The 57,671-nt window shown below is 40.6% G+C and carries 56 protein-coding genes (1 of these 56 running past the window's edge); 8 read left to right on the top strand and 48 right to left on the bottom strand.

Features of this window, described 5'->3' with window-relative positions:
• Positions 1 to 1,178, bottom strand: partial view of a carbohydrate-binding domain-containing protein gene (locus HMPREF2697_RS00435; protein ID WP_070849162.1) — the 5' portion only. It extends 85 nt beyond the left edge of the window; only the first 1,178 of its 1,263 coding nucleotides appear in the window; it begins with the start codon at positions 1,176 to 1,178; its stop codon lies off the left edge, out of view.
• Between the two features lie 379 nt (positions 1,179 to 1,557).
• Here HMPREF2697_RS00435 and HMPREF2697_RS00430 point away from each other — a divergent pair, with 379 nt between their 5' ends.
• Entirely contained in the window at positions 1,558 to 2,337 is a 780-nt protein-coding gene (locus tag HMPREF2697_RS00430; RefSeq protein ID WP_070849159.1) for a polyphosphate polymerase domain-containing protein, read from the top strand.
• Positions 2,330 to 3,013: a DUF4956 domain-containing protein gene (locus HMPREF2697_RS00425; RefSeq protein WP_070849155.1), complete on the top strand. Its 684-nt coding sequence runs from the start codon at positions 2,330 to 2,332 to the stop codon at positions 3,011 to 3,013. The genes HMPREF2697_RS00430 and HMPREF2697_RS00425 overlap by 8 nt, the downstream gene beginning before the upstream one ends.
• A 135-nt stretch (positions 3,014 to 3,148) precedes the next feature.
• On the opposite strand, the gene HMPREF2697_RS00420 is transcribed toward HMPREF2697_RS00425, so the two are convergent.
• From HMPREF2697_RS00420 to cdaA, 33 genes are all read right to left on the bottom strand, one after another.
• Entirely contained in the window at positions 3,149 to 3,739 is a 591-nt protein-coding gene (locus tag HMPREF2697_RS00420; RefSeq protein ID WP_224119022.1) for a hypothetical protein, read from the bottom strand.
• A 40-nt stretch (positions 3,740 to 3,779) separates the two neighbouring features.
• Entirely contained in the window at positions 3,780 to 3,926 is a 147-nt protein-coding gene (locus HMPREF2697_RS10605) for a hypothetical protein (protein ID WP_004182676.1), read from the bottom strand.
• 205 nt (positions 3,927 to 4,131) lie between these two features.
• Positions 4,132 to 4,446: a phosphoribosyl-ATP diphosphatase gene (gene hisE, locus HMPREF2697_RS00415; RefSeq protein ID WP_002884043.1), complete on the bottom strand. Its 315-nt coding sequence runs from the start codon at positions 4,444 to 4,446 to the stop codon at positions 4,132 to 4,134.
• 8 nt (positions 4,447 to 4,454) lie between these two features.
• A complete protein-coding gene (hisI, locus tag HMPREF2697_RS00410) occupies positions 4,455 to 4,793 on the bottom strand; it encodes a phosphoribosyl-AMP cyclohydrolase (RefSeq protein WP_004182677.1) in 339 nt (112 codons plus the stop codon).
• A complete protein-coding gene (hisF, locus tag HMPREF2697_RS00405; RefSeq protein ID WP_004182678.1) occupies positions 4,790 to 5,548 on the bottom strand; it encodes an imidazole glycerol phosphate synthase subunit HisF in 759 nt (252 codons plus the stop codon). The genes hisI and hisF overlap by 4 nt, the downstream gene beginning before the upstream one ends.
• A gap of 1 nt (position 5,549) precedes the next feature.
• Entirely contained in the window at positions 5,550 to 6,269 is a 720-nt protein-coding gene (hisA, locus tag HMPREF2697_RS00400) for a 1-(5-phosphoribosyl)-5-[(5-phosphoribosylamino)methylideneamino]imidazole-4-carboxamide isomerase (RefSeq protein WP_070849150.1), read from the bottom strand.
• Positions 6,270 to 6,317: 48 nt separating this feature from the next.
• Positions 6,318 to 6,926, bottom strand: coding sequence for an imidazole glycerol phosphate synthase subunit HisH (hisH, locus tag HMPREF2697_RS00395; RefSeq protein WP_070849147.1), 609 nt, complete (start codon positions 6,924 to 6,926; stop codon positions 6,318 to 6,320).
• Positions 6,923 to 7,507 (bottom strand): imidazoleglycerol-phosphate dehydratase HisB, encoded by a 585-nt coding sequence (hisB, locus tag HMPREF2697_RS00390; RefSeq protein WP_002888923.1) that lies wholly within the window; start codon positions 7,505 to 7,507, stop codon positions 6,923 to 6,925. Before hisB ends, hisH begins: the two co-directional genes overlap by 4 nt.
• 19 nt (positions 7,508 to 7,526) lie before the next feature.
• Entirely contained in the window at positions 7,527 to 8,810 is a 1,284-nt protein-coding gene (gene hisD, locus HMPREF2697_RS00385) for a histidinol dehydrogenase (protein ID WP_070849144.1), read from the bottom strand.
• Positions 8,807 to 9,457: an ATP phosphoribosyltransferase gene (gene hisG, locus HMPREF2697_RS00380; RefSeq protein ID WP_002883998.1), complete on the bottom strand. Its 651-nt coding sequence runs from the start codon at positions 9,455 to 9,457 to the stop codon at positions 8,807 to 8,809. The genes hisD and hisG overlap by 4 nt, the downstream gene beginning before the upstream one ends.
• Positions 9,450 to 10,430 (bottom strand): ATP phosphoribosyltransferase regulatory subunit, encoded by a 981-nt coding sequence (locus HMPREF2697_RS00375; RefSeq protein WP_070849142.1) that lies wholly within the window; start codon positions 10,428 to 10,430, stop codon positions 9,450 to 9,452. Before HMPREF2697_RS00375 ends, hisG begins: the two co-directional genes overlap by 8 nt.
• Positions 10,427 to 11,479, bottom strand: coding sequence for a histidinol-phosphate transaminase (gene hisC / locus HMPREF2697_RS00370; protein WP_070849139.1), 1,053 nt, complete (start codon positions 11,477 to 11,479; stop codon positions 10,427 to 10,429). Before hisC ends, HMPREF2697_RS00375 begins: the two co-directional genes overlap by 4 nt.
• Before the next feature lie 770 nt (positions 11,480 to 12,249).
• Positions 12,250 to 12,639: a hypothetical protein gene (locus HMPREF2697_RS10760; protein WP_048790760.1), complete on the bottom strand. Its 390-nt coding sequence runs from the start codon at positions 12,637 to 12,639 to the stop codon at positions 12,250 to 12,252.
• Positions 12,620 to 13,543 (bottom strand): phosphodiester glycosidase family protein, encoded by a 924-nt coding sequence (locus HMPREF2697_RS00360; RefSeq protein ID WP_070849136.1) that lies wholly within the window; start codon positions 13,541 to 13,543, stop codon positions 12,620 to 12,622. Before HMPREF2697_RS00360 ends, HMPREF2697_RS10760 begins: the two co-directional genes overlap by 20 nt.
• A gap of 161 nt (positions 13,544 to 13,704) precedes the next feature.
• Positions 13,705 to 14,439 (bottom strand): PHP domain-containing protein, encoded by a 735-nt coding sequence (locus HMPREF2697_RS00355; RefSeq protein ID WP_070849211.1) that lies wholly within the window; start codon positions 14,437 to 14,439, stop codon positions 13,705 to 13,707.
• Positions 14,440 to 14,447: 8 nt separating this feature from the next.
• Positions 14,448 to 15,092, bottom strand: a complete 645-nt coding sequence (locus HMPREF2697_RS00350; RefSeq protein ID WP_070849133.1) for a TIGR01906 family membrane protein — start codon at positions 15,090 to 15,092, stop codon at positions 14,448 to 14,450.
• Positions 15,082 to 15,855, bottom strand: a complete 774-nt coding sequence (locus tag HMPREF2697_RS00345; protein WP_070849130.1) for a TIGR01457 family HAD-type hydrolase — start codon at positions 15,853 to 15,855, stop codon at positions 15,082 to 15,084. Before HMPREF2697_RS00345 ends, HMPREF2697_RS00350 begins: the two co-directional genes overlap by 11 nt.
• Before the next feature lies 1 nt (position 15,856).
• Positions 15,857 to 16,600 carry an acyl-ACP thioesterase domain-containing protein gene (locus HMPREF2697_RS00340; RefSeq protein ID WP_070849127.1) on the bottom strand — a complete coding sequence of 248 codons (744 nt, stop codon included), beginning with the start codon at positions 16,598 to 16,600 and terminating at the stop codon, positions 15,857 to 15,859.
• Positions 16,601 to 17,737 (bottom strand): radical SAM family heme chaperone HemW, encoded by a 1,137-nt coding sequence (gene hemW / locus HMPREF2697_RS00335; RefSeq protein WP_004182690.1) that lies wholly within the window; start codon positions 17,735 to 17,737, stop codon positions 16,601 to 16,603.
• Positions 17,738 to 17,832: 95 nt separating this feature from the next.
• The gene (locus HMPREF2697_RS00330; RefSeq protein WP_037605587.1) at positions 17,833 to 18,573 is read right to left on the bottom strand and encodes a hypothetical protein; all 741 of its coding nucleotides are present in this window, start codon (positions 18,571 to 18,573) and stop codon (positions 17,833 to 17,835) included.
• A gap of 205 nt (positions 18,574 to 18,778) precedes the next feature.
• Positions 18,779 to 19,864, bottom strand: a complete 1,086-nt coding sequence (locus HMPREF2697_RS00325; protein ID WP_070849124.1) for a hypothetical protein — start codon at positions 19,862 to 19,864, stop codon at positions 18,779 to 18,781.
• Positions 19,865 to 19,928: 64 nt separating this feature from the next.
• Positions 19,929 to 20,975: a dTDP-glucose 4,6-dehydratase gene (rfbB, locus tag HMPREF2697_RS00320; protein ID WP_002884100.1), complete on the bottom strand. Its 1,047-nt coding sequence runs from the start codon at positions 20,973 to 20,975 to the stop codon at positions 19,929 to 19,931.
• Between the two features lie 269 nt (positions 20,976 to 21,244).
• Entirely contained in the window at positions 21,245 to 21,838 is a 594-nt protein-coding gene (locus tag HMPREF2697_RS00315; RefSeq protein WP_004182693.1) for a dTDP-4-dehydrorhamnose 3,5-epimerase family protein, read from the bottom strand.
• Complete coding sequence (rfbA, locus tag HMPREF2697_RS00310) at positions 21,838 to 22,707, bottom strand: glucose-1-phosphate thymidylyltransferase RfbA (RefSeq protein ID WP_002883992.1); 870 nt, start codon at positions 22,705 to 22,707, stop codon at positions 21,838 to 21,840. Before rfbA ends, HMPREF2697_RS00315 begins: the two co-directional genes overlap by 1 nt.
• A 213-nt stretch (positions 22,708 to 22,920) precedes the next feature.
• A complete protein-coding gene (locus HMPREF2697_RS00305) occupies positions 22,921 to 24,267 on the bottom strand; it encodes an acyl-CoA thioester hydrolase/BAAT C-terminal domain-containing protein (protein WP_004182694.1) in 1,347 nt (448 codons plus the stop codon).
• 185 nt (positions 24,268 to 24,452) lie between these two features.
• A complete protein-coding gene (locus HMPREF2697_RS00300) occupies positions 24,453 to 25,541 on the bottom strand; it encodes an NAD(P)/FAD-dependent oxidoreductase (RefSeq protein ID WP_070849122.1) in 1,089 nt (362 codons plus the stop codon).
• A 64-nt stretch (positions 25,542 to 25,605) separates the two neighbouring features.
• A complete protein-coding gene (locus tag HMPREF2697_RS00295) occupies positions 25,606 to 26,433 on the bottom strand; it encodes a ZIP family metal transporter (RefSeq protein WP_004182696.1) in 828 nt (275 codons plus the stop codon).
• Between the two features lie 12 nt (positions 26,434 to 26,445).
• Positions 26,446 to 27,234, bottom strand: coding sequence for a Nif3-like dinuclear metal center hexameric protein (locus HMPREF2697_RS00290; protein ID WP_004182697.1), 789 nt, complete (start codon positions 27,232 to 27,234; stop codon positions 26,446 to 26,448).
• On the bottom strand, positions 27,224 to 27,910 hold the full coding sequence (locus HMPREF2697_RS00285) for a tRNA (adenine(22)-N(1))-methyltransferase (RefSeq protein WP_004182698.1): 687 nt from the start codon (positions 27,908 to 27,910) through the stop codon (positions 27,224 to 27,226). Before HMPREF2697_RS00285 ends, HMPREF2697_RS00290 begins: the two co-directional genes overlap by 11 nt.
• A 98-nt stretch (positions 27,911 to 28,008) precedes the next feature.
• Positions 28,009 to 28,449: a GtrA family protein gene (locus HMPREF2697_RS00280; RefSeq protein ID WP_014633281.1), complete on the bottom strand. Its 441-nt coding sequence runs from the start codon at positions 28,447 to 28,449 to the stop codon at positions 28,009 to 28,011.
• Positions 28,450 to 28,451: 2 nt separating this feature from the next.
• Positions 28,452 to 29,804 carry a phosphoglucosamine mutase gene (gene glmM / locus HMPREF2697_RS00275; RefSeq protein WP_045768872.1) on the bottom strand — a complete coding sequence of 451 codons (1,353 nt, stop codon included), beginning with the start codon at positions 29,802 to 29,804 and terminating at the stop codon, positions 28,452 to 28,454.
• A 220-nt stretch (positions 29,805 to 30,024) separates the two neighbouring features.
• Positions 30,025 to 30,990 carry a CdaR family protein gene (locus HMPREF2697_RS00270; protein ID WP_070849119.1) on the bottom strand — a complete coding sequence of 322 codons (966 nt, stop codon included), beginning with the start codon at positions 30,988 to 30,990 and terminating at the stop codon, positions 30,025 to 30,027.
• Positions 30,987 to 31,838, bottom strand: a complete 852-nt coding sequence (cdaA, locus tag HMPREF2697_RS00265; RefSeq protein ID WP_070849116.1) for a diadenylate cyclase CdaA — start codon at positions 31,836 to 31,838, stop codon at positions 30,987 to 30,989. Before cdaA ends, HMPREF2697_RS00270 begins: the two co-directional genes overlap by 4 nt.
• A gap of 101 nt (positions 31,839 to 31,939) precedes the next feature.
• Here cdaA and murT point away from each other — a divergent pair, with 101 nt between their 5' ends.
• Positions 31,940 to 33,283, top strand: coding sequence for a lipid II isoglutaminyl synthase subunit MurT (murT, locus tag HMPREF2697_RS00260; RefSeq protein ID WP_045772114.1), 1,344 nt, complete (start codon positions 31,940 to 31,942; stop codon positions 33,281 to 33,283).
• Positions 33,283 to 34,071 carry a lipid II isoglutaminyl synthase subunit GatD gene (gene gatD, locus HMPREF2697_RS00255; protein WP_004182704.1) on the top strand — a complete coding sequence of 263 codons (789 nt, stop codon included), beginning with the start codon at positions 33,283 to 33,285 and terminating at the stop codon, positions 34,069 to 34,071. The genes murT and gatD overlap by 1 nt, the downstream gene beginning before the upstream one ends.
• A 52-nt stretch (positions 34,072 to 34,123) precedes the next feature.
• Here the strand turns inward: gatD and mprF are convergent, their stop codons facing one another.
• The 5 genes from mprF to udk all read right to left on the bottom strand — a co-directional run bounded on the left by mprF (position 34,124) and on the right by udk (position 40,531).
• On the bottom strand, positions 34,124 to 36,679 hold the full coding sequence (gene mprF / locus HMPREF2697_RS00250) for a bifunctional lysylphosphatidylglycerol flippase/synthetase MprF (RefSeq protein WP_070849115.1): 2,556 nt from the start codon (positions 36,677 to 36,679) through the stop codon (positions 34,124 to 34,126).
• A complete protein-coding gene (locus tag HMPREF2697_RS00245; RefSeq protein ID WP_013990774.1) occupies positions 36,676 to 37,395 on the bottom strand; it encodes an alpha/beta fold hydrolase in 720 nt (239 codons plus the stop codon). Before HMPREF2697_RS00245 ends, mprF begins: the two co-directional genes overlap by 4 nt.
• Positions 37,396 to 37,589: 194 nt before the next feature.
• The gene (locus HMPREF2697_RS00240; RefSeq protein WP_002883990.1) at positions 37,590 to 37,850 is read right to left on the bottom strand and encodes a YiaA/YiaB family inner membrane protein; all 261 of its coding nucleotides are present in this window, start codon (positions 37,848 to 37,850) and stop codon (positions 37,590 to 37,592) included.
• Between the two features lie 89 nt (positions 37,851 to 37,939).
• Positions 37,940 to 39,859 (bottom strand): ribosomal protection-like ABC-F family protein, encoded by a 1,920-nt coding sequence (gene abc-f, locus HMPREF2697_RS00235; RefSeq protein WP_070849112.1) that lies wholly within the window; start codon positions 39,857 to 39,859, stop codon positions 37,940 to 37,942.
• Between the two features lie 36 nt (positions 39,860 to 39,895).
• Positions 39,896 to 40,531 (bottom strand): uridine kinase, encoded by a 636-nt coding sequence (gene udk, locus HMPREF2697_RS00230; RefSeq protein WP_002890688.1) that lies wholly within the window; start codon positions 40,529 to 40,531, stop codon positions 39,896 to 39,898.
• A gap of 91 nt (positions 40,532 to 40,622) precedes the next feature.
• Here udk and HMPREF2697_RS00225 point away from each other — a divergent pair, with 91 nt between their 5' ends.
• On the top strand, positions 40,623 to 41,705 hold the full coding sequence (locus HMPREF2697_RS00225; RefSeq protein WP_070849109.1) for a DEAD/DEAH box helicase: 1,083 nt from the start codon (positions 40,623 to 40,625) through the stop codon (positions 41,703 to 41,705).
• A 52-nt stretch (positions 41,706 to 41,757) separates the two neighbouring features.
• Here HMPREF2697_RS00225 and HMPREF2697_RS00220 read toward each other — a convergent pair whose 3' ends face one another.
• From HMPREF2697_RS00220 to acnA, 9 genes are all read right to left on the bottom strand, one after another.
• Positions 41,758 to 42,921, bottom strand: a complete 1,164-nt coding sequence (locus HMPREF2697_RS00220; protein WP_022495748.1) for an ATP-grasp domain-containing protein — start codon at positions 42,919 to 42,921, stop codon at positions 41,758 to 41,760.
• A 46-nt stretch (positions 42,922 to 42,967) separates the two neighbouring features.
• The gene (locus HMPREF2697_RS00215; RefSeq protein WP_002884014.1) at positions 42,968 to 43,708 is read right to left on the bottom strand and encodes an esterase family protein; all 741 of its coding nucleotides are present in this window, start codon (positions 43,706 to 43,708) and stop codon (positions 42,968 to 42,970) included.
• A gap of 46 nt (positions 43,709 to 43,754) precedes the next feature.
• Positions 43,755 to 44,582 carry an alpha/beta hydrolase gene (locus HMPREF2697_RS00210; protein WP_002884105.1) on the bottom strand — a complete coding sequence of 276 codons (828 nt, stop codon included), beginning with the start codon at positions 44,580 to 44,582 and terminating at the stop codon, positions 43,755 to 43,757.
• Positions 44,583 to 44,697: 115 nt separating this feature from the next.
• Positions 44,698 to 46,131 (bottom strand): NADP-dependent glyceraldehyde-3-phosphate dehydrogenase, encoded by a 1,434-nt coding sequence (locus HMPREF2697_RS00205; RefSeq protein ID WP_002890682.1) that lies wholly within the window; start codon positions 46,129 to 46,131, stop codon positions 44,698 to 44,700.
• A gap of 218 nt (positions 46,132 to 46,349) precedes the next feature.
• Positions 46,350 to 48,083 carry a phosphoenolpyruvate--protein phosphotransferase gene (gene ptsP / locus HMPREF2697_RS00200; protein ID WP_013990779.1) on the bottom strand — a complete coding sequence of 578 codons (1,734 nt, stop codon included), beginning with the start codon at positions 48,081 to 48,083 and terminating at the stop codon, positions 46,350 to 46,352.
• Between the two features lie 4 nt (positions 48,084 to 48,087).
• A complete protein-coding gene (locus HMPREF2697_RS00195) occupies positions 48,088 to 48,351 on the bottom strand; it encodes a phosphocarrier protein HPr (RefSeq protein WP_002884015.1) in 264 nt (87 codons plus the stop codon).
• 261 nt (positions 48,352 to 48,612) lie between these two features.
• Positions 48,613 to 49,788 (bottom strand): NADP-dependent isocitrate dehydrogenase, encoded by a 1,176-nt coding sequence (icd, locus tag HMPREF2697_RS00190; RefSeq protein ID WP_014633291.1) that lies wholly within the window; start codon positions 49,786 to 49,788, stop codon positions 48,613 to 48,615.
• Positions 49,789 to 49,801: 13 nt separating this feature from the next.
• Positions 49,802 to 50,926: a citrate synthase gene (locus HMPREF2697_RS00185; protein ID WP_014633292.1), complete on the bottom strand. Its 1,125-nt coding sequence runs from the start codon at positions 50,924 to 50,926 to the stop codon at positions 49,802 to 49,804.
• A 1-nt stretch (position 50,927) separates the two neighbouring features.
• Positions 50,928 to 53,591: an aconitate hydratase AcnA gene (acnA, locus tag HMPREF2697_RS00180; protein WP_070849106.1), complete on the bottom strand. Its 2,664-nt coding sequence runs from the start codon at positions 53,589 to 53,591 to the stop codon at positions 50,928 to 50,930.
• A 331-nt stretch (positions 53,592 to 53,922) separates the two neighbouring features.
• Here acnA and nrdH point away from each other — a divergent pair, with 331 nt between their 5' ends.
• The 3 genes from nrdH (at position 53,923) to nrdF (ending at position 57,514) form a co-directional block, all read left to right on the top strand.
• Positions 53,923 to 54,147 carry a glutaredoxin-like protein NrdH gene (gene nrdH / locus HMPREF2697_RS00175; protein ID WP_004182714.1) on the top strand — a complete coding sequence of 75 codons (225 nt, stop codon included), beginning with the start codon at positions 53,923 to 53,925 and terminating at the stop codon, positions 54,145 to 54,147.
• 90 nt (positions 54,148 to 54,237) lie between these two features.
• Positions 54,238 to 56,397 carry a class 1b ribonucleoside-diphosphate reductase subunit alpha gene (gene nrdE / locus HMPREF2697_RS00170; RefSeq protein ID WP_013990782.1) on the top strand — a complete coding sequence of 720 codons (2,160 nt, stop codon included), beginning with the start codon at positions 54,238 to 54,240 and terminating at the stop codon, positions 56,395 to 56,397.
• A 157-nt stretch (positions 56,398 to 56,554) separates the two neighbouring features.
• Positions 56,555 to 57,514, top strand: a complete 960-nt coding sequence (gene nrdF, locus HMPREF2697_RS00165; protein ID WP_014633295.1) for a class 1b ribonucleoside-diphosphate reductase subunit beta — start codon at positions 56,555 to 56,557, stop codon at positions 57,512 to 57,514.
• Positions 57,515 to 57,671: the final 157 nt, after the last annotated feature.

Here is a 57,671-nt window from a genome sequence, read left to right as displayed (position 1 = left end):
TTTTCACCATTGATAGTAATGTCACCGCCGGTATAGGTCGCTGAACCATCAAAGTCAAAGCCAGACTGACCAGTCAAATTAATCGTTCCACCCGATACAATAATATCGCCGTTAGAATCGATTGGGTCGGTATCGCCCTGGCCAACCTCAACATTTAGGGTTCCACCGGTCATCTTGAAGAAAATCTCACTTTGACTGGCATTACTATTAGCGGCATTAACACCATCGTCCGTCGCATAGACATCTATATTTCCACCATTGATGGTCACAGATTTACCTTCGATACCTTCAGTTGATTTTTCAACCTTGTAAGTACCACTATCAATAATCAGATCACCGGACGCATGAATACCGTCGTCACCAGCCTTAATAGTCATGGTATTGTCAGACAGATACATGGTACCTACTGAGGTGTCGTCATCATTGTCAACCTTAACACCATCTTCTTCCGCTTCAATGGTCATAGTTGTTCCTGTGATGTTGAGTTCATCGTTGACATTGAAGGCATCACCAACTGAGGAAATCTTATAGGTACCGCCAGTCATATGAAGGCTGTCATTGGCTTTAATACCGTTGTTTTTCTTGGCATCAATATTTAGGGTACCTGAACCGTTTATGGTCAAATCTCCTTTAGAGAAAATCACAGCATCCGCATCTTGATCACTATTAGAACTTGAATCAGAAAGTGTGTTTGTAGTGCCATCTTTAAGTGTCAGATAGACATGACCAGCTTTTGTGGCATTGATTGCTGCATTTGTATTTGTCATGGTAACGCCATCTAGGACAATATGGACATCATCTGAATCACCAGCATCTACCTTGATTTGCACACCGTCGGATTTTCCTGAAATGACGTAGGTCCCAGCTTTGGAGATGGTTACAGTTGAACCTGATAGGACTGCACCATCACCCGAAACATCCGCAGATGAGCCTGATAACTTAATCTTAGTAGCTGAGCTTTCATTATAAGAGGTATCAGAATCTTTGGAAGTAAAATAGTTGCTGTTGTTCTTATTGGTTTTCTTACTGGTCGTTGCTGTTACAGCACTTGTTTTTGATGTAGTGCTTGACGTCGTCCCAGTTGACTGACTGCTTGATTGGCTACAAGCTGTCATGACTGTTAGGGCAGTCGCACAGGTCAATAAAGTCGTCCATTTTTTTAGTTTTTTTGATTTCATATTATTTCCTCTCGTGTTCGTTTGGATGATTACAGTTTACGGGACTTACCTAAAACATTTCTAAAGGTTAACTAAAATTTATCTTAAGTTAAGTTTGGTGAAAGTTTGGCTTAGGACTTCTTTCAGAAAAGTCCCATAGACTAATAGGCGAGCAAATGAATACTTTGTATAGTAGTACTTTTGCTCTCAACTTAATTTTCTACTAAAAAATAAAAGCCAAATCTTGAATTGACGGCTTTGTATCTTATTTAATTGAACACGCCTACAACTCGGGGGAAAAAGATGGGCCCTGCTTGGAGATAAACTCCTTCGGCTGGTCCCCCTATTTTCCTGAGAGTTGCTTCACGGCTTTGTATCTTATCTATAAAAGGAGTTTTTCATGGTTAAACAATTGGAAACACGTTTTAAACGTATTGAAACAAAATATGTGGTCTCAAAGGAAAATCTTGAAGACCTGCTCACTGATCTTAAGGAGTATTTGGTAGAGGATGATTATCCGACATCTACCATTTCAAATATTTACTTTGATACGGATAATTTTGACGTCATCCAAGATGCCTTAGATGGTAATCACCGTCAAGAGAAAATCCGCATGCGTACCTACCTAGCCAATCCCCAAATTGATAGTAAGGTCTTTTTAGAGGTTAAAGCCAAAGATGATGAAGGAATCGGTCATAAGTTTCGTCTCGTTTCAACTCCACTTGCCATCACTAACTTGATGACAGATGGTAAGAACCATGGTCAAATCACTGACCGCCAGCTCTTACAGGATATTCACCACTTACGTCAACGCTACGATGAGGGGCTCAAACCTCGTATGTATATCTACTACGACCGTTTTTCGATGAAAGAAAAAGAGACTATCGAAGGCTATGCCTACAATAAAGTACGTGTTACCCTTGACCAAAATCTGACTTACCGTGATGAAGACGTCAGTCTCTTTAAGGGAAATCATGGTTCTCCCCTTCTAGATGAAGATACGATAATCATGGAAATTAAGGCACCTGGGCAAAAACCAGACTGGCTTCAAGCTATCTTAGACAAACATGGTTTGGAAGAGCAAAAATTCTCAAAATACAGCTGTGCCTACCATAAATCTCAAGGTCTAGACTACGGACCACGTCCAGCACAAGAAAAAGGAGCTGCCGCCTATGTCTAATCTCTTCAATTCTATCTTTAATGATGCGACCGCAACCGCTAGTCCCCTTCAACTCATGCTGGCCTTACTGGTCAGTCTTATTTTAGGCTTGGCTCTAACCTGGACTTACAAATACCGAACCCTATACACCAGAGAATTTGTCATTAGTTTGACCCCACTTCCATGTTTGATGACCCTAGTTATCTTCCTTGTCAATGGCAGTTTGGGGACCTCTATCGCCGTGGCAGGGACCTTTAGTCTCATTCGTTTTCGTTCAGCGACTAGTGGTTCCAGAGAGCTAATCGCCGTCTTTATGGCCATGATTATTGGTCTGGCATCTGGGACAGGATATCTCTTACTGGCCGTCCTCTTCACCGCCTTTCTATTGGCTGTTTGGCTTCTTTTAGAAAATCGTCAAAGTCGTACCGACAACCAACGTCGTAGACTCCTGACCATTAACGTCTCCTACCAAGACCTAATTGACCAAAAAATCACTAAAACCTTGCTTAATTTCACCAGTGAATGCGACCTAATTTCCCTTAATACCACAGGTGGAGGCGAAACCATGCAACTGGTCTACGAAGTGGACTTGAATCCCCAAGTGGACGACTTCCAATTGACTAACCACCTGATTTCAAACATTAAAAATTGTGACCTTGCCCTAACCAAAAAAGCTAAGAAGAAAAAGAATTTGTAAGACAAAAAGACATCTCCGACTGATTTTCGGAGATGTTTTTACATGTTTTGAGGTTAACATTTTCACTTAGCTGTAACCCCACTTTTAACGGCCTAGTATGGCAGTCTAGCTTATCGATCAAAATCAAAATACTTTCTAATCATCTTCATCTTGGACAACCTTACCATCTTGTACGTTAAAGGTATAGCCAATGTGATTGTAATTATCTTCATCAATTGAGTAAAAATAAAATTCGTACTCTCCGTCTGGTAGCTTGCTAGCATCCAGTTTAGTTGTGGCCTCTTCTAAATCTTTCTTACTAGTATTATCTGTATCGCCTACTTCTATTCTCATAGTAACAAGGTGTTCTTCAATCATTGTTTGGTAGGGAATTTGATAATACCCATAAAAATCATCCTTCCCGTTTTTACGGTTTTCCTCAGCTAAATGCTTTTTACGATTACCAGCCTCTTGATCAATCGTAGTATTATCGCTGAAGGAGAATTCTTCGATATCAAGGCCTAACGATTGCTTTTTAAGCTCCTTAAAGAGTTTTTGCTCTTCTTTTTTTACAGATTTTTGTTGTAAGTAGCTTTCCCAGTAATGACCAGGGGTCTTATATTCTTCACCATTAACTGTCCAGTCCAGGTTAAAAGTAATTTGTGAATCTAATGATATGGTTTGATTATCGTAGGTTTCCTCTGAATAGGTATAATCAACATAAATACCATCTGAATCTAGAAACACCTTTTTGATAAGCTTAACTTGGACCTTTCCCTTAAAACCATTATGAGCCAAGATTTTTTGCGTTTTTTCCCCTAGCCTTGAAGTAAGAATTTGGCAGTACAACTTTACAACCAACTAAAAGACTAGAACAGAGGAGGAGAATAGCTAAGCAAGAAAGCTTTAAAATATTAGGAGTATTTTTCTTCATAGGACATCCTTCCTTTCCTCAATGATTTGTATAAATAAGCACACCAAATCCTTCAAATAAAACGAGCTTTCTTCACTCCTATTATAGCATTTTAAAGCGCTTTCTTATGGTAGTTAGAAGGATAAAAGATTAGGATGTATCCAGCAAAAAAGCCTGAATATCACTTCAGGCTTTTCATCTTAGTTCAAATCGATTGATATAATCCTTAATAATCCGTTACTTCTTTTCGGTCATGGACATTGCTTTGTTTGCCTTGACGGGCTTTAAGAACAGCTTCAACGTCTTCAGGGCTAACCCCTGTTTCAACGAGCATGACTGCTAGGTGATAAAGGACGTCTGCTGTCTCGTTGGCAATTTCTTCTTTATCAGCATTTTTAGCTCCGATCACAACTTCTGTTGCTTCTTCGCCAACTTTTTTAAGAATCTTGTCTAGACCCTTGTCAAAAAGGTAATTGGTATAAGACCCTTCTTTGGGATTTTTTTTACGATCTAAGGCTTCCTTATAAAGTGTTTCTAACATAGCTACTCCTATCTATCTTGATTGTCATCATATATATCCGTAAAGAAACAGCTGTAGGCTCCTGTATGGCAGGCTGCTCCTTCTTGTTCCACAGCGATAAGCAGGGTGTCCTGATCACAATCTGTCTTGATGCTTTTGACATGTTGGAAATGGCCAGATGTGGCTCCCTTATGCCAAAGCTCATTTCTGGAACGGCTCCAGTAATGCATTTGTTTGGTCTCAAGGGTTAACTGATAGGACAGCTCATTCATATAGGCCAACATGAGCACCTGTCCCGTCTTGTAATCTGTCACAATGACTGGTACCAGTCCGCCTTGTTTGTCAAAATCAAGTTTAACCTCTGTCATTGTCTCACCTCGATTCCTGCATTTGCCAAGACTTGTTTGGTTTCGCCTATATTTACCTCACCAAAGTGGAAGATAGAGGCTGCCAGAGCACCCGTCGCTGTTGTCTTTTCAAAGACTTCTACAATATCCTCAATATTTCCTGCACCACCAGAGGCAATGATTGGAACATCGACGACCTCCGCTACACGATTGAGCATTTCCAAATCAAAACCAGACTTAGTGCCGTCCTTGTCCATGCTGGTTAAGAGAATTTCTCCAGCCCCCAAAGCGACGACTTCTTGAGCCCATTGGATGAGGTCCCTACCTGTATCCTTACGGCCTCCCGCCACAAAGACATGCCAGCTCCCATCAGCCATCTTTTTAGCATCAATCGCAGCCACTACACACTGATTCCCGAATTTTTGAGCACAATCAGCAATTAGTTGCGGATTGGCAAGGGCTGAGGAATTGACGGCAACCTTGTCAGCACCGGCTTTGAGCATCTTGTTCATGTCTTCAACTGAACGGATACCACCACCAACCGTGAAGGGGATAAAGACCTGATCGGCAACACGACGCACCATATCAACCGTTGTTTCACGGTTATCCGAAGTCGCTGTGATGTCCAAGAAAACAAGTTCGTCACAACCAGCTTCATAATAAGCACGCGCAGAATCAACAGGGTCACCAACATCTGTCAGATTCACAAAATTAACCCCCTTGACGACACGGCCATCCTTGACATCCAAACAAGGAATAATACGTTTTTTAAGCATATTAACCTCCGAAAGCCTTGAGCTGGTCTAAGGTGATATTGCCGTTATAGTAGGCTTTGCCAACAATGGTTCCTGCCACACCAATCTCTTGTAGGTGATCTAAGTCAGCTACTTCTGCAATCCCACCTGAAGCAATGACTTTGGCGGTCGTGAGTTCAGCTACCAAACGTTTGTAGTGATCAAGATTGGGTCCTGTCAGTGTGCCATCTCGATCAACGTCTGTATAGACAAAGAGGGTTACACCCATCTTTTCCATTTCCTTAGCCAAGGTAATGTAGTCTACATTGCTAGTTTCCAACCAACCTTCGGTAGCGACAAACCCTGCCTTGGCATCAATACCTACGACAATTTTATCGGCACCAAATTCCTCTAAAGCTGCTCGAACGAAGTCAGGATTTTTAACGGCCATTGAACCGATAATGATACGGTCGATGCCAACTTCCAAATAGTCACGAATCTGCTCCAAGGTACGGATACCGCCACCAACTTCGATGCCAAGTCCAGAAACCTTCTTGACCTCTGCAATCAAGTCACGGTTAGTGGCACGACCATCTAGGGCACCGTCCAAGTCGACGACATGAATAAATTGAATGCCCGCATCCTTAAAGATCTTTGCCTGCTCAATAACATCTGGATTGACAACGGTTTGTTGGTTGAAATCTCCTTTAAAGAGACGAACAGCCTGTCCATCCTTAATATCAATTGCTGGTAGAATTTGCATCTCCCCTACCATCCTTTCTAACTAAAAAGTCTTTGTTCTCACTAGCTTCTATGCTTTACATAACCCTGCAAACTTTTCAAGAATACCTAAGCCAATATCCCCTGATTTTTCAGGATGAAATTGGGCCCCATAAACATTGTCTTTATGAATCATGGCTGGCACCTCAATACTGTAGTCTGCGGTAACATCAATGTATTGGCTAGGGACATCTGTGAAATAACTGTGAACGAAGTAGACAGCTTGGCCATCTACACCATCTGTCAAAGGGCTGGCTTGCTTAACAGCCAAATCATTCCACCCCATATGTGGGACAGGTTGCTCCTTTCTGGCTGGAATAGGACGGCAGACACCTGGAATAAAGCCAAGACCATCTGTTTCTTCATGTTCCTGTCCTTTTTCTGTTAAAATCTGCATGCCTAAACAAATTCCCAAAAGTGGAACTCCCTGTGCGACAGCCTCTTTGATAACAGCTACCAAACCTCTTCGCTCCAACTCTGCCATAGCCGTTGGATAAGCACCTACACCAGGTAAAATCAACCCATCTGCAGCTAGGATTTTTTCTTTATCGGCAGACAATTCTGCAGTCACTCCGATTTTTTCAAGGGCACGCAGAACATTTGCAGTATTCCCCGCATCGTAATCAATGACAATAATCATAGCATCCCCTTTGTCGAGTTTACGCCGTGAATGTCAGGATTGATTGTGATTGCCTCACGCAAGGCACGTCCTGTTGCCTTGAAAAGACTTTCTGACTTGTGGTGATTGTTTTTTCCGTGGAGAATCTTGAGATGGAGATTCATCTGAACATTGAAAGCCAAGGCTTGGAAAAATTCTTCTACCAGTTCTGTGTCAAAATTACCCAATTTTGGATTATCGAAACTAGCATCAAAGACTAAGAAGCTACGTCCAGACAAGTCTAAACTTGCCATTCCGAGGGTTTCATCCATAGGTACAAAAGCCGTTCCATAACGGTTGATTCCTGCTTTATCCCCCAAGGCCTCTTTAAGAGCTTGACCAAGGACAATACCGACATCTTCAACGGTGTGGTGACTATCAACCCAAAGGTCGCCATCAGCCTTAACCACCAAAGACATACGACCGTGACGGGCAAACAAGGTCAACATGTGGTCAAAAAATCCGACACCTGTTTGAATATCTACTGGTTCTTGAGCATCCAAATTGAGGCTTAACTTAATTTTGGTTTCAAAGGTATTACGTTCAATTTCTGCTTGTCTCATAACTTCTTCCTCTACTCTCTCAATTATTGTCGTTTCTGACTTCAATTGCCTTGGCGTGGGCCTGCAAGCCTTCCGCATAAGCCAAGGTTGTGATATCGTGCTCAGCCTTATTAACTGCTGCCTTATCGTATTGCGTATATTGGATACGTTTGACAAAATCGTGCACGCCTAAAGCTGATGAAAAGCGGCTAGTCGCTGTCGTTGGAAGAACGTGATTGGCACCTGCATAGTAGTCGCCAATTGGTTCACTAGTAAAGTGACCAAGAAAGACGGAACCAGCATTTTCCACTTTTTCCAAGTAATCATAAGCATTGTCCATAGCAATTTCCAAATGTTCTGGCGCAACCAAGTTCATAAGTTCGAACATGGCATCTGTATCATTGGCAATAATAATACGACCGTTATTTTCGACAGATGGACGAGCAATCGCCTCGCGTGGCAAAAGCTTGAGTTGACGTTCAATCTCACTTTCAATCGCATCAGCCAAGGCTTCAGAATCTGTTACCAAAATGGCGCGTGCGCGTGTATCGTGCTCCGCTTGAGACAAGAGGTCAGCTGCCACATAGGTTGGATTGGCACTACTATCAGCAATGACACCAATTTCTGATGGCCCTGCAATCATATCAATACCGACAATACCGTAAACTTGTTTCTTAGCAGTCGCCACGAAAATATTACCAGGACCTGTAATCTTATCCACCTTTGGAATTGTTTCTGTACCAAAGGCCAAGGCCGCAACCCCTTGAGCCCCACCGACTTGGTAAATGCTATCCACACCAGCCAATTTTGCGGCTACCAGAATCGCAGGAACAAAGTGCTCTTGAGGCGGCGTAATCATAATAATCTCTTTAACCCCAGCAATTTTGGCAGGAATAACATTCATAAGAACTGATGACGGATAAGCCGCAGTGCCTCCAGGAACATAAACACCCACACGATTGATAGGACGAATCAATTGACCACGAATAACACCCTCACTTGGTTGGTCCTCAAAACCAGTCTCCAACTGATGTTTGTGATAAGATTCAATGTTTTCTTTAGCATTAACTAGGGCTTGGTAAACCTCTGGATCAATCTCTTTAAAGGCTTGATCAATCAAGTCCTGTCCAACTTCAAAATCAGTCAAGTCAACCTTATCAAATTTAGCTGAATAGTCACGAAGGGCCTCGTCTCCACGTTTTTTAACGTCTTCAATAATGGCTTGAACCGTGCTTTCAACGTCTCTATTTTCTTTTGACAGTTCCAATTGCTCCTGATAAAGAAGCTCCGCAATTTCTTTATTTGTTCCAGTTAATCGTTTCATTCGAACGGTACCTCCTCGTTCCCTACAAGTGATTCAATCTTACAAATGAATGGTAGAACTTCCTTGTTATTTTTCAAAGAAGCCTTATTAACAATCATGCGTGCTGAAATCCTGCAAATATCTTCATAAACTTTTAAGCCATTAGCAACAAGGGTATTCCCTGTTTCCACAATATCGACAATGGCATCCGCTAGACCAATGACCGGGGCAATCTCAACACTCCCCTGAATTGAAATAATCTCAACATCCTCACCCTTTTGATTAAAATAGTCCGTCGCAATGGTTGGATACTTGGTGGCGATACGTTTACGCTTATGGTCATCAGGATTATAGTCTTCTGTTGATGCTACGGAGAATTTACAAAGGCCAAAATTAAGGTCTAACATTTCCAAATAGCCTGTCGGATGTTCAACTAGAACATCCTTCCCAACAATCCCAATATCTGCGACACCGTGTCGGACATAGGTGGTCACATCTGGAGCCTTGACCAATAGAAAACGGAAACGTTTGTCAGGACTTTCGAAAATCAAATTACGGCCCTTATCAGCCATGAAGGACATGTCAAAGCCAGCTTTTTCTAGTAATTTAACTGTATCTTTCTCAATTCGCCCCTTGGTTAAGGCAATTGTGATTTGATTGCTAGTCATCTAAGTCACCTCCAAATTCCACATCATCATGCACTGCTTGATAGACCGAATCGACATCAATGGCCCAACCAACCGCTGTTAACTCGGTAGCACCAAAGCGTTCAAATAGTTTATCGTAGCGGCCACCTGATACAAAGGCATCCGGCACCTTATCACCGAAGACCTTAAACATCATGCCTGTGTAGTAAGGCACTGCTGGCAATTGAGCCAAATCAAGCGTCGTCTCTGGGAGACTATCTGATAAGCGATTGGTTAAGACTTCCAAACTATCCAAGGCCGTCAAAAAGGCTTCACTGTCTGTCAACTGTCTAGCCTTGGTCAAAACAGCCTTGGTCTCACCAAAGAGGAAGGGCAACTGTTCCAAGACCTTGTCATATTGACTTGGATTTTCTTTGGTGAATTCCTTGAGGCCTGTGATTGATTTGTCACGGATATAGGCGGCCAACTCTGCTTCTTTTACTGATGGAAGGTCTAATTCTTCAAAAATGAGTTGCAAGAGACGAGCATGTGAAAACTCAAACTTGTAATTTTTGACACCGGCAGCATCCAGAGCCTCTTTAGCAGATATCACAGCTTCTTCCATGGCCTGGTGAACAGGGAATCCTATGATCTCAATACCAGCTTGCGTATGCTCATTGGATAGGCCACGCATCTCCTCATTGTAGTTAAAGACTTTTCCAGAGTAAGAAAATTTAATGGGTGTATGAACTTGTGTCGAAGCAATCACGCGCCCAATTTGGCTGGTAATATCAGGACGTAGGCTAACAAGATCTCCATTTTTATCAAAGAAATTATAGTTACCATTATCCACAAGATCGCTAAAGACTTCGAAATGCTCCAAGGTTGGTGTCTCAATTCGAAGGAAACCCTTTGTCATCAACAAGTCACAGATACGATGCTCAATCTGATACATGGTACGGGCACGTTTGAAAAGTTTATCGTGCATTCCTAAGGCTAATGTCGTTTTTTTCATGCTTGTAACTCCTGTATTGTAATTAGTACGCGCTCCATCTCATCCTGAGTTCCAATCGAGATGCGTAGTCTGTCGGAAATACGCTTCACTTTTGGAAAATAACGGACATAAATTTTCTTACTTTGGAGATAGTCAAACAATTGGCCTGCAGTCACTCCGTGTGGTTTGACCAAAACAAAATTGGTTTTTGAAGGAAGAACATCAAAGCCAATAGCCTTCAATTCTTGGCTAAACCAGTCACGTGTGGCCATAATCTTAGCGCAGCTATCTTCATAATAATCCCAAGACTTAACGGCTGCAGTCGCCAAGACTTCTGCGATGCTATCCACATTATAGGGATTGACTGAATTCTTGACGGCATTGATCACAGCCATTAGTTTAGGACTTCCGATGCCATAGCCGACACGCAAGCCTGCAAGTGAGGCGTCCTTAGAAAAGGTCCTTGTGATAAACACATTGTCATACTTTTCTAGGAGAGGTAAGACAGTCTCCCCACCAAAATTAATATAGGCTTCGTCGATAATCACAACTACTGACTGGTTGGCCTTTACGATTTCTTCAATTTGATCGAGAGGTTTATAAATACCTGTTGGCGCATTTGGGTTAGTAAGGACAATCCCACCATTTTCAACCAGATAATCTTGAGTATCAATCTCAAATGAAGAGTTCAAGGGCACTTCTCTAAATGGGATGCGATACAAATCTGCCCATACCTTGTAAAAACCATAGGTCAAATCTGGAAACAAGACTTCTTCCTCGCTATTAAAGAAAGCTAGAAATGCCATTGACAAAATATCGTCTGACCCATTTCCAATAATCACTTGATCGGCAGTAACACCTAACTGTTCAGATAAGGCTTGACGCAAAGCAGCTTGATCCAAAGTCGAATACTTGCGTAACTGATGGGCATCAAATGATGCTAAAGCTTGATGGACTGCTGGACTTGGTCCATAGGCATTTTCATTAGTATTCAACTTAATGATATTTTTCTCAGCAGGCTGACTACCTGCCACATAGGGTTCAATCTTTCGTAATCCTTTGATTTCCATAGTTTATCCTTTCTGTTCAACTCCAACCAAGTGTACGGCTAGCTACAAATGCTAAAAGCAAGGGTAACAAAAAACGCCCTCGCAAAAACAACTTTTGCAAGGACGTTGGCACGTGGTTCCACCTTAATTCGAACAGGGGTCACCCCCTCTTCCTCATGAAGTCGCAAGGTCTCTCTTGTAACTCCCAGTCTCTAACGGAACCACCCGTCGTACACTACTGTCATCCAGAGTTCGCATACGCTCTCAAGAATGTGTCGTCTTTGATCTCATGCGTTCTCAGCTTCCCGCATTCTCTGTGAAACGATCTGACTTTTTCTATCAACGATTTCGATTTTAATTTATTTTACCTGAAAATTCAGAACAAAGCAAGTCTTTTTTGTATATTTTTATAAAAAGTTGAAAATCATGTATATTTAATAGCAGAAAGAAGCCTTTTGAGACTTTCCTTAGGTGATGGCGGACGTTGGTGAAATTATCTGGTGGATGATTCTAGCTATCCAAAAAGTTCCATGACTAAGTTTTGAACTTCATTTCTCAAAAATTCCTAGCACTGGAAATACGATAGATTCAGGCACTTCCATCACTATAGACAGTCTCGTTCTATCTAAATTCCTACCACAAAAAATCAGGCTCAGTTATTTTTTATGAAAATATCTTTAGGGTAATTCCCCATTTTAAAAAATTTCTTCCTATTATGATTTGTATATTTATCCTAAATATTTTTTCAAAGCAAGACAAAAAGCCTGAAGCACAGCTCCAAGCTCTTATGGTTAAGCTAATTTTCTAGGTCTGATAAATCCTGTCATAATACTCAAACAAAGTAGCCCCGCAGCAACATACCAATAAGGCATATCCACGCTAGTCGTACGACCTGAAACCTCAACGATTCCCTTAACCAGACAAGCACTAGCTACAACTGCAATAGACGAATTAAAGAGTAGTTTTGAAAGACGTGTTCTCACCCAAGACATACCCACTCCTGTTAGCAGATAGATAAGTGCTCCAGCTAATGGGGCAAAAAACATCATACGCATAAACATGGACGATTCCCCATAAGAAAAGCGTTCATAGACAAAGGTAAATAGAAGGCTGAAAATAGTTAAAGCAATGTAAGTGAAAAAGTGTTTGCTGGCTGATTTTTTAGTAACCGATGTAAACAATATCGCTCACCGCCCTTTCTGAAATTTTGTTTCCGTTTGTGGTTGGCTTGTTAATGACTTGACCATTGAAGTACATAGTAGATGAGCCACCACCGTCAAGGTTATAGGCTGTCGTCACACCATAGGATTTCATCAACTCTGCCATTTCATAGAGGGTCAACCCTGACGATTCACTGGTACGACCATCAGAAACAATGACAATATAGTGCACACTGCCATCACTCTCTTCGATGACTCCGATGGCTGTACGTGGATTGTCAGCCATAGCTTGACCAACCTCTTCATTTTCCGATACAGCTATCTTGCCATTTTCAACCAAGGTTGGACCAAAGGCGAAGGTGTTCACCACACCTGAATCGACCAATTTTTGAGCTGTTGTATCGCTCTCCTTAAAGGTCTTGAAGCTACCATCTGAGTATACTGCAAGGTCCTCGTAGTCACTGTTTCGATCAGTATCACGATAGACTTGACCATTTTTAATCACATAGCCCGACTGGTTAGCTCCATAATAGTCACCATTGATGGCAAAGATTGCATTATTCTGCTGGGCAATACTTGAAGTAGTGTCGGTGATGTTAGTCCCATAGGTATTTTGTGCCAAAGCCGTTTTAAGGTAATCTGCACTCGAAAGCTTGATATCTGCCACATAGTATGTGGTATCACTGGTTTTACCTGTCGTGATTTTGATATCCATATTGTCATCTTTATAAGTCGTATCCGTCTTAGTTACCTTACCAGTACTGGTAGATGCCGTCGACGACGCTGTGGTTGAACTAGTTGTATTGGCTGAAACCGTTGAGACCGCTGAGGGAATGACAAAGACCTTTAAGAGAGAGTAAACATTTGCCCCCATCAGAAAAAGGGTAAAAACTAAGGCATAGGCATGCCTTTTGAGAAATTTCATAGAAGACCTCCAATTTTGAAAGATAAGATTGAAACCATATGTTCCTTTTACTTGACATTAGCATAACAAGCGAAGCTTAAAATCTTCTATAATTCCCATAACCACGCCTTTTCTTTAAGCTTTCCTTAAGAAAAAGACAGCTTCAGTTGAAGCTGTCTTCGCTATATAATCATATCTTTTGTAATGCCAAATTCTCTCAAGATCTCCTGAATCTTGTCAAAGTTCAGACGGAAATGCTCCAACTTATGACCATCAGACCCAATAGAATACTTACGACATCCCAAATCCCTAACAAGGCCTAGGGCATAACGGTAAAGGCCCTCGTGATGATAGAGGTACATACTCTTTGCATTCAGTTCAAAAGCCAAATCATTAGCAATCATTTTCTGGAAAATACGTTTGAGCTGCTCCTCATAGACTTTTAGCTCATCAACAGTCACGTCAAACAGGCGGAAACCATAGTCAAAGTGGGCCAAAACATCTGCGTCCACACGACCAATAGCGTACTCCAACTTGTCCAGATACTCTTGAATAATGCTTGCCTTGTCCATATCCGCTACCTCATCATCAAGATAATCATTGACCCCATTATGGTGAACAGATAAAAGTTTGAGATCATAGTCCTTACCATCCAGAAAGTCTAAAATATCCCTTTCCCTAGGTTGGTAATAACCAATCTCGATACCACGTTTAATACGATTACCATACTTACGGTTAAGATTTTCAATCTCACGACTATAGGCCTCATACTCGGGCACATCATCCTGTTTGGTATAAGGATTAGAGAGATCATAATGCTCAGTCGTTACAATCTCCCCATCAAAATGCGTCAAATAATCAGTAAAGTTCGCATCCGAATCATAGGAATGATGGGTATGCAAATGGTTATCACGAATAGACATAACTACTCCTTATTTTTCAAATACATTTTAAGCTGCTTACGGGCCAACAAAGTCAGACTCACCATGATTCCCTCATAAATAATAAAGAAAATCACAAAGCACTGAAGAAAGTACTCTTCTGGCAAAACATTGATAATCGGGTCCAAGATTGGATTAAAGAGCCAACTGCTATCCCCAGGAAAGAGGGCTTCATGAAAGAGCGTAAAAAACTCATCAAATCCGAGAAAAAGCCCCACAACCCCAATAAGGACCGGCAAGAGTGCTAGACTCATATAAAGTTTAACGTAAAGACCAAAGGTCCCTTTCTTCACATTACGCCAAAGAGAGGTGACTGCTGGATAAGCTAGTAGAATAACAAGCCCCTGTACCAAATGAAAGAGCCACTTCACATCATGAAAATGCTTGAGCCCACTCTCCGACGATGGAAAATCAGGCATGGCCAGATGACCAACCCAAGGAAATGTCAGGTACTGCATGAGGATATTGAAATTATGCCAGAGCTCTGTCTTGCCAAGAATGACATAGTCCAAAAGATGCATCCAGTCAATATCAAAATAATAAAAGCCCCATGCCAGATAAATCGTCACTAAGATAGACAGGGCCAAGAGCCAAATCGGAGTCAGAACAGCCTCAATCTTAGTTCGCATCAAAATCCCACTCCGCTAGACTAGAAAGCACATGGTCTGGTTTTACTGGTAAATCCGCAACTTCTTCCGCCTTGGTAAATCCAGTTGTCACAAGAAGTGTTGGAAAGTCATTTTTAATACCAGCTGTAATATCAGTCAAGTAATTGTCACCAACCACAATAGTCTGGCTACGTTCTGTCCCAAGGATTTCAAGAGCCTTGTTCATGATAATTGCTTCAGGCTTACCAATAATAATTGGTTTCACACGTGTTGCTGCCTCGATAAGGGCCAAGAGGGAACCGGCACCTGGAAGAAGGCCGCGTTCTGTTGGGATATTCAAATCTGGGTTTGTCCCAATAAACATAGCTCCCTTATGGATAGCAAGCGTTGCTTTAACCAACATTTCATAAGTGACTTCACGGTCCAAACCAACAACAACATAGGCAGGATTTTCCTCATCTACCGTATATCCCGCTTCCGCAATGGCAGATTTAAGCCCAGTCTCACCGATAACATAAACCGTCTTGCCACGATTCATATCGTTCATGTAGTCAACCGTCGCCAAAGTAGCTGTATAGATGGTCTCAAGGGGCGTTTCCAACTCACACTGATTACGCAAAAGCTCTTGCACCATCTCTGGTGTACGCATACTATTATTAGTCACAAAAAGATAGGGAATCTGACGCTTTTGCAACTCCTTAACGAAGGCTTCTCCCTCAGGAATACGGTCCTTCCCCTTGTAAATGGTTCCGTCTAAATCAATCAAATAACCTTTATATGTCATCTTACTCGTCTCCTATTTCTTTCCATTGGATAATGGCCTGAGCATGAATATTGCCATCAACACAAATTTGATGTTGACTGCTCAAACTTTCTTGGTCAAACTCATAGCCTGAATAAATCTCTGACCCATGATGAATTTCCTTAACATACTTGAGGTCAATATGGGCTGGTGTGTACTTAGTCAAAAAATCCAAATCGAAAACATCCAACATCCACTCCAAGTACTTGCTATTATTAACGTGGCCATTCATATCTAGGTCAAAATAACGCACACGATATAAAGTCTCAATTGGATTTTCCAAAGCATTATAGCGAGGTCCTCTAAGCAACTTTTTAGTCTTATCAGCTCCATAAGGTGCTACCACCTCATCTGGTACTTCTGCTACCTTACGCGTTTCATAATCCATGAGAGCAAAGGTAGTCTTAAAGAGCATAATTTGCTGACCAGTTTCATCTGTGATGTAAAAATTACGGTAACAGAAAATCTTATTATAGGAAATAGCTTCCGTTGTAATGGTCACCTTTTCATTGTAGCGAGGCAGACGGTCAATCTCAATCGCATAGTCTGTCACAATCCAAACCAGACCGTACTTATCAAAAACGTCCTTATCCGTATTTCCCAGAGATTCTGACTGCATACCAGATACTTGCAATGAAAACGCCAATAAGTGCGGTAATTTCACCTGATGCGTGATATCCGTCTCATAAAACGGAATCTGATAAGAAATACTAAATTTTAATCCCATCTAATCCTCCAAGATAAATTGCTCAGCGACACTATCACCCAAAAAGAGTCCTCGTTTGGTCATACGAACCACCTCTGGATCCTTGACCAAGAGCCCATCTTCCTGTAGTTTTTTCACAATGTCTCCATAAGTATCCGCGAATGACAAGCCAAACTTCTCTTCAAAACGTTTGATGGACACTCCCGACTTTTTACGCAAGCCAAGGAAGAACTCCTCTTCCATCATCTCCGCCTTAGTCAGATGCTCCTCGTGAAGTCTAGCATGACCATCCTCAGCTATAGCCTTTAGATAATGCTGGATAGGCCCTCTATTGCGATAACGAACACCATTAACATAACCAGAGGCTCCAGCACCCACACCATAATACTCATCATTATTCCAATACATGAGATTATGTCGACTCTCCATCCCAGGTTTGGTAAAGTTTGAAATCTCGTAGTGCTCAAAACCATTGTCTTCCAACTCTTGGATAATATAGTCAAACATCTCTGCCTCCAAGTCCTCAGTCGGAAGATTGAGCTTACCCCGACGCATCTTATTCATAAAGACCGTATGATGTTCCAATATCAAACTATAGAGACTTAGGTGTGGAATATCCAGTTCCAGTGCCTTTCTCACATTTTCCTTGACCTGATCCATAGTTTGACCAGGTAGTGCATAAATAAGGTCAATGGAAATATTATGAAAACCAGCAGCCTTTAAGCTATCAATACTTTCATAAATCTGTGCTTGATTGTGACTGCGACCAATTTGACGCAAGTGCTTGTCATCAAAGGTCTGAACCCCTAAAGATACGCGATTTACAGCTGATTTTTTGAGCACCTCAATCTTATCAACCGTCAAATCCCCAGGATTGGCCTCAATGGTAAACTCCTCCAACTTAGACAAATCCAAATTTTTCTGAAGATTGCTTAAAAGGTAGTCCAATTGCTCCGCAGAAATAGCTGTCGGTGTCCCACCACCAATATAAAGGGTGCGAAGCTCCTTGATATCTAAAAGCTCCCACTCACGAATCAAAGCCCGTAGGTAGTCATCAACGGGCTGATTTTTAATAAAGACCTTGGAAAAGTCACAATAATAACAAATTTGTGTGCAAAATGGAATGTGCACATAGGCTGACGTTGGTTTTGTTTGCATGTAACTATTCTACCATTTTTTAAACAGAAATGAGACCTCGAATGATAAGAGTTTGAGCCAAAAAAGAAGCCATCTCTCCAGATAGCTTCTATTCTTTATTTTGTTAATGAGAATGGGAAAGCATTATAGTTGCTATAATCAAAGGTTGGTCCCAAGTCAGAGATGAATTGAACTGGCGTGTAAGTTCCATTTTCAAGAATAAAGCCAGGCTTAGCTTGAAAACCAGCTCCCCCTATTCCTGTAATACCAGGAAGCAAGGTAGAAAAATCGCCACCCTCCCAAACGTAGAGATTTCCAGAAATTTGAACAGCTTTTGCAGTTGTAGAGCTTTGACGATAGGGTTCGTAATCGACATTGAAATTTGCCTTTGAAGTGATGTTGCCATCAGCATCAACTGTAAAACTAATGTCCGTTGCTTGAGGACTTGTACCAGTCCAAGTTCCAACCAAAGCTGCTGGGACAGGAGCGTCACTTTGGGTATCAGCTGTTGCTTGACTAGACTTGTTTGACTCAGAAGCAACACTACCATTTGTCCCTGCTTGAGCATCATTTCCAGCTGAGGCTTGATTTTTTGAAGAGCTAGCTCCAGGAGCACTCGCTTCTTCTTGACCTTGAGAATCCTTTGAAGATGAAGCTTCTGTCTTTGACTTTTTAGCAGACTTCTTCTCAGATGTTTTTGTTTTAGCAGATGACTTCATTACTTTAGAAGTTGACGTTGTAGATGATGCTGCAGTGTCTTTTTCTGACTTAGAGCCACATCCGACAAGTGCTGTAGAAACAGCTACAGACAACAAAACAAGGGAACAAACACGGATAACTTTACTTTTCATTTTCATAAACCTCTTATATATATTTCTATTATATCTATTTTGTTACAAAAATCAAGTATTTTATGTAATTTTTGTAACAATCATGTAATTAATTGTATCGCTGTCATAAGTTAATATCGTATTTACAAGTAAAAAAAGCCCATCACTCCTAGAGGAATGATAGGCTTCTGCATCTTATTTAGGTACTTCTTACCTGCTAGAGGTATCGTGATTAATCTTTGTCTTGTCTTTCGATATAACCTGAATAGAGATCTCCATAGCTATCCTCTAAGATAACAATGCGCTTGCCACCATCTACAACTGCAAAATAGTAGGAACTTCTCTCATCGTGGTAGATATCATTAACACTCTTAGCCTGATAACCATGTGACTTAAGAGACTTCTGTATTTTATCAAATTCTTTCTGCACCTTATCATTATCTACTTTACCTGATTTGTTCACCAGATATTCTCTTAAAGGTTTAGCAATTAAGATATCTGTATCATCGGAATCTGTAGAAATAACACCATTTTCAGAGATAGTAGCTTTTCCTTCGGCGTCATCATCCTCATCAAATTTCTTCCAGTTACCAACAAAGGCTTTTGGAACCTCCGCCTTATAAAAAAGACATCTCTTTTTAAATTCTTTAGTGTTTGATCCGTGGGAAAATACTTCTGATAAGCCTATGTCTAAAATGACATTTGTTCCATCCTTCTGAACCAGATTATAGTAGCCATATCGTTCAGTCTTAACCAGTATGACCTCTTTTGTATGAAATTGGTACTTCTTGTCAAAATCAGCAATAGATTTTAGTTTTGAATCACTTACCGCCTTTATGCTTCTTTCAAACTCTTGTCGAACCTTCTTACCGAGAGCAACTTCTTTAATATTATCTTCCGTATAGCCAGTAAAAAGTTTTGAATTCTTTTCTTTTAAATCATAAACAAGCCCGTCATTATTACCATTTACCCACAAGCCACCCAAGTTTGTTCCTTTGGAAGAAAACAAAAAGAGGCCAAGACTTGTTGCTACAACAAGAAATAAAGCAATCCCAAGACCAAGAAAAGTCTTCTTGCCAAACTTTTTCTTCTTAACAAAGACAATTTGTTGTGAATAAGCTGGGTTGACCATTTGACCAGTCATTTGATTTGGAAAAGGCATGGCTCCTTCAGTCACGGAATTTCCATTGTTGGAAAAAGTAGCTTGTTTTCCTTCCATAACAAATTCACCATTTAGAAGGGCCTGCTGACACTCCTGAATAGTGGGTTTACGATTATTAACCGCTTCAAAATATTCAATCCATTCTTTTCTATTCATCATCTCTCCTAAGATTTCTTAATAGAAAAATCTATCACTAGCTTGGAAGTGATAGATTTTCCAATTATTTAAGCACTTCTTGTGTCTTAGCGTAGTTAGCTTCAACAGCTTCTTTTTCGGCTTTCCACCAGTCTTGGTGATCTGTGTACCACTTGATTGTTTCTTCCAAACCTGATTCAAAGTTTGTAAATTGTGGCTCCCAACCGAGTTCTTCACGCAATTTTGTTGAGTCAATAGCGTAACGCAAATCATGACCAGCACGGTCTGTGACACGGTCGTAAGCATCTTTTGGTTGCCCCATTTTTTCAAGGATGAGTTCAAGAACTTCCTTGTTATTCTTTTCACCATCGGCACCAATCAAGTAAGTTTCACCGATACGGCCTTTAGTGAGGATAGCCCAAACACCAGTTGAGTGGTCGTTAGTGTGAATCCAGTCACGGACGTTTTTACCTTCACCATAAAGTTTTGGTTTAATTCCTGACAAGATGTTGGTGATTTGACGTGGAATGAATTTTTCGATGTGTTGGTAAGGTCCATAGTTGTTTGAGCAGTTTGAAATAGTTGCTTTAACACCAAATGAACGCACCCATGCTTTAACGATAAGGTCTGAAGCAGCCTTAGTTGATGAGTATGGTGATGAAGGGTTGTACTTTGTTTCTGCTGTGAATTTTTCACCAGGACCTTCACCGTGTCCAGGAAGATCTTCACGCAATGGAAGGTCACCATAAACTTCGTCTGTTGACACGTGGTGGAAACGAATATCGTATTTACGAGCAGCCTCCAAGAGTGTGTAAGTACCAATGAAGTTTGTGTGGATAAATGGTGATGGGTCGTTCAATGAATTATCATTGTGGCTTTCAGCCGCATAGTGAACGATAGCATCAGCCTTAGCAGCCAATTTATCAACCAATTCAGCATCAGCAATATCACCAACAACCAATTCAACACGGTCACCAAGGATTTCTTCAATATTGGCACGGTTACCAGCGTAAGTGAGTTTGTCAAGGACAGTCACATGTACGTCTGGATGGTTGTTGTAGACATAGTGTACGAAGTTTGAACCGATGAAACCTGCGCCACCAGTTACGATGATATTTTTATATTCAGTCATTTTTTCTCCAAAAAATATTATTTTTCTTAATCGTTCCTTAAATCAATCTTTTTTAGCTTTCCTTAGGTGAGTACGGACGTCAGCGAACTTCGAAGAAGTTCCATGACTAAGTTTTGAGCCTGATGTCTCAAAACTTCCGAGCACCTGAAACACAATGATTCAGGTGCTTTTCTCACGGCGGAAAGCTAATCATATAGCTCGCTTCGCTCGTTTATAACAAAGCTAAAAACTATATAATGATTTTCTTAATTGTTTCAAGAGCTATATTTTTACAAATCCTCTGGTTTGAGGGGGGTAACGTCTTTGAGCAATGGGTGATTTTTATCTGCTTCTGAGACTTCTGCTTCTTCCAAGTTTTCCCACTTGATATCAAGGCTTGGGTCAGCATAGTTGACAAAGGCATATTTAGGTTTAAGTTCAAGTGCCCAGTAATCGTTTACGAGATAGCTGTATGATACTTTGTCAGACAGAACTTGGAAACCATTGGCAACACCACGAGGAACAAAGATTCCTTTTGAGGCATCAATAACAGTTTGATAAGTATTCCCAAACGTTTCGCCTTCACGGAGGTCAACCCAAGTTCCAAGAACCTTTCCTTCATCTGCCACTGAGATGTATTTATCCCAAGGCTCGGCGTGCAAGCCACGCAAAACATTTTTACGTGAGAAAGAAACGTTATTTTGCAATTTTCCTTCTGCAAAGAATGATTCTGGAAAACCAAGTGGCAACATCTTTTCCTTTTGGAAGTTTTCCTTGAACCATCCACGGTTATCTCCATGAACAGGAATATCAAATTCAAGCAGACCTGGGATGGCATCAATCTTGCGTGCAGCTAATTCTTTACCAAAAAATTGTTCAGTCATTATGCTTCTCCAATCAAACGGAGCAAATATTGTCCGTATTCATTTTTCTTAAGTGGTTGTGCCAATTCAAGAACCTGTTCTTTAGTGATATAACCCATGCGATAGGCAATCTCTTCAAGGTTAGCTACTTGGACATTCTGCAAACGTTGAACTGTTTCGATGTACTGAGCAGCCTGCAAGAGACTTTCGTGAGTGCCTGTATCCAACCAAGCAAAGCCACGTCCCATAAGCTCAACAGAGAGGTCTCCACGTTCTAGGTAAGCCTTGTTAACATCCGTGATTTCAAGTTCGCCACGAGGGCTTGGCTTGATGTTTTTAGCAATTTCCACAACATCATTGTCATAGAAATAAAGACCAGTTACAGCAAAGTTTGATTTTGGATGCTCAGGTTTTTCCTCGATAGAGATGGCATTCATATTGTCGTCAAACTCAACAACTCCAAAACGTTCTGGGTCCTTAACTTGATAACCAAAGACTGTGGCACCTTTTTCCTTAGCTTCAGCACGTTGAAGCATGGCAGAAAGACCATTGCCATGGAAAATGTTATCCCCGAGGACAAGTGCAACACTATCGTCACCAATGAAGTCTTCACCAATGATAAAGGCTTGAGCCAATCCATCTGGGCTTGGTTGTACTGCGTAAGAAAGTGAAATACCGAACTCAGAACCATCACCAAGAAGCTCTTCAAAACGTGGAAGGTCCTGTGGCGTTGAGATGATGAGAATTTCCTTAATACCAGCCAACATAAGCGTTGAGAGTGGATAGTAAATCATTGGTTTATCGTAAATCGGCATCAGTTGTTTTGATGCAGCACGTGTCAATGGATACAAACGTGTCCCTGAACCACCTGCAAGAATAATACCTTTCATAAGAAGGCTCCTTTTTTCTCTAATATATTATCTATATTTTAGCATTTTTCAGCCCTCTTGTCACGGTAAACCCTATGTTCTTAAGCTTTCATTAAGAAAATCACAAGTGCCCATTTTCTTAATCCAATCTAAAAAAGGATTTCGATTGAAACCCCTTTAGATTGAGGATAATATCTTGTAATATTCCCTTTGGGGAGTGTGATTATCATCCTCTTAGTGTCTTTGTGCACTCATCCAGTCAAAGATACTGTTATAAGTTTGTCCATTGACACTGGCACGAGAGCCACCTCCATTAGTTGGATCGGTGGCTACCATACCGCTGTAACCGTCCCAATTTTTCGTATTTTCAGGATGCTGAACGCCAATCACCTGGTCATGGAAGAAATAAATCCAAGCCCAATGCCCATCATACTCTGTCCCAGGAAGATCAGTCCCAGTAGCTGTTTCAAAGTATGAGAACCACTTGTTAGTAGCTCCAGAGGTAATCAAGCTCTTATATAAAGGCAAGACACTATTTTCTGGTTGGACTGTTGCGTCTGCCTTTGTGTGAATCAACCACATAGGCTGGTTCTTCAGTTTATCAATTCCAGATTGGTCAACAGTTAGTGGCGCTGCTATTGGAATGAGAGCTGCAAAATAATCTGGATAGGTTGCTCCCATGGTCAAGACCATACCACCACCATTTGAAACTCCCGCAAGATAGATTCGTCCCTTATCTACCTCAGGGTGATTAGCTAGGTAGGTATCAATGGTCTCTTTGAGTTGGGCTGCATTATCTGATCCCCAAGGTGTCTGCGTTTGAACAGCCAGAACATTAACCCCACGCGCCTGATCACCAGTTGTTAAGAAATGGCCTTGAATCTCAGGCTGGGTAAGCGCATAGACGTCATTTGAAAGAAGCGGAATATTCATATCTGTCCCTCTTTCACCAATACCGTGTAACCAGACTATCAATGGTTTGGTGCTATTCCCTGTACCAGTCTGGGCACTATAAGCCGCATACTGCATGTTACCTACCTCTCCTCGCTCGTCGAAAACCTCCGTCGTTGGCATCAAACGATTGTTGATGGCATCTTGCTCAGATGAAACCATCTGTGACTGACTACTACCTTCTGCCACTACTGACAAGTCTTTCATTGATACCATATAACTTTCCAGCCATTGGTTAGTCCAAGTAGAAAGGTTGAAATACATAGGTTCAGCATTCCCACCCATGTTGTAGCGGTTATAAGACGGTAGGCTCAATTCAAGCGTCACGTACTTGCTATTGTCATAATAGACCACATGCCCCTTATCATCAGAAACATAAGAGTTCGTTACCTGACGACTGACCCCTGCTGTTGTAACCTGAGTTGAGCTGTGGACAACCTCTGGCGTGACCTTCTGATTAAATTCAAAAATGACTTTGGTTACAGCCGGTCCAAACTCATAACTTTCTAGAACAATACTTGTCTTTGTCACAGCCAAGTCTTCTGCTGCCCCTGCTTTGACAGATAGGCCTAAACTTATGGCTAGCAAAGTAACAAGGACTGTCACATATACTTTAACTTTTTGGAACATAGTCCCTCCCCTTTTTTATTAGTATTCACCTACAATCGATGAACAGTTACTATTTTATCATTTTCTAATCAAATAAGAAATAGATGCAAAGAAATTCTAATAAAAAGAATCAGCTAGCATCCCTCAATAAGGAGAAATAGCTAACTGATTCATAAATTTCAATATATTGGAGGGCTTTAATACTATTAGTCTTTTTTCTTAACGTACTGAGCCACTGGATAATCTGCACTGTCCAAACTACCAGATCGGTTCATAACCAAATCAACCAAATTTTTTCCAATAAGTGGCCCTGTCGTAAGTCCTGAAGATACTAAACCAGAGGCGACAAAGACACCCTCAAGCTCTGGAACTTCTCCAAAGAAAGGTGAGAAATCACTCGTGTAGGCTCTAGTTCCCACACGTTCTGAGAAGGACTTGGCCGTACTTAAGTCAGGGAAATAGGTCTTAGCCTCTTCCTCCAGACTTGCAAGTACAGTCTCATCAACTGTCAAATCAAAGCCTTGGTCATTTTCATGGCTGGCCCCTACCGAAATCTTTCCACCAGCAAAAGGAATGACATCCAATTCGCCCTCTGGCATCAGAACAGGTAATCTACCAGTATCCATGCCCTCAAAGAAATAGTCGCGCAATTGCCCCTTTTGGGGGCGAACATCTACGTCAAAACCAAGGGGCTCGAGTGTTTGACCTAGCCAGGCACCACAAGCGAGAATGACCTTATCAAAAGTTTGCCCATTAATCTCGTAAGTGCCATTATCAAGAGGAGATAGTATGACTAGACCCTCTACCTTTTCAAAACCAGAGGCCTCAATCAAAGTAGATGTTAATTCTGCCCCCTCCACTCTGGCACCTCCAGAAGCATAGAGATAACGGTCAAATCCAGTAAATTCAGGGAGGTCGGCAGCATTTTTTATAGAAAGTTCACCAATAATGGGTGATTCTTCTAGCCTAGTTTCTGCATGCTGATACAAACCGTCCAACTTACTATCATCTTTCTTGAGAAGGGCTACACCAGACTGATCATAGAAGCTCGTGTCATAACCATCATTTTCAAGATCTGAAACTAAATCTTGGTAAAAATCGGCTCCCAAACGGGCCATTCGATACCAGGCTTTATTACGACGCTTGGAAAACCAGGGGCTGATAATCCCTGCTGCCGCCTTGGTGGCTTGCCCGAGACCATGATCAAATACTGTAACCTCTGCGTCTTTTTCTTTTGATAAGTAGTAGGCAGCCGTTGAACCGACGATACCTGCACCAACAATTGCTATTTTCATTTTTTACTCCATCTATTTGAAAAGAGCTGAGTTCTATATCAATAGGCACAGCTCTCTAGTATTTTTAACCTAAGGCCACGTCCATGACCATCATGACGACAAAGCCAACCATGAGTCCTAAGGTGGTGACGTCAGTATTACCATTGGTTTGTGATTCAGGAATCAATTCCTCCGTTACCACAAAGATCATGGCACCAGCCGCAAAAGCCAAAGCATAAGGAATAATCGCCATCATCCACATAACAAGAGCAGCTCCCATAACAGCCCCTATAGGCTCCACGATGGCTGACATAGATCCCCAATAAAAGGCCTTGATACGAGATTTTCCATCTGCTCGAATAGGAATAGAGAGGGCTGCACCTTCAGGGACATTCTGCAAACCAATACCGATAGCTAGACCAATGGCTCCCATGAGACCAGCAAGTGTCATATTCCCACCAGCTAGGGCACCAAAGGTAACACCAACCGCCAATCCCTCTGGAAAATTATGAATCGTGATAGCCAAAAAGAGCAAGGCTGTTTTAGACAACTTTTTCTTACGAGGTTGAATCCCTTCTGCTTTTGAGATGTCATTTCCTAAATGCAAATGAGGAACGACGGCATCAATTAAACGGAGGGCAACACCACCAAGCAAGAAGCCAGCTGCCGCAGGGAACCAGGACCATTTCCCATAGCCATTTTGAGTCGCATAGGTTAAAGAGGGATCCAAAAGTGACCAAAAAGAGGCCGCAATCATGACACCAGCCGCAAAGCCCATCATGATATCTAACAATTTACGACTAATATTCTTGAAGAAGAAAACAATGGCCGAACCGACAATGGTACAGCCCCAAGTAAAAAGACCTGCAAGTAAGGCCAAAAAGACCACATTTTGATGTAAAAGCCAAGTCAAAGACACATCCTCCTACAAATGATCAAAAGGATTAGTTGAGGACTGACTCTCAAGTATGGTCACATTCCAATCATGCTCACGTTTCCAAGCCTCAAGTTTTTCAGCAATCTTTGAGATAAAGAGGGCTTCAACATGGTGCCCAGGGTCAATAGCCAAGAGACCATTAGTAATCATTTCTTGCCCTGTATGGTAGTAAACATCACCAGTGATAAAGACTTGTGCGCCCTTTTTCAAAGCATCCTTGTAAAATCCTTGACCACTACCCCCACAAATAGCCACACGGCTAACAAGAGGATTATTATGGTCATAACGAACCAAGCGAACACTGTCCAAGCCAAAAACTGCTTTTACTTTAAGAGCAAGTTCTTCAATGGTCTGTGGCACGATATCACCCACTCGACCGATTCCATGATTTTCAGAAGTCTGTGTTAAATAAGTGGTGTCTTTAATGTCAAGTATGTCACAAAACCAATCATTAAGCCCATCATTGACAACATCAATATTAGTATGACTCACATAGACTGCAATATCATGCTTAACCAGGTCAAGCAAAATATCTCGGTCAGGCGAAGAGACCAAATCCTTAACTGGACGGAAAATTGGAGCGTGTTTAGCAATGATAAGGTCCACACCTTTTTCAATAGCTTCAGCTACTGTATTTTCACGAACATCCAAGGTAACCATGACCTTCTGAATCTCCTTATCCAGACTGCCAATTTGCAAGCCAACCACATCACCTTCCATGGAAAGCTCCTGTGGACAAAATTCCTCATAAGTCTTGATAAGTTCACTAGCTAACATGGTTCAAAACCTCCTTAATGGTTTGAATTTTATCTTCAATAGCTGCACGGTCAGTCTGATTGGCAAGAGGAATGGATCCTAAGGCAATCTCAAGTTTATTGATTTCTCGCTGCCATTTGAGCTGGAAAACCTGAGATTGTTCTTTCATGAGATGAGGACCAAAACGCACTTCCTTGTCTGAAAGGCTCATATGTCCAGCTTCTGCCACCATGATTTCGTAGTATTTGCCATTTTCAGTCATGATGGATTCGGCAATAATCTCAAAACCATTTTCCATCAACCAAATACGGAGATCATCTTCACGATTATTTGGTTGTAAAATCAGACGGTCTACGCCTGTTAGTTTGTCCTTTCCAGCATCTAGGATATCCGCAATAAGACGTCCTCCCATGCCACAAATCGTGATAGTTGTTACCTCATCAGCAGGTTCGAAGGCAGCCAAGCCATTAGCCAAGCGCACGTCGATTTTATCTTGGAAACCAGAAGCTGAGACATTAGCAAGAGCAGATTCATAAGGGCCTTTTACCACTTCACCAGCAATAGCTGAAGTAATCAAACCTTTTTCAAGTAAATAAATCGGAAGATAGGCATGATCACTGCCTACATCCAAGAGTTTTGCGCCTTTCGGAACATAGGTTGCTACGTCCTTGAGGCGTTGAGATAATTGTACGTACATGTTTCATCTTTCTATTTTTTTAAGTCTCTTCAATTATATCAAAAAAGGAGGTTGGTAAGAAATGGTTTTAACACATTTCCTAACAACTTCCTTTTTGCTTATACTTTCTCGCCTGTAAAGACGAAAAATTTAGAAATAATGTAGTTCAATACAATGATAAGGACCTGAGAGAACAAACTCTCGATACCATTTACCCAAGCATGACTATGACCAACAAATTGACCAATAATTTCTGGATAGGTATCAACCAAGAAATAGGCCAGAGCCAAATCCAAAACCAAGGTCAAGAGGCGGGCACCCACAAACTTAACAAAGCGCGTGACCATACCTGTCTTCTCCTGATTAAAGACAAACATGTCATTTGTAAAAAAGGCAAAGATAATGGCAATCGCACTGGCTAAGACCGCCGAGAGTGTCCCCTGATTGGTCAACTGAAAAATCAAAATACGACTGACCATATAAACCAAAGTTGCCAAGACACCAAAGAAGAGGTACTTGAAAACTTCGGTAGCCATGAAGGCTCTCAGTTTAGCTATCATACTTAGTCCAATCCAATTTCTGCACGAACAACATCAGCAATCGTATCAACGTAGTAGTTCACTTCATCATCTGTTGGTGCTTCTGCCATAACACGAAGGAGAGGTTCTGTACCACTTGGACGAACCAAGATACGGCCATTTCCAGCCATCTCAGCTTCCATTTTTTCAATGATTGCCGCAATTGCAGGAACTTCCATAGCCTTATCTTTCATGCTATTTTCCACACGGATATTAACCAATTTTTGTGGATAGATAGTCACTTCTGAAGCCAATTCAAACAAGCTCTTACCTGTTTCAACCATGACTTTAGTCAATTGGATTGCTGTCAATTGGCCATCACCAGTTGTGTTGTAATCCATGATAATAACGTGTCCAGATTGTTCACCACCAAGGTTGTAGCCGTTTTTACGCATTTCTTCGACAACGTAACGGTCACCAACAGCAGTCACTGCCTTGTTAATACCTTCACGGTCAAGTGCCTTGTGGAAACCAAGGTTTGACATAACTGTTGTCACAATGGTATTTTTAGACAACTCGCCCTTTTGTGACAAATGTTTACCGATGATGTACATCACCTTGTCACCATCAACAATATCACCATTTTCATCAACAGCGATGAGACGGTCACTGTCACCATCAAAGGCAAGACCGATAGCTGAGCCAGTTTCTTTAACCAAGGCTTGCAACTGCTCTGGGTGTGTCGAACCAACACCAGCATTGATGTTAAGGCCATCAGGTTGGTCACCAATTACAGCGATTTCTGCGTTCAAATCAAGGAAAATATTACGTGCAGATACCGCAGCCGCACCATTAGCCGCATCCAAGGCAACCTTCATACCACCAAGGTCAACACCTGTAGCTACCAAGAATTTTTCATATTTACGAAGACCTTCTGGATAATCCACAAGGGTTCCAAGTCCTTCAGCTGAAGGGCGTGGAAGCGTATCTTCTGCAGCATCGAGAAGGGCTTCAATTTCCGCTTCACGCGCATCATCCAATTTAAAGCCATCACCACCAAAGAACTTGATGCCATTATCAAGAGCTGGATTATGGCTGGCTGAAATCATAACACCGGCACTTGCATTTTCTGTACGAACCAAATATGAGACACCAGGTGTTGCAAGTACTCCAAGTTTGTAGACTTCAATACCCACTGAGAGCAAACCTGCTACTAAGGCAGATTCCAACATCTCACCAGAAATACGTGTATCACGTGCCACAAAAACTTTAGGACGGCCAGTCTCATGTTGGCTAAGCACATAACCACCAAAACGACCTAATTTAAAGGCCAATTCAGGCGTAAGTTCAACGTTTGCTTCTCCACGAACACCGTCTGTTCCAAAATATTTACCCATAATTTTATTATTAGTGCTTGAGCACTAAATCCTCCTTAAACTGTGATGCTGTTTAGCAAGAGTCAATCTAGTGAAATCTATCTAGATAATCTAACTTTATAAGATTTCGCCAATATTTTCAACCCTTGATTTTAAACATTTTTAATTGGTTACATTTTTATGAGATTAGGCCCTCTCAGTCCCATCCATTATACATGAATTTGGGGAAAATGTAACTCCCCTATTTTTGCGTGACTTTTAAGTTAACCTTAACAGTGCCAGGTTGAACCGTAACACCTTCTGCCTTAAGGTCTATTGTTTTTGAAGTATCCTTAGTCACTTGGCTAATGTCCACAGGGACTGTGATGCTATCAATCTTATCCATAGCTTCTTGGCTACCAACGATAGTCACATGCCCACGATCAAAGCTATAGCTGATATTAGACACATTGCTAGCCTTATCTCCAGTCAGTTCAACCTTGACAGGAACAGATTTGCTTAATTTTCTCAAACTAATCTTTGCATGTACTTTAGCTGGTGAGATAGAGCTTGCTAGGACTGTACCGTTTGCCGAAACTGCTTGAAGAACCAGGTTACCATCATAATCTTCAGACAGGTTGGAATCACCTTCCAATACTGCTTGAACATGGTCAATCTGGTTAATGATATCTTCACTCGAGGTCACTTCTACCTTGGTGTTATCCAGGCTAACTTTTTTTACTTCATAGCCATTTGCCAACTTATCTGATGTGATGTTAGCTACGACGTCAAAGGTCTTGCTGGCTTTTTTACCAATAGTTGCCGTCAAGGTTGATGGCGATACTTGCGCAGACATTCCGGCCGGAAGATCCTTAACCTGAATAGGTACTCGACTAGTTCCTTGGCCTAAATTTGACAAATCAGCAACTAATTTAAAGTGACGCGTATCACTACTTGTCTCAGTCGTTAACGCCAGCTGTGTTGTCGCCGTCAAATAGACTTCAGCATCATAGGAATAACCACTGATAAAGTACTTATCACTATCATATTTAATATCCACAGGAACCGACTCAACGGTTTGTGTAAAGGTATTAGATGCACTTGAACTATTGTTTTTATTTTGCGTATTCCCCGACCAAGCTGTGAAAAAGAGTACCACGGCAAAGAAGAGAGCAACTAGCATCTGCCATAAACGATCGTTTTTAAAGAAATTTACAAAACGCTTCATTTTTTGCTACCTCCAATCCAACGTTGGAAGAATGACTGACGTGGTTCTTGTTCTTTCAACAAGACAAGACTCAACTCTTCTTCAAATTCTTGAATAGAAAGATCATGGATGAAATTTCCCTTGTAAGCAATGGAAATCGCACCAGTCTCCTCTGACACAACAAAGGTAAGCGCATCTGTTTGTTCTGAAAGACCAATGGCAGCCCTGTGTCTAGTTCCAAATTCTTTGGAAATCTTATTAGATTCCGTCAATGGCAGATAAGAACAAGCCGTCGCAACCTTGTTATCTCTAATGATAACTGCCCCATCATGAAGCGGTGTATTTGGAATGAAAATATTAATTAATAGTTCCCCAGTCACCACCGCATCAAGTGGAATCCCAGTCGCAATCTGCTCTTGTAAGGTCTGAGTCTGTTCAATAGAAACCAAGGCCCCAATCTTACGAGGACTCATGTACTTAACAGCTTTAACAAAGGCTTGAACCAACTTCTCGTCTGAACTAACCTCTTTACTTTGCAAAAAATGCTGAGGCGTACGCCCAAAGGTTTCAAGTGCAGAACGAAGCTCTGGCGCAAAGATCACAACCGCCGCAATGGCTCCATAGTTGATGACCTGATTCATCAAATAAGAAATCGTCGTGAAGCCTATAAAATCAGAAATCAGTTTGACAAAAATAAATAAGACAACCCCTTGAACAAGGGTCATAATTTTTGTCCCTCGTAGGGCCCTAATAAAGCGATAAATTAAAAAAGCAACAATCAATATGTCCAAACTATTGACGATAACTTTCAGCGGACTATCGAAGAGTGACCGCCAAAAATCAATATCAATGGACGAAAGTATTCCCATACATATCACACTTTCTTTTAATTTTTAAACAGTGTCTATTATACCACGAATTCTAACTATTTTGAGACTACAATCACTACTTTTTGTGATAAAATAAATTCATGACTATGAAAACTACCATGGGAATTCTGGCGGGTAAAGCTAGCCATTTCGTCCTTTCAAAATTGGGACGTGGTTCAACCCTGCCTGGAAAAATTGCCCTTAAATTTGACAAAGATATTTTAGACACTTTAGCCAAGAACTACGAGATTGTCGTTGTCACTGGAACCAACGGTAAGACTCTGACAACAGCTTTGACAGTAGGTATTCTTAAAGAAGCTTTTGGTGAGATTGTGACCAATCCTAGTGGGGCCAACATGATCACAGGGATCACTTCTACTTTCCTAACAGCTAAAAAAGCCAAGTCTGGTAAGAAAATTGCTGTCTTGGAAATTGACGAGGCCAGCCTTCCAAAAATCACTGAATACATCACTCCAAGTCTTTTTGTTTTCACAAATATTTTCCGTGACCAAATGGACCGCTATGGTGAAATCTATACCACTTATCAGATGATTTTAGATGGTGCTACCAAGGCGCCTGAGGCTACTATTTTGGCTAATGGAGACAGTCCTCTTTTCAATTCTAAAGAGGTGGTCAATCCCGTGCGTTTCTACGGTTTTGACACTGAAAAACACGCCCCAGAGCTGGCACATTATAATACTGAAGGCATTGTCTGCCCTAAATGTGAGAGTATTCTTCAGTATCGACTTAATACTTACGCTAACTTGGGTGACTATGTGTGCCTTAACTGCGACTTCCACCGTCCAGAATTAGACTATAAGCTAACAGAGTTGACTAAAATCACCAACACAACTTCTGAATTTGTCATTGATGGACAAGATTACAAGATTAATGTCGGTGGTCTTTATAACATCTACAATGCTCTTGCTGCGGTTTCTGTCGCTGAATTCTTCGGAGTGGCTCCAGAGCAAATCAAAGCTGGTTTTGATAAGAGTCGTGCTGTCTTTGGACGCCAAGAAACCTTTAAGATTGGTGACAAATCATGTACTCTCGTACTAATTAAGAATCCCGTAGGAGCTAGCCAAGCTCTTGACATGATTAAACTTGCCGATTATCCATTTAGCTTGTCAGTCCTTCTTAATGCTAACTATGCTGATGGTATTGATACCAGCTGGATTTGGGATGCCAACTTTGAAAGCATTCTCGAGATGGATATCCCTGAGATTAATGCTGGTGGTGTTCGCCATTCTGAAATTGCCCGCCGCCTTCGTGTGACTGGCTATCCAGAGGATAAGATTACGCAAGCAGAAAAACTTGAAGATATTATGGCCTTGATTGAAAAACAAGATTGCGACCATGCCTATATCTTGGCGACCTATACTGCCATGCTTGAATTCCGTGATATTCTTGCTCAACGTCATGCTGTCGGAAAGGAGATGAACTAATGACCTATACTTCACTCAAATCTCCAGAAAATCGTGACTACACCTACGACCTAAATGTTGCCCACCTTTATGGTAATCTGCTCAATACCTACGGTGACAACGGTAATGTCCTTATGATCAAATACGTGGGTGAAAAACTTGGTGCTAAGATGACCTTCGACATCGTTTCAGTTGGTGATGACTTCGATAAGGACCACTACGACATGGTCTTCTTTGGAGGTGGTCAAGACTACGAACAATCTATCGTTGCCAAAGATCTCCCATCTAAACGTGATGCCATTGGTCAATTCATCCAAGATAATAAAGTAATCCTAGCCATCTGTGGTGGTTTCCAACTTCTTGGACAATATTACATCCAGGCTAACGGTGTCCGTATTGATGGTATCGGCGTCATGGGCCACTACACCCTTAATCAAGAAAATAACCGTTACATCGGTGATATCAAAATCCATAACGAAGAGTTTGATGAAACTTACTATGGTTTTGAAAATCACCAAGGGCGTACCTTCCTTTCTGATGACGAAAAACCACTTGGCAAAGTGGTCTACGGTAATGGTAATAACAAGGAAGATGGTACTGAAGGGGTCCACTATAAAAATGTTTATGGTAGCTACTTCCATGGACCAATTCTTTCTCGTAACGCCAACCTTGCCTACCGCTTGGTCACAACTGCCCTTCGTAACAAATATGGCCAAGACATTGAATTGCCAAGTTATGATGACATTCTCTCAAGTGAGATTGCTGAAGAATACGCAGATACTAAATCAAAAGCAGAATTTGAGAAATAATTCTATGACATAGCAAAATAGCGAAACCTTTGGGTTTCGCTATTTTTTATATCTATTTCCAAAGACGTCTTTTCTTCAATCTGTCTTCAATTTTACGATTATCAATCCTTAAAATGGCAATCATATCAAACAAGAGCCAAGTTCGTTTAGGATAAACAATGTATTTTGGAGACCATATTGGAGAAAACTTCTCCTTATAACGTTGGAGTCCACTAAAAGAGTAAAAACGTTGTGCAAAGACATAGACCAAATTGGCAACCTTCTCTTCCAAGAAGCTATCTTCTTCAGCACCCACATTCGCGAGTGGAGCCATTCCCATATCAAAGTATTGCTTTCCTTCCGCTTGGAAGTACTGGAAGAGTTTGACAAAGAGGTAATCCATGATGCCTTCAGGAGCCTTTTCAAAATCATAACGCATAAGGTCAATCGTCGCCACCCGTTTGTTATTGGTTGGCATGATGTTGGCAAAGGCTACAATTTCTCCTTCCTCACTCTCAACAATAGCAATCGGTGCCTGCTGCAGATAAGCTTCATCAAAGAAACCAAGAGAGAAACCCTTCTCCTTACGACCGTTAAGCCAAATATCTGAGACAGCCTTCATTTCTTGCATCTGAGTCTCTGAAAATGGAGGATCAAGTAACTTAAACTGGAAACCTGCTTTTTCGACACGATTGGTTGGTTTACGGAACTTCTTACCATGCTTACCATCGACAGAGAATGTCGTCAAATCAACCATGGCGTTTTCCCCAAATTTCATAAAATCAAAGCCATAATCATGAAGCATCAGGGTAATACTCTCGTCTGCCTCATAAAACAAGGCTTGTAAATTCCAATCTGATAGTGTCTTCAAGAAAGATTCCCAAGCTGCTCGGTAATAGTTTTCATTACCAATTGGATTTCCCATAACCACACACTTATTGCTGGTTTGTGCAAATTGGAAAACTACCTGGTCTTGTCCATCGACACGATACCAAAAGAGGCGTTTATCATGTAAATAAGCCAAGGCACTTTCTGATGCACCTCCGTATTTCTCAAGGAGAGCTGTAAAGCGCTCATCATCCATACTTTGACCAAAAGTCCTGCGGGGTGCCAAAATTCTCAAGACTCCCCAAACAATAGTTGCAATGATAACTGATGCCAGTAAAATATCAAACCAAATATGAACAAAATGTCCAAGAACATCCCGGTTCTTAGGTGGCAATAAATGAGACCAAAAACCGCTGCCACCCAGAACAAGAAGAACCAGAATAGTAAAGGCTAGGAAAAGGAAATCCTTGGTTTTGTCTTCCCAACTATAAACAAAGTAACGATGATACAACCTCTTTCTGATGATCAACATAAGCACCAAAGAGAGTACAATTAGGAATGACATAGCCCAAGAAATACCATTGAGATTGACATAAATCAAGGTCAAGACAAAGGTTATTAAGGAAGCAATGAAAGCTCCCTTCACCCGACGTCTGATGAGACGAGCCATGAAAATGAATAGAGTTCCAAATAGGATACTTGGGAATTGCCAAATCAACTGTTCCTGAATAGGATTAAAACGGCTAATAAAGTAGACATTTGCCAAGCGTTCTGGGATTAAGGCTGACAAAATCAAGAAAATCCCTGAAAAACGTAGCAAATACACAAGAAAGCGGTGGAGACTTCCACCAAATACTCGTGAAGAAAGTTTGAAGTATTTCTCGTTGATACGCCCTCCCATGTGTTTGAAAAAGAAGACAACACCTAACAAGAAAGGAATAATGTAGTAGGTTAAACGAAAGAGCAAGAGCAGACTAACCGCTAGAGCATTGCTAACCCCCATAGAGGTCAGACCGGTAATCACAATCAAATCGAAACTACCAATCCCACCCGGAATCATAGAGAAGATACCAATAATAACTGCTAGGAAATAAAGAGGAATCAAATTATAAAGAGGAACATGCAAGCCCATTAAATAAGCTACACTTACAAAGCTTCCAAGGGCCGTTCCCCATTCAGCTGTCGAAGCTAAAAGAAGACTTAGCCTCGTTTTCAATGGTACTTGACCAAAATAGGCTAATTTTTCACGACTAGAAACAAAGAAAATAAAAGGCAGATAAAGGAAAATCCCCAATAACAGTAACCAATACTTTCTTAAATCTGGACTTAGAGGGAAGAACCAAAAGACAGCGAATACCAAACCACTTAAAAGGGATAGGCCCGACATAAAGTAAGGCAATAAACGAGAAAGTGCCTTAACACCCGTCTTTTCCTGCCCATCCTCAGAATAAAAGGAATATCTCAGACCCACATCGACCAAACCAGCAAAACCAGCTAAATTATTAATGGTGTTAACAGCCCAACTAGTTTCTAAGATATAGGATTTGGAATAATCCGTTTCTAGCTCCTTATTCAGTATGATGTCATAAAAGAGCATAGGGGAGACAGCGACTAGTCCGATGATAGCCATCAAAACAAGATGCCAAATAGACAAACCGCCCAGAGCTGACTCAAGTGACTCTAAAGTGATGGTCCGTTTGAGGCGAACCAATTCTATGACGACAAGAACCGTAATCGAGATAAAGAAGATAGATTTAACGGCCGCTTTTAAAGGTTGAAGTCTCTCTAAAAGACGCTTCATGCCACCACCTCTTTTCGACTAATTCTCACAAGCTCACGAATCATTTGATTGAAAATCTTATATTTACGTTGAGCTAGACGATGCCCTTCTCGACGTTGGACATAAAGCTTATGAATTGGAAAGAGTTCCGAAATCTCCCTAGAATGCCTGATACTGATAACATCCCTTTGCCCCATAACTACCCAAACAGGATAGGCAGCCTGATGTAGACGTTCCCTATCTAGTGGCAAGTCATGAAGCATAAGCCCCGTTACCTGAGCCATGATATCCATTTTAGATGAAAATGGTGACAAGGCTTTTAAGCAAAGATATTGTATATAGACCGCGAATCTTGAGCGTCTCGTCAACCCATTAAAGGTCATATTTCCCGCATTAAGCAAGAGCCCTGCAATCCGGTCAGGATAACGACTAGCATAAACCATAGCCAAATTGGCACCGTCACTATGACCGACAAATAAGGCCTTCTTGATATTCAAATATTGCAAAATTTCCTCCAAATCGGCAGCCATCTGTTCAAAGGTCATCTTAACACTTTGACGACTGGACCTGCCGTGATTACGACTATCAATGAAAATTAAACGATAGTCTCGATACAGAATTCCTTGCTTACCAAAGTAATTTCCTGACAAATTATTGCCATGCAAAAAAACAATTGGAAAGCCTTTACCGAGATCACGATAATAGATGATTTGACCATCTTTCACTTTGAATTCCATAATATTACCTACCTTTTCACTAACGCATTCTTATACGATAATTAGTCTTATAAGGCATTGAGGCTGATGAATTGGACTTACTCATTCCAAAATCATCTAACCCTCTTCACTCCATTATAACACTTCCACTAGGAAAGAGTCAGAATATTTGTGCATTTTCTGCAAAAAGAAAAAGCCTTTTCAGGCTTCTCTTCTTATTGTTCGAAAGTTTGTTGAGCGATGAGTTTGTTATAGTTTTCTTCATCTTCTTGGTTATCACGGACAACCTTAGATACTGTAAATGATGATGAAATCAATCCTACACATCCCATGAGGTAGTAACCCTTAACCATCAAAGGCTCTTTAAGGGTATAGAGGCCTACCAACATCAAGATTACGAAGAAGGCAAATGATCCCCATGCCATCATGTTGAAAGATGTTGTGTTACGATACACTTTTTTCTTTACTTTGTTCATAAAGTTAGTCTCCTTTTATATACTAGGACTAGTATACCAACAATGTAAGCCTTTCACAACTCAAAGCATGAAAAGGTTTTCATCATCCCTTAACCTTCCAATTGTTCTGATAAATCACTCCACTCTTCCATCAGAGCTTCTTGAGAAACTGATAAGTCATCCAGCTCTTTCTGCAAGTCAGACAATTCCACCACTTCATTTGTTTCAAGCATGGCAGCAGAAATTTCCTCCAAGCGTTCCTCAATTGTCTCTAGCTCATTTTCAATTTGCTCAATGCGTCGACTTAGTTTACGCATCTCTTTTTGATTGGCTTTTTGAGCTTGATAATCACTAGCACCCGCTGAAGCCACTTGGACTTCCTCTGATACTTGATTTTCCTCTGCCTCAAGACGTGCTAACTCTTCAAGCTCCGCCTTCTTCTCAAGGTAGTAATCGTAGTCTCCAAGATAAATGGTTGCTCCATCCTCAGAAATTTCCATCACTTTGGTTGCCACTCGGTTGATAAAGTAACGGTCGTGGCTGACAAAAAGAAGCGTTCCATCAAAGTCAATGAGGGCATTTTCCAAGACTTCCTTACTATCAATGTCCAAGTGGTTGGTCGGCTCATCTAGGATGAGGAAATTGTTGTTTTCCATAGATAATTTAGCTAGGAGCAGGCGAGCCTTCTCACCACCCGAAAGCATGGAAACCGACTTTTTGACATCATCACCTGAGAAGAGAAAGGCCCCCAGACGGTTACGAATCTCAACTTCAGGAGTTGTCGCAAAATCATTCCACAACTCATCAAGAACTGTGTTTGACGGTGTCAAGGCAGATTGGGTTTGGTCATAGTACCCCACTTCAACATTGGCACCATAGGTTGACATTCCCTTGATAAAAGGTAATTTACCCACTACCGACTTGATAAAGGTTGTTTTCCCGATACCATTTGGACCAACGATGGCAATAGCATCCATCTTCTTAACATCCAGGGAAATAGGCTCTGAGAGAATCTCATCGTCATAACCAATAGCAGCATCCTTAACTGTCAAAACCACATTCCCAGAGACCTTATCCGCATGGAAAGTCATATTAGCTGACTTTTGACCTTCTGTTGGCTTATCCAGACGTTCCATTTTCTCTAGCTGTTTACGACGGGCTTGAGCACGCTTAGTTGTAGAGGCACGGACAATATTACGATTAACAAAGTCCTCCAACTTAGCAATTTCCTTTTGTTGCTTCTCGAAGTTCTTTGCTTCAGTGGCCAACTTTTCAGCCTTAAGCTCCATGAATTTTGAATAATTTCCGACATAACGATCTAAACTATGTTTGGTCAAATCTAGTGTTACTGTCGCCACCTTGTCCAAAAAATAACGGTCGTGACTGACAATGATTAGAGCTCCCTGATAATTGACCAAGTAATTTTCCAACCAGGCAATGGTCTCGATATCCAAGTGGTTGGTCGGTTCGTCCAGTACCAAGAGCTCAGGCTTCTCAAGCAGCATTTTCGCCAAAGCCAGGCGCGTGTTTTGCCCTCCAGAAAGATCGGAAATGGGCATCTTCCACATGCTTTCATCAAACTTAAAACCATTGAGAATAGCTCTGATATCAGATTCATAGGTAAAACCACCACGCTGTCTGAAATCCTCGGAAAGGCGATCGTAGTCAGTCATTAACTTGTCCAAGTCTGTCCCAGTCAACTCGGCCATCTTCAATTCCATGTCACGCAGACGCTTTTCGTCTGCACGTAAGTCTGCAAAGACATTTAACATTTCTGCATAGATGGTATTGCTAGACTCAAAGCGACTATCCTGAGCCAAGTAAGACAAATTCAAATCACGTTTTGTATTGATTTCACCACTCGTCGGCGCTTCCTCTCCAACCAAGATTTTCAATAAGGTTGATTTTCCAGCACCGTTACGGCCAACCAGGGCAATACGATCACGTTCATCTACCTGAATATTAATATTATCAAAGAGCACATCTCCTGAGAAAGAGCGCTCAATCTTGTTTCCTTGTAAAATAATCATAACGTTTCAATTATACCAAAAAAGCCAAGCTCCTGCTTAGGCTTTCTGACTTTCTTTCAAAATGCTTGCTACCTTAGTATTAATCAAGTCGATAGCAACAGTATTTGTGACACCTTCAGGAATCACCACATCTGCGTAGCGTTTCGTAGGTTCGATAAACTGGTGGTACATAGGTTTAACCACACTGATATATTGCTCAATGATACTATCCAAGCTACGGCCACGCTCTTCCATATCACGCTTGATACGACGGATAATACGAATGTCATCATCAGTATCTACAAAAAGCTTGATATCCATCAAATCACGCAAACGTTTATCCTCAAGTACCAAAATCCCTTCAACAATGAAGACATCCTGTGGTTCCTGACGATAAGTCTTTTCACTGCGAGTGTGTTGGGTGTAGTCATAAATCGGAATATCTACAGGACGCCCAGCAATCAGCTCATTGATATGTTCAATCATAAGATCTGTATCAAAGGCAAAAGGATGGTCGTAGTTCGTTGACACACGCTCTTCAAAAGTCAAATGTGACTGATCCTTATAATAAGAATCATGCTCAATCATGGCAATTTTCTCATCTGGAAAATTTGATAGAATGGCACGAGAAACACTGGTCTTACCGCCACCAGAGCCACCCGTAACCCCAATAATAATCGGTTTTTTAGGCATGGTAAATTCCTATCTAATATAGTCTTTCTTATCTATTCTACACTAAATCATGATATAATAAAAGCAAATCCATATAGAAAATGAGACTTTTATGTTTAAAAACTTTCCTGAACAATGGCAAGACCTCCTTAAAGAAAAAGGAATCACTACAGAGACTGCCATTCAAAAAGAACTCTTTGCACCAATCACTGAAGGAGACAATGTCCTAGGTATCAGTCCTACAGGAACAGGTAAAACCCTTGCCTACCTTCTTCCACTTCTTCTTTCACTCAAGCCAAAAAAAGCTCAACAACTGCTTATCCTAGCACCTAATTCTGAACTTGCTGGACAGATTTTTGATGTAACCAAACAATGGGCTGAGCCACTAGGACTCACTGCCCAACTCTTCCTTTCTGGCTCTAGTCAAAAACGACAAATTGAACGCCTGAAGAAAGGACCAGAAATTCTCATCGGAACCCCTGGCTGTGTTTTTGAGCTGATTAAACTCAAAAAAATCAAGATGATGAATGTCAACACCATCGTCCTCGATGAATTTGATGAGCTTCTCAGTGATAGCCAATACCACTTTGTGACAAAAATCAGCCACCATGTTCCTCGTGATCATCAAATGATCTATATTTCGGCAACCAACAAAATTGACGATCAAGTTCTTGTCGAAAATACTATCGTTTATGACTTATCTGATCAGGAATTAGATACTATTAAACATTATTATATCAGTGTTGATAAACGTAACCGTGTCGAACTTCTTCGTAAGTTCTCCAATATTCCTGATTTCCGTGGCCTTGTCTTTTTCAACAGTCTTTCTGACCTTGGGGCTACTGAAGAGCGCCTCCAATTTAACGGAGCTTCAGCAGTATCATTGGCTAGTGACATCAACGTCAAATTCCGTAAGGTTATCTTGGAAAAATTCAAGAACCATGAGATTTCACTCTTACTAGGTACTGACCTCTTGGCACGAGGCATCGATATTGAAAATCTGGAAGTGGTCATCAACTTCGATATTCCTCGAGACCGTGAAGCCTACACTCACCGTGCAGGTCGTACCGGCCGTATGGGAAATGAAGGTAGCGTCATTAGCTTGGTAACTCATCCAGAAGACCTCAAAAAACTTAAAAAATTCGCTAAAGTATCAGAACTGGTTCTTAAAAACCAAGAGCTTCACGAAAAATAAGCCATTACAAAAGCACTTCAGTTTACTCTGAAGTGCTTTTAACATATACAGATTAGGCTTTTTTACCAAAGTCCTCAATCATTTGTTCCATTTCCTCACGACTTGGAGTTGTCAACATATAAAGGAAGTCACCTTGCAACTCTGCAAAGGCTGCAGGCATGATTTTCTTAACTTTAAGTTGTTCACGATACTTATCAAAAAGTTCTTCTTCTGAGTAAGCATAGTGTGAGCTTGCACGACGTGAAGTAGCCAAACAGTAAAGTGGCTCAAACTGAGAAGCTGGGAATGGTTCGCCAGCAACGATATCCGCATAGCCCTTGTACAAATCAAACGAATGAGCATAGTTATAGACGTCGATTGTGAAACCACCTGCTGGACGGTTATTATATTCAATAGCAATATAATCGTCACCATCACGGAAGAACTCAATATGGAAGAAACGTTCCTTCATACCAAATTCTTTGACAATTGCCTCACCATACTTACGTAACTTAGGATCCATATCCTTAAGAACGTAGTAAGAATTATCCATCTTGTAAATCATCAAGTCAAGTGGAGTGTGGGCATAATCGAAAGTTGTTGAGAAAACAATATTACCATCATGGTCAATCAAACCATCGAAAGTACAGATTTCACTTGAAGTTACAAATTTTTCAAAGAAATAAACTGTTTCATGGTCCCACTCAGCCTTGAAATGATTGATATCATCTTCTGTTTCAAGTTTGAAGGTTGCAGCTGCACCAACCCCATTATCTGGCTTAGCAATCATTGGAAGACCGATTTCTTTCACAGCTTTATCCACATCTTCGTCAGTTTTAATGACAGCACCTGGCACAACTGGAACACCAGCTTTTTGGAAGAGTTTCTTCATTTCAGACTTGAATTTAGTCTTCTTAAGGTCTTCTGGCTTAGCACCAAAAACATTGAACTGTTCACGAAGAGCAGCATCCAATTCCAACCAGTATTCATTATGAGATTCGATACGATCGATTGGACCATGTTTGTAGAAAAGAAAGGCTACGGCACGCTTAACTTCATCCAAGTTTTCCAGATTATCTACACGGAAGTACTCTGTCAAAGCATCTTTCAAAGGTTGATCTAACTGTTCATAAGGCTCTTGACCAATACCAAGAACAGTGATTCCCTTATTAGCAAGTTCAACTGTAAACTGTTGGAAGTTTTGTGGATAGTATGGTGAAATAACAAGATAATTCATTAGTGATTCCTCTTTTATAGTTATTTAGATAGGATAGACAAAGAAATTATAGGTTCATATTGTCAAGGAAATAAGGCATTTGTTTACGCCACCATTCCCAATCGTGAGCGACATCATGGCCCCACTCAGAGAACCAGGCTGGAATATTCTTTTGTTCAAAGGCTTCCTTAAGTTTATAGTAAGAAGGAAGACCATCTTGTTCCCAAGCACCAAGACCTGTACATACGATGATTTCAGCTTGACGGTAGCGGTCGATAAACCAACCATCATTTTGGTTCCAGATATAATCTGATGGGGAATTTTGGTAAATAGCTTCATCCCCTCCAAACTCACCCACAAAGAAACGAGCATCGTAGACACCACTAAGAGCTACTACTTTATTGAAAACATCAGGATGTTGCAAGAAGAAATTAAGCGCATGGTAAGCACCCATTGAACATCCTGTTGTCATCATTGGATCAAACCAACCAGTTTTGTGTTTGATAAATGGAATAGCTTCTTCAATAACATAACGTTCATAAGCACGATGCATTTCAGCACGATCGTGTGGATTTTTCCAATCACAAAGCCAGCTTTCACTGTCCACACTTGACAGCGTAAAGAATTGTACGCGCCCTTCTTCGATAAAACGTGCACAAGCATCAATCATACCGAAGTCATAGTATTCGTTATGGCTACCACCTGATGAAGCAAAAACCACAACAGGGATACCAGCGTGCCCATAACGGTTAACATACATTTCACGATTAAGTTGACCACTCCAGTGGCTAAGATGTTCGATATTCATATTTATATACCTTTTCCTAAATTAAAATAATTTGCGTTAATATAGACTAGTCCCACTTTTCAGCGAAAAAGCGAAGACAGTCTGGTAAATTCTCAGCCCAAGCTTCTTCATTGTGTTCAGCACCAGACTGAATGTGAATCTTGATATTTTCCAAATCAACCCCACGAGCAATCAAATCATGGTAATAGCTCAATGAAGAGTCAATATAAGCCTGCTTAATGTTACCAGCCATCAAGGTCTTGTCAGTATCATCAGCTTCCTCAGTCCCTACATAAATGTAGACACGTTGATCTGCATCGAGCTTTTGACGCGACATGTAACGATCAAAGGCATCTTGATGCAACCAGTTAGCTGAAGAAAATACCCCAAGACAACCTATCTGCTCCTTATAATCAAGCCCCATAAACTGAGTGATATTACCACCAAGGGATGAACCAATCATAGCTGTATGCTGACGGTCTGAGAGGGTACGGTACTCCTTGTCAATAAAGGGTTTAACCACATCCATGACAAACTCCGCATACTCTACTCCCTTGCCTCCGAACTGAACACCAGGGATATTAGATTCTTGGTACTTCCACGCAGAATACTCATTCATACGGCCAGGACCATCATTATCGATGGCTACAACAATCATGCGCGAAATATCAGGATTACGCTTGATTGTTGGGATAATCTTCCAAGAATAGCCCGAAAATGACTCCTTACTATAAAGAACATTCTGACCATCATGGAAATACACGACAGGGTAAGAACGATCTGTATCCGTTTCATAGTTCTTAGGTAGAAGAACACGCACACGACGAAGTTTACCAGTGTATGGCACCTCTAATTCATGGGTCTTCATAACCAAGTAAAAATAAGATTTATTCATTGTCAGAAAACTCTCTATATTCGAAATTTAGTTCTATTATACCATATTTTAAAAGAAAAAGAGCCCCTATAATGGGGACTCTTTACACTTTTTTAATGATTGAATAGCTAAACTCTTAGTAGTTTGCGATATCAAATACTGTTGATTTCACACGAGTCATAGCTTCGATAGAGTATTTCACACCTTGAGTTCCGGCACCAGATCCTTTAACACCAAGGAATGGGAAGTTATCTGTACCACGTTGTGTTTTGTTGTTGATGTGAACTGTACCAACTTCGAGTTGTTCAGCAATTGCAAATGCACGTGGGTAGTCTTGAGTGAAGACTGCACCTTGAAGACCAAATTCAGATTCGTTAGAAATCTTGATTGCTTCTTCAACTGAAGATACACGGATGAATGGCAATACTGGACCAAATGGTTCTTCCCAAGCAAGACGCATGTCAGTTGTTACATGGTCAAAGACAGCTGGGTAGATAAGGTTACCTTCACGTTTCAATTCAGTTTTAGCAGTAGCACCTTGTTCAACGGCATCATCAATCAAACCTTGAACGAAGTCAGCTGCTTTTGTATCGATAAGTGGTGTAACGCTTGCGCTTTCTTCAGGCATACCAACAGTGATATTACCTACCAAAGCAGTTACTTTTTCTACCAATTCATCTGCAACACTATCCATTACAAGAACACGTTTGATAGCTGTACAACGTTGACCTGAATAGTCAAAGGCACCAGCAACAATGTTTTTAGCAGTCAAGTCAAGATCAGCATCTTCAAGAACGATAGCGGCATCTTTACCACCAAGTTCAAGCATGATTGGACGCATAGCTGCCAAACGACCGATGTTTTCACCGACTGGTGTTGAACCCGTGAAGTTGATGAAATCAACAGCTTTGTGTTCAACGATGTAGTCACCGATAACAGAACCACGACCAGTGATAGAGTTCAAGACACCTGCAGGGATACCAGCTTCAACAAATGCTTCAACCAAAAGAAGACCTGAGATAGAACCTTGTGTTGGTGGTTTGAAGGCAACAACGTCACCAGCAATCAAGGCAGGAGCAATTTTAGAACCAGCCAAGTTTACTGGGTAGTTAAATGGAGAGATAGCAAGGACAAGACCTACTGGTTCGCGACGAACAACAGCGATTTTTTTCTTGCTACCAGCGTCAAATGCACCACCTTCAAGTACTTCACCTTCCAAACGCAAACCTTCTTCAGCTGCATAGTGGATGATTTCAGCAGTACGAACAACTTCACCGATTGCAGATTTCAAACCTTTAGAGATTTCTTTAGAAAGAACTTGACCGATTTTTTCTGCATCACGTTCCAAGATATCTGCTGCTTTATGAAGGTAAGCTGCACGTTCAGCATATGAAAGCGCGCGCCATGCTGGAAGTGCTGCTTTAGCTGCTGCGTAGACTTCGTCTACTTCAGCTTGGCTCATCGCTGGAACTGATCCAAGTTCCTCACCGTTTGCAGGTGCGTAGATAGTAATTTCGTTTTCAGATGTTTTCCACTCACCATTGACATAGTTTTTGTATTGTTTAGCCAAGATAGTAACTCCTTTTATCTATTATAAGACCTATTTTATCATTTTTTTAGAAATAATCCAAGATTTAAACGAGAATTATTCAGAAAATTTTGACAAAAAATAGTTTAAATTATTAACCTAGGTTAGCCGTATTCTACTCCTAACCAATGAATGAGTCAATTATTTTGTCTCTGTTTAGTTATAAAAAAAGTGAAAGCCTAGGCCTCCACTTTTTATGATTAGTCTACGTTAACGTATTCTTTTGAAAGTTCAAGAACTTCTTCCATTGTTGAACATTCAGTAAGCGCACGGTTAGCGTATTCTTCCATTTTAGCTGTGTCAAGTTTCTTCATCAAGCTACGTGTACGAAGAACAGATGTCGCTGACATTGAGAACTCATCCAAGCCCATTCCGACAAGAAGTGGAACAGCAGTTTGGTCACCGGCCATTTCACCACACATACCAGCCCATTTACCTTCAGCGTGAGCCGCTTTGATAACATTGTTGATCAAACGAAGGATTGATGGGTTATATGGTTGGTAAAGGTATGATACTTGTTCGTTCATACGGTCAGCAGCCATAGTGTATTGGATAAGGTCGTTTGTACCAATTGAGAAGAAATCAACTTCTTTAGCAAATTGGTCAGCAAGCATAGCTGCAGCAGGGATTTCAATCATGATACCTACTTCGATATCGTCTGCAACGGCAACACCTTCAGCAACCAATTTAGCTTTTTCTTCTTCAAGAATACCTTTAGCAGTACGGAACTCATTCAACAAAGCAACCATTGGGAACATGATACGCAATTTACCGTGAACAGATGCACGAAGCAAGGCACGCAATTGTGTACGGAACATTTGGTTACCAGTTTCAGAGATAGAAATACGCAAAGCACGGTAACCCAAGAATGGGTTCATTTCTTTAGGAAGATCGAAGTAAGGGAGTTCTTTATCCCCACCGATATCCATTGTACGAACGACAACAGGTTTACCGTTCATACCTTCAAGAACTGCTTTGTATGCTTCATATTGGTCATCTTCAGTTGGGAAGTCTTGAGAATCCATATACAAGAATTCCGTACGATAAAGACCAACTGCTTCTGCACCGTTATCATTTACACCTTCAACGTCTTTAGGTGTACCAATGTTAGCAGCCAATTCGAAATGTTTTCCATCAGCAGTAACTGTTTGAGCATCTTTAAGGAGAGCCCATTCAGCTTTTTGTTTAGCGTAAGCTTCACCAGCTGCTTTAAACTCAGCAATTTGCTCTTCAGTTGGGTTGATAACAACTTCACCAGTAATACCTGAAACTGCCAAGATGTCACCATCTTTTACAAGTTCTGTGATGTTATTTGTACCAAGAACAGCTGCGATTTCAAGTGTACGAGCCATGATTGCAGAGTGACTAGTACGTCCACCGATATTAGTAACAAAAGCTTTTACGTACTTTTTGTTCAACTGAGCTGTATCAGATGGTGTCAAGTCATGAGCAACAACGATTGATTCTTCGTTGATTGTTGCTGGGTTAGGCAATTTCTTACCAAGCAAGTTAGCAAGCACACGTTTTGTAACGTCACGAATATCCGCTGCACGTTCTTGCATGTATGGATTGTCTTCCATACCTTCAAAAATAGCGATAAACATGTCTGTTACTTCTGTCAAAGCAGCTTCAGCATTAACTTGTTTAGCACGGATAGTTTCTTTAATTTGACCAGTCATTTCTGGGTCAGCAAGAACCATCAAGTGAGCATCAAAAACGGCTGCCGCTTCTTCACCAAGGCTTTCAACTGCTTTTTCACGGATAACAGAAAGCTCGTCTTGTGACGCCGCTAGAGCAGCATCTAGACGAGCCTCTTCTGCACTTGTATCTTCAACTGTTACAGTTTCAAATGACAAGTCCGGTTGAACAAGCAGATATGCCTTAGCAACTGCAACACCATCAGATGCTGCGATTCCTTTAAGCATTTCTGTCATATTCTTATGCCAATCCTTCTTTTGTCATTGTTTCTGCGATTGCTGCGATTGCGTCATCAGCATCAGCACCTTCTGCAGAGATAGTTACGTCAGCACCTTGACCAACACCAAGGCTCATAACACCCATGATAGATTTAAGGTTAACTGCTTTACCTTTGTAGTCAAGAGTGATATCTGAAGCAAATTTGCTAGCTGTTTGAACAAGCAAAGTAGCTGGACGTGCGTGGATACCTGTTTCTGCAACAATGTGGAAATCTTTAGAAGCCATAATGGATTCTCCTTCTTCATTTGGAATATTTGAGTTATCAATGATAACCCTTACAATTTAGAATTATAACATAGCTAATTGAGATTATCAAGGTTAAAACGTACTTTCTACAAGTTTTTCGAAAGCTTGTCTCTCATTTTACTGGTCATTTTCATTTTTCAAAACATAAGCAAATACTAGTCTCTAGTTATTTACAACATTTTCAGAAAATTTCTTTCATGGTGTTTTCAATCGTTAATTTTCATTTTCGAGCAAAAACAATCACATAATTGAAAGAATTTGATTGCTAAAGGCACTCGTTGAATAAGCTTGTTTCCCAAATGCTAAGTCAGCTGTAAAGATATCAGCTTTAAATGTCTTCTCAATAGCACTTGTAATCAGTTGAGCTGCCTCAGTCCAACCAATATAATCTAGAAGCATGCAGCCAGATAATAAAACTGAGCAAGGATTAGCCTTATCTTGATCTGCAATATCCGGAGCTGTTCCATGTGTTGCTTCAAAAATAGCATGGCCTGTTTGATAGTTAATGTTGGCTCCAGGGGAGATGCCGATACCACCAACTTGTGCAGCCAAGGCATCACTGGCATAATCACCATTCAAGTTGGTTAAGGCAACAACATCAAATTTTTCTGGATTTAAAAGAATCTGTTGGAGAAAGTTATCAGCGATTATATCATTAATCTCTAAACGACCAGCCAGCAATTCTTCTTTATAGTCTTCCTGAGCTACTTCATAACCCCATTTACGGAAGCCACCTTCTGTGAATTTTTGAATATTCCCTTTATGAACCAATGTCACTTTCTTTAGATTGTTCTTGAGAGCATAGTCGATAGCAGAGCGAATGAGACGTTTACTTCCTTCTATTGAAATTGGCTTGATTCCGATACTACTTGATTCTGGGAAGCGAATTTTACTAACATTCATTTCTGTCTGGAGAAACTCAATCACGCGCTTGACATCTGCTGTTCCCGCTTCCCATTCAATCCCCGCATAAATATCTTCGGTATTTTCACGGAAAATAGTAATATTCGTTTTTTCTGGTTCCTTAAGTGGGCTTGCTACTCCGTCAAAGTAACGAACAGGTCTAACACAAGCGTAGAGATCAAGTTCTTGACGTAATGCTACATTTAATGAACGGATACCACCACCTACTGGCGTCTCAAGCGGTCCCTTAATAGCTACTAAACTTTCTCGAATAGCTTCCAAAGTTTCTTTCGGCAACCATTCACCTGTTTTGTCATAAGCCTTCTTACCGGCTAGAAGCTCTTGCCATTCAATATGACGCTTTCCTTCATAGGCTACTTCTACTGCTTTATCAAAAATTGCTTGGGCATTCTTCCAGATATCATGTCCAACACCATCGCCTTCAATAAAAGGGATAATTGGACGATCAGAAACTTGAAGCTGTCCATTTTTCATTACGATTTTTTCTGCCATATAGCTTTCCTCCCTAGCGTTTTTCTAAAGGAATATACGTCATATTTTCTTGTCCGATGTACTGTGAGCGTGGACGAATCAATTTGTTATTTTTTTGTTGCTCTTGAATATGAGCAATCCAGCCGGCAACACGACTCATAGCAAAGATAAGTGTGAAGATATCGCTGTCAATTCCTAGAGTATGGTATACGGTAGCTGAATAAAAGTCCACATTGGGAATCAATCCCTTCTTTTCTTTCATGAATTCTTCAATTTCTTGAGACATGTTAAAGAATTCTTCATTGTCGGTACCTTCTGTCAACTTTTTGGCCATATCTCTTAAGAAAATTTCACGAGGATCCTGTTTCTTGTATACACGGTGTCCAAATCCCATGATTTTCTCTTTTGAGTCAAGTTTTTCCTGCAAGTAAGCATTAACATCTCCAGATTCACGAATTTCTTTAAGCATATCAAAGACGCGTTCATTAGCTCCACCATGCAAGGGACCTTTTAGGGCTCCAATAGCTGTTGTGACACAAGAATAGATATCTGTCAGAGTCGAGGCACAAACACGCGCCGCAAAAGTTGAGGCATTCAACTCATGATCAGCATGAAGAATTAAAGCCTTATTCATAGCTTCAATTTCAATTTCAGAAGGTTCAACACCATTCAGCATGTAGAGAAAATTAGCCGCAAAACCTAGATCTTCTCTTGGTTTGAGGGGCATTTTACCAGTACGTAAGCGTGCAAAAGTCGTAATAATTGTAGGCAATTTAGCCATCAATTCAATACTTTGCTGATAAATTGCCTCCATGGATCTTTCCTCGGCATCCACATTATAAACCCCAAGAAGGGAGACTGTTGAACGTAAAACACTCATTGGGTGCAAATGTGGACGAGACTGGATAAGAATGCATTGCTCTACAGCATCAGAAATATCATAGTTCTTACGCAACTCAGCTTCAAAATACTTAAGTTCCATTTGCGTAGGAAGATGACCATTCCACAAGAGATAAATCACTTCCTCAAAAGACGCTTTATTATCCATAAACTCGGAAATATCATATCCCGAATACGATAAATGATCATCGATAATAGATGAAATCCTAGTATTACAGGCAATCATATCCTTAAGTCCATTAATTTCAACTGTTGTCATATTAGGCTCCCTTCAATTTTTTTCTTACAACCATTGGCAAGATTCCACCATTTTTATAGTAGCGAATATCAGCATCTGCATCGAAGCGTACCAAGGCTTTAAAGGTTTTGGTTTGTTCAGGTGTTGAAGCTGTAACAGTGATAACATCATGGACACCTGGATTTTCTGAAAGGTCAAAGCTAAACGTCTCATGTCCTGTCAATCCAAGACTTTCAGCATTTTCTCCTTCCATAAATTGGACTGGTAAAATCCCCATCATAACGAGATTTGAACGGTGAATACGCTCAAAACTCTCAGCAAGCACTACTTTTACACCAAGAAGATTAGCACCTTTAGCCGCCCAGTCACGACTTGAACCCATACCATAATCCTTACCGGCAATTACAAGCGTATCTTGATTAGCTTCTTTATATTTCATAGCAGCATCATATATAGGTAGAATGTCACCATCATATTTAGTATATCCACCAATTTTTCCATCTGCTAACTCATTCTTGATACGAATATTAGCAAAGGTTCCTCGCATCATGACTTCGTGATTTCCACGACGGCTACCATAAGAATTGAATTCTTGATAATCAACACCATTCTCAGTCAAATAACGAGCTGCTGGACTATTTCTGGCAATATTACCCGCTGGAGAAATATGGTCTGTTGTTACCGTATCTCCGAATTTAGCCAAAACCTTCAAATCTTTCAATGGTTTAATGCTCAAATCATCTCCTAAAGCATCAAAGTAAGGTGGGTTTTGAATATAGGTAGAGTTTTGATTCCATTTATAATTTTGACTTTGTTCAGTAGGAATGGCATTCCACTTCTCACTATCAGAAAAGACACTAGCATATTCATCTTGGAAGAGTTTACGGGTGACGTATTTATCAACATAAGTCTCAATTTCTTCACGAGATGGCATAACATCCTCTAAATAAACAGCTTGACCATTGTCGTCAAAACCTAAAGGTTCAGTTGTCAAATCAATATTCGTGTTACCAGCTAAGGCATAAGCAACAACCAATGGTGGGCTAGCCAAGAAATTCGCTTTAACAAGTGGATTAATACGCCCTTCAAAATTACGATTTCCTGACAAAACAGCACTCGCTAATAAATCAGTGTCTACAATAGCCTTAGCCACCTCAGGACGTAAGTCTCCTGAGTTCCCAATACAGGTTGTGCAACCGTAACCTACCAAGTTAAAGCCAAGCTTATCTAGATAGGTTTGCAAGCCTGAAGCTTTGAGATAACCAGTAACAACCTTAGAACCTGGTGCCAAAGATGTCTTCACTGTTGGAGATACTTTTAATCCTTTCTCAACCGCTTTTTTAGCTAAAAGACCGGCTGCCATAAGAACGTAAGGATTTGAAGTATTGGTACATGATGTGATAGCTGCAATGGCCACATGACCTGTTTGAATTGTTTCTGAATGATCCTCAAAGTCAACGTTTGCAGTTTTTGCTAGCTCTTCCTTATCCAAACCAAAACCACGGACACCTGCTTCTCGTACCACTGCATCTTGAAATTCTTGCTTAGCATCTGATAAGAGAATCAAATCCTGTGGACGTTTAGGACCTGAGATAGAAGGTTTAATGGATGACAAATCAATTTCAACAATCTTAGTATACTTGGCTTCTTTACTTGGATCATAGAAAAGATGATTGGCTTTTGTATAGGCTTCAGTGACTTGGATGTGTTCCTCATCACGGTTAGTTAAACGCATGTAGTTAAGAGTCTCGTCATCAATAGGAAAATAACCACAGGTCGCTCCATATTCTGGTGCCATATTAGCGACTGTAGCACGGTCAGCTAGAGACAAACTCTTCAAGCCAGGTCCAAAGTACTCAACAAATTTACCAACCACATTTTCAGAACGAAGTACCTGAGTAATCTTGAGAGCCAAATCTGTTGCTGTAGCAATTTTAGGCAACTCTCCCGTCAGATGTACACCAATGACCTCTGGAATTGGGAAATAAGATGCTTCACCGAGCATAGCTGCTTCAGCTTCAATACCGCCAACACCCCAACCAAGAACGCCAATACCATTAATCATAGTTGTGTGACTATCTGTACCAAACATAGAATCGGGATATAGTAATCCATCTTTTTCAATAATGACATCGCTCAAAAATTCAATATTAACCTGGTGAATAATCCCTGTTGCTGGTGGAACCGCACGGTAATTTTCAAAAGACTGTTCGGCCCACTTAAGAAATTCATAGCGCTCGTTATTACGTTTAAACTCTAGATTGATATTGTCTTCAAGAGCAGTATCACATCCGTATGAATCAACTTGGACAGAGTGGTCAATGACCAAATCTACTGGAATCTCGGGATTAATAAATTCTGCTTTACCACCATTAGCCACTATAGCATCACGCATTGAAGCTAAATCAACAACAACAGGAACTCCTGTAAAATCTTGTAAGATAACACGACTTGGTTTAAAAGGCACTTCAGAAATTGTTGGAAAATTCGGAAATTTCATCAGATCAGAAATGTGAGATTCCTTAACATCGAGGCCATCTTTTTTTCGGAGGAGACTTTCAAGTAGTATTCGAATGGTATAAGGGAGTTCTCCGACCTTAACATCATGAGATTTTGCTGCTTTTTCGAGATCATAGAAAGAGAATGTCTTACCATTTACAGTTAGATTTGAACAGTATTCTTGCATACTTGAACCTCCATTAGTTAAAAATTTTCTTTATTCTACACTGTTTTTTTTGAAAAAACAAATAGAATTGGCATTTTGATGTTATATTATATAACATGCATAGTTAGATATTTCTTTTTTCGTCATTTCCATATACAAATCCTATTTAATTTAGGAAACTTAAAAAAGCCTTTAAAACACAAGATATAGGGTTGTGTTTCAATACTAAACACAAAATATTGTATTTCCTTGAGATATTTAGCTTGATTTTTCCCAATATTTTGGGTATTCTATTAGAGTCGAAAAAGTGGCTCTTGGCCACTTAAAATCTTTTTATAAAGGAGTATTTGCAATGGCAAAGATTACATTGTTTTCTAAAAACAACTGCATGCAGTGCAAAATGACTAAAAAATTCTTGGAAAAGGAAGGTGCTGATTTCGAAGAAATCAACATTGATGAACAGCCAGAAAAAATCGATTACGTTAAAAGCCTCGGTTTCACTGCTGCTCCAGTTATTGAAGCCGGCGATATCGTCTTTTCAGGTTTTCAACCTACTAAACTTAAAGAAATCCTTTAATTATCAAGTTTTTATATAGAAAGGAACTTGTTTGCTTAGATTAATGTTTTAACCTTAATCTACTATTAAACTGAGCTTGGTATCTGTATTATGTCTTTAAAAAATCTTGGCGATGTTTCATACTTCCGCCTCAACAACGAAATTAACCGTCCTGTTAACGGTCAAATTCCTTTACATAAGGATAAAGAAGCGCTTCGTGCCTTCTTCCTTGAAAACGTTAAGCCAAATTCAATGGCATTCAACAGCATCACAGATAAAATTAATTATTTGATTGAGAACGATTATATTGAGTCTGAATTCATCGGTAAATACGAACCTGCTTTCATTGAAAAATTGTCTGCAGAAATTCATTCTCAAAAATTCCGCTTCCAATCTTTCATGGCAGCCTACAAGTTCTACCAACAATATGCTCTCAAAACAAACGATGGCGAGTCTTACCTCGAAAGTATTGAAGATCGCGTTCTTTTCAACGCCCTTTACTTTGCTGATGGTGATGAAAACCTAGCTAGTGACCTTGCCAACGAAATGATTCACCAACGTTACCAACCTGCTACTCCTTCATTTCTAAATGCTGGACGTAGCCGTCGTGGTGAGCTCGTGTCATGTTTCCTTATTCAAGTAACGGATGACATGAATTCTATCGGACGTTCTATCAACTCTGCCCTCCAGTTATCACGTATTGGTGGTGGGGTAGGTATTAGCTTGTCTAACCTTCGTGAAGCAGGTGCTCCTATCAAAGGATATGCTGGGGCAGCCTCTGGTGTCGTACCAGTTATGAAGCTCTTCGAAGATAGCTTTTCTTACTCAAACCAACTTGGCCAACGTCAAGGTGCTGGTGTTGTTTATTTGGATGTTTTCCACCCAGATATTCTTGCCTTCCTTTCTACTAAGAAAGAGAATGCTGATGAGAAGGTGCGTGTTAAGACACTATCACTTGGTGTTACAGTTCCAGATAAATTCTACGAGTTGGCACGTAATAATGAAGATATGTACCTCTTCAGTCCTTACTCAGTCGAAAAAGAGTACGGTAAACCATATAACTACATTGATATTACAGCTATGTACGATGAGTTGGTTGCCAATCCAAATATCACAAAAACCAAGATTAATGCCCGTGAGCTAGAAACTGAAATTTCTAAACTCCAACAAGAATCAGGTTATCCATATATCGTCAATGTTGATACAGCCAATCGACACAATCCAATCGATGGTAAGATTATCATGTCCAACCTCTGTTCTGAAATTCTTCAAGTTCAAACACCAAGTGAACTTAACGATGCACAAGAGTTTGTTAAACTCGGTACAGACATTTCATGTAACCTTGGATCAACTAATATCCTTAACATGATGACTTCACCTGACTTTGGTCGTTCGATTAGAGCAATGACACGTGCGCTTACCTTTGTTACAGATAGCTCAAGTATTGATGCTGTACCATCTATCAAAAATGGTAACCAACAAGCTCATACCTTTGGTTTGGGAGCTATGGGGCTTCACTCTTACCTCGCTAAACACCATATCGAGTATGGTAGCCCTGAATCTGTTGAATTCACTAATATCTACTTCATGCTTATGAACTACTGGACTTTAGTTGAATCTAACAACATTGCCCGTGAACGTCAAGAAACCTTTGTCGGTTTTGAAAAATCAAAATATGCTGATGGTTCTTACTTTGACAAATACGTTACAGGCCAATACGTTCCTAAATCTGACCGTATCAAAGAACTTTTCGATGGCCACTTCATCCCACAAGCTAAAGATTGGGAAGAACTCCGTGAACTCGTTAAGAAAGATGGACTCTACCATCAAAACCGTTTGGCTGTTGCGCCAAATGGCTCAATCTCTTACATTAACGACTGTTCGGCTTCTATCCATCCAATCACACAACGTATTGAAGAACGTCAAGAAAAGAAAATCGGAAAAATCTACTATCCAGCCAACGGTCTTTCAACAGACACAATTCCTTTCTACACTTCAGCCTACGACATGGACATGCGTAAAGTTATCGACGTTTATGCCGCTGCGACTGAACACGTTGATCAAGGTTTGTCATTAACCCTATTCTTGCGTAGTGAGTTACCAAAAGAAATTTACGAATGGAAAACAGAAAATAAACAAACGACTCGTGACCTTTCTATCCTTCGTAACTACGCCTTTAACAAGGGAATTAAATCAATCTACTACATCCGTACTTATACAGATGACGGTGAAGAGGTTGGTTCTAACCAATGTGAAAGCTGTGTCATCTAAGATAGTGATTTAACGATAACAACCTCACTACTCTTATTTACAAAATGCATTAAAAGGTCGGTTCGCCGACTTTTTTAATAGATCAACTCAAAAAACTATATCATGATTTTGAATTATGATAAAATAGTAACGATATCAATAAAGAAAGAGGTTTCTAATGGAAACTTACTACAAAGCCATTAACTGGAATGAAATCGAAGATGCGATTGATAAATCTACCTGGGAAAAATTGACCGAACAATTTTGGCTAGATACACGTATCCCACTTTCAAATGACCTTGATGACTGGCGTAAACTTTCAGCTGAAGAAAAGGATTTGGTTGGAAAAGTTTTCGGTGGTTTAACCTTGCTAGATACCATGCAATCTCAAACTGGTGTTGAAGCCATTCGTGCAGACGTCCGTACACCTCATGAAGAAGCTGTATTGAACAACATTCAGTTCATGGAATCTGTTCACGCCAAATCTTACTCTTCAATCTTCTCAACTTTGAATACTAAATCTGAAATTGAAGAAATTTTCGAGTGGACTAACAGTAACGAATACCTACAAACCAAGGCGAAAATCATTAACGATATCTATGAAAATGGAACGCCTCTTCAGAAAAAGGTTGCTTCAACATATCTTGAAACTTTCCTTTTCTACTCAGGGTTCTTCACTCCACTCTATTATCTTGGTAATAACAAGCTGGCTAACGTCGCTGAAATCATCAAGCTCATTATCCGTGACGAATCTGTTCACGGAACTTATATTGGCTATAAATTCCAACTAGGGTTCAACGAATTGCCTGAAGAAGAGCAAGAAAGTTTCCGTGAATGGATGTATGATCTTCTCTACCAATTGTATGAAAATGAAGAGCTCTACACTAAATCTCTTTATGATGGTGTTGGATGGACTGAGGAAGTTATGACTTTCCTACGTTATAACGCCAACAAGGCTCTCATGAACTTGGGACAAGATCCACTCTTCCCAGACAGTGCAAACGATGTTAACCCAATCGTTATGAATGGTATTTCTACAGGTACATCAAACCACGACTTCTTCTCTCAAGTTGGTAATGGTTACCTTCTAGGTACCGTTGAAGCCATGCAAGATGATGATTATAACTACGGACTATAATAAAAAACTAACTGAGCTAGTTTTTTTATTGTCTTCAATACTATATTCGAAAAACAAATAGAAAAAGAGTTCAATTTGAACTCTTTTGGCTCTATAATTTCTGTAGCGGGTAAAACCACTGTGGAGATTATAGAGCTTTTTGAATGCAGACAAAAAG

The organism is Streptococcus sp. HMSC064D12, assembly GCF_001837205.1.
Lineage (GTDB): Bacteria > Bacillota > Bacilli > Lactobacillales > Streptococcaceae > Streptococcus > Streptococcus salivarius_D.
Note: the sequence above shows the minus strand (reverse complement) of the source record. Positions and strands in the feature narration are given on the sequence as shown.

Excerpts from the sequence above, each read along its gene's own strand:
- HMPREF2697_RS00430 (WP_070849159.1), top strand. The coding sequence starts at position 1,558 with ATGGTTAAACAATTGGAAACACGTTTTAAACGTATTGAAACAAAATAT.
- HMPREF2697_RS00425 (WP_070849155.1), top strand. The coding sequence starts at position 2,330 with ATGTCTAATCTCTTCAATTCTATCTTTAATGATGCGACCGCAACCGCT.
- HMPREF2697_RS10605 (WP_004182676.1), bottom strand. The coding sequence starts at position 3,926 with ATGAAGAAAAATACTCCTAATATTTTAAAGCTTTCTTGCTTAGCTATT.
- hisE (WP_002884043.1), bottom strand. The coding sequence starts at position 4,446 with ATGTTAGAAACACTTTATAAGGAAGCCTTAGATCGTAAAAAAAATCCC.
- hisI (WP_004182677.1), bottom strand. The coding sequence starts at position 4,793 with ATGACAGAGGTTAAACTTGATTTTGACAAACAAGGCGGACTGGTACCA.
- hisF (WP_004182678.1), bottom strand. The coding sequence starts at position 5,548 with ATGCTTAAAAAACGTATTATTCCTTGTTTGGATGTCAAGGATGGCCGT.
- hisA (WP_070849150.1), bottom strand. The coding sequence starts at position 6,269 with ATGCAAATTCTACCAGCAATTGATATTAAGGATGGACAGGCTGTTCGT.
- hisH (WP_070849147.1), bottom strand. The coding sequence starts at position 6,926 with ATGATTATTGTCATTGATTACGATGCGGGGAATACTGCAAATGTTCTG.
- hisB (WP_002888923.1), bottom strand. The coding sequence starts at position 7,507 with ATGAGACAAGCAGAAATTGAACGTAATACCTTTGAAACCAAAATTAAG.
- hisD (WP_070849144.1), bottom strand. The coding sequence starts at position 8,810 with ATGAAACGATTAACTGGAACAAATAAAGAAATTGCGGAGCTTCTTTAT.
- hisG (WP_002883998.1), bottom strand. The coding sequence starts at position 9,457 with ATGACTAGCAATCAAATCACAATTGCCTTAACCAAGGGGCGAATTGAG.
- HMPREF2697_RS00375 (WP_070849142.1), bottom strand. The coding sequence starts at position 10,430 with ATGAAAAAAACGACATTAGCCTTAGGAATGCACGATAAACTTTTCAAA.
- hisC (WP_070849139.1), bottom strand. The coding sequence starts at position 11,479 with ATGGAAATCAAAGGATTACGAAAGATTGAACCCTATGTGGCAGGTAGT.
- HMPREF2697_RS00360 (WP_070849136.1), bottom strand. The coding sequence starts at position 13,543 with ATGAAATTTCTCAAAAGGCATGCCTATGCCTTAGTTTTTACCCTTTTT.
- HMPREF2697_RS00350 (WP_070849133.1), bottom strand. The coding sequence starts at position 15,092 with ATGCGAACTAAGATTGAGGCTGTTCTGACTCCGATTTGGCTCTTGGCC.
- HMPREF2697_RS00345 (WP_070849130.1), bottom strand. The coding sequence starts at position 15,855 with ATGACATATAAAGGTTATTTGATTGATTTAGACGGAACCATTTACAAG.
- HMPREF2697_RS00340 (WP_070849127.1), bottom strand. The coding sequence starts at position 16,600 with ATGGGATTAAAATTTAGTATTTCTTATCAGATTCCGTTTTATGAGACG.
- hemW (WP_004182690.1), bottom strand. The coding sequence starts at position 17,737 with ATGCAAACAAAACCAACGTCAGCCTATGTGCACATTCCATTTTGCACA.
- HMPREF2697_RS00330 (WP_037605587.1), bottom strand. The coding sequence starts at position 18,573 with ATGAAAATGAAAAGTAAAGTTATCCGTGTTTGTTCCCTTGTTTTGTTG.
- HMPREF2697_RS00325 (WP_070849124.1), bottom strand. The coding sequence starts at position 19,864 with ATGAATAGAAAAGAATGGATTGAATATTTTGAAGCGGTTAATAATCGT.
- rfbB (WP_002884100.1), bottom strand. The coding sequence starts at position 20,975 with ATGACTGAATATAAAAATATCATCGTAACTGGTGGCGCAGGTTTCATC.
- HMPREF2697_RS00315 (WP_004182693.1), bottom strand. The coding sequence starts at position 21,838 with ATGACTGAACAATTTTTTGGTAAAGAATTAGCTGCACGCAAGATTGAT.
- rfbA (WP_002883992.1), bottom strand. The coding sequence starts at position 22,707 with ATGAAAGGTATTATTCTTGCAGGTGGTTCAGGGACACGTTTGTATCCA.
- HMPREF2697_RS00305 (WP_004182694.1), bottom strand. The coding sequence starts at position 24,267 with ATGTTCCAAAAAGTTAAAGTATATGTGACAGTCCTTGTTACTTTGCTA.
- HMPREF2697_RS00300 (WP_070849122.1), bottom strand. The coding sequence starts at position 25,541 with ATGAAAATAGCAATTGTTGGTGCAGGTATCGTCGGTTCAACGGCTGCC.
- HMPREF2697_RS00290 (WP_004182697.1), bottom strand. The coding sequence starts at position 27,234 with ATGTTAGCTAGTGAACTTATCAAGACTTATGAGGAATTTTGTCCACAG.
- HMPREF2697_RS00285 (WP_004182698.1), bottom strand. The coding sequence starts at position 27,910 with ATGTACGTACAATTATCTCAACGCCTCAAGGACGTAGCAACCTATGTT.
- HMPREF2697_RS00280 (WP_014633281.1), bottom strand. The coding sequence starts at position 28,449 with ATGATAGCTAAACTGAGAGCCTTCATGGCTACCGAAGTTTTCAAGTAC.
- glmM (WP_045768872.1), bottom strand. The coding sequence starts at position 29,804 with ATGGGTAAATATTTTGGAACAGACGGTGTTCGTGGAGAAGCAAACGTT.
- HMPREF2697_RS00270 (WP_070849119.1), bottom strand. The coding sequence starts at position 30,990 with ATGAAGCGTTTTGTAAATTTCTTTAAAAACGATCGTTTATGGCAGATG.
- cdaA (WP_070849116.1), bottom strand. The coding sequence starts at position 31,838 with ATGGGAATACTTTCGTCCATTGATATTGATTTTTGGCGGTCACTCTTC.
- murT (WP_045772114.1), top strand. The coding sequence starts at position 31,940 with ATGACTATGAAAACTACCATGGGAATTCTGGCGGGTAAAGCTAGCCAT.
- gatD (WP_004182704.1), top strand. The coding sequence starts at position 33,283 with ATGACCTATACTTCACTCAAATCTCCAGAAAATCGTGACTACACCTAC.
- mprF (WP_070849115.1), bottom strand. The coding sequence starts at position 36,679 with ATGAAGCGTCTTTTAGAGAGACTTCAACCTTTAAAAGCGGCCGTTAAA.
- HMPREF2697_RS00245 (WP_013990774.1), bottom strand. The coding sequence starts at position 37,395 with ATGGAATTCAAAGTGAAAGATGGTCAAATCATCTATTATCGTGATCTC.
- HMPREF2697_RS00240 (WP_002883990.1), bottom strand. The coding sequence starts at position 37,850 with ATGAACAAAGTAAAGAAAAAAGTGTATCGTAACACAACATCTTTCAAC.
- abc-f (WP_070849112.1), bottom strand. The coding sequence starts at position 39,859 with ATGATTATTTTACAAGGAAACAAGATTGAGCGCTCTTTCTCAGGAGAT.
- udk (WP_002890688.1), bottom strand. The coding sequence starts at position 40,531 with ATGCCTAAAAAACCGATTATTATTGGGGTTACGGGTGGCTCTGGTGGC.
- HMPREF2697_RS00225 (WP_070849109.1), top strand. The coding sequence starts at position 40,623 with ATGTTTAAAAACTTTCCTGAACAATGGCAAGACCTCCTTAAAGAAAAA.
- HMPREF2697_RS00220 (WP_022495748.1), bottom strand. The coding sequence starts at position 42,921 with ATGAATTATCTTGTTATTTCACCATACTATCCACAAAACTTCCAACAG.
- HMPREF2697_RS00215 (WP_002884014.1), bottom strand. The coding sequence starts at position 43,708 with ATGAATATCGAACATCTTAGCCACTGGAGTGGTCAACTTAATCGTGAA.
- HMPREF2697_RS00210 (WP_002884105.1), bottom strand. The coding sequence starts at position 44,582 with ATGAATAAATCTTATTTTTACTTGGTTATGAAGACCCATGAATTAGAG.
- ptsP (WP_013990779.1), bottom strand. The coding sequence starts at position 48,083 with ATGACAGAAATGCTTAAAGGAATCGCAGCATCTGATGGTGTTGCAGTT.
- HMPREF2697_RS00195 (WP_002884015.1), bottom strand. The coding sequence starts at position 48,351 with ATGGCTTCTAAAGATTTCCACATTGTTGCAGAAACAGGTATCCACGCA.
- icd (WP_014633291.1), bottom strand. The coding sequence starts at position 49,788 with ATGGCAGAAAAAATCGTAATGAAAAATGGACAGCTTCAAGTTTCTGAT.
- HMPREF2697_RS00185 (WP_014633292.1), bottom strand. The coding sequence starts at position 50,926 with ATGACAACAGTTGAAATTAATGGACTTAAGGATATGATTGCCTGTAAT.
- acnA (WP_070849106.1), bottom strand. The coding sequence starts at position 53,591 with ATGCAAGAATACTGTTCAAATCTAACTGTAAATGGTAAGACATTCTCT.
- nrdH (WP_004182714.1), top strand. The coding sequence starts at position 53,923 with ATGGCAAAGATTACATTGTTTTCTAAAAACAACTGCATGCAGTGCAAA.
- nrdE (WP_013990782.1), top strand. The coding sequence starts at position 54,238 with ATGTCTTTAAAAAATCTTGGCGATGTTTCATACTTCCGCCTCAACAAC.
- nrdF (WP_014633295.1), top strand. The coding sequence starts at position 56,555 with ATGGAAACTTACTACAAAGCCATTAACTGGAATGAAATCGAAGATGCG.